Genomic DNA, 55,824 nt, shown 5'->3' with positions numbered 1-55,824 from the left:
CGTCGTAATCGCGAACGGAACCATCGGGAAATGTCAGGGAAACGGAATTCAGCATAAGATTCTCCTATCCAGTCCCGCAAACGAGCGCGGGTGGTGAAATGCATGTCGCCCAAGACTGCTTAGCGGTTTCGGGGCTACGACATGCATCAGTAAGAGCCGGATGCGTCCGGCGGCGAGCGGTCTTTTATGGGCAGTTTTCGGCGCCGTAAAGCCGGATGTAGGTCACCTGAGGAGATTCGGCAGATCTTTCAGGAACATCTTGAGCCCCTTTGGCGTGTCGGAACGTTTCGTATCGACTACCAGGCGGGCAAAGACGATCTTGCGAGCATCGGTCTGCGCCCAGCCGACAAACCAGCCAAGCGAGCGCTTGTCGGCGCTGTCGCCGAGCCTGGTCGTTCCGGTCTTGCCCTGCACCGTCCAGCCGCCTGCCCGGAAGGTCGGGACAATCGCGCTGGTCATCGCATGGGCCTTGTCCGAGACCGGCAGTTTCCGCGCCAGCAGCTTGCGCAGGAAATCGACCTGCTCGACCGGCGATATCTTGAGCGAAGAATTCACCCAGGAATGGCTGAGGCCGTCATTCTTGCTGGCAGTGCCGGAGACTTCGGTGTTGCCATAGTCCAATCTGGACACATAGCCGGCAAACTGTTTGCTGCCGAGCCGGCGCGTAATCTCGCGTGAGAACCAAAGGACCGAATCCCTTTCCCAGATCGTCGGGTCGACGGTCTTGCGGTCCCGTTTCGGGGCATTGAACTCTGCCTTGTACTCCCAGCTTGGCGTATGCTCGTCGCTCAGGATTCCAGCATCATAGCCGATCAGCGCCAGCGGAACCTTGAATGTCGAGGCGGGGCTGAAGCGCTGATCACAGGTCCCTTGGCGATACAGCGTCTCGCCGCTTGCGGCGTCGACGATCAGCGTGCATTCGACGTCCCCGAGCGGCGCCGATTGCGCACGGATCGGAAAACCCATCAGCCACGCCAGGACATAGAGAACCACGGCGAAAACGAAGGGAAGACGATCTATCCGGCGCATTTGGTAATCTCTCCTGAAGGGTGTCAGGAGCGGCTTAGCGAGGTGTCTTGTCTCGATTTTGTCTCAAATGCGCTATGTCAGCGCAAGCTGCGGTTAACCCTACCAGATCGTAAAAAGCGATCCCTTTGTGCACCGCACAGTTGCGGTCAACTGTCCAGGTCGCCACGTTTTTTCCCGATCCACCAGTACCGCCATGGCGTGAACCAGAGGTAGCGATCAGCCAGTGCCTCAGGCACCCGGTCGATGCCGTGCGTGCCGAACGGTCCGCAGCGCAGCACCCGGAAAAACCCCATCCAGCCGCCGGCCCACAGCCCGTGGCGGGCGATCGCTTCGTGCGCGTATTCGGAACAGGTCGGCAGATGCCGGCAGGAATTGCCGACGAAGCCGGACAGCGTCAGCTGGTAGAGTCGGACAAGCGACGTGCCGAAGACGCGGCCCGGCGTCTTGCGCCACGGGCCGGGCCAATTGCGTCCTTGTCGAATCGGTCTGGCGCCGTGCGCTTGCCGATGTTGGCCGACCACCGCAGTCTCCACATCGCGTTTCCCTACGCGATAGATGTGCGCATCGGGCCAGGAACGCAATGCCGTTCCGGCAATCCCGTCATGGCCTGGTACGGCGAACCGGGTAGCGGTCGGGCGTCGGCCTTCGACATACGGCGACGCTGGTCGGCGGCCTCTCCTCGCACCAATCCCTATGCGGTTTCTCGTCGTACCACTGAAACGTCGCGATCCGCACGACATCGCCCAGAATGTTGAGAAACTGGATCATGGCGGCACTCCTTGAGCACTGATTAGAGCGCCGCTGGCCTTGCTCTTCAAACGAGAATAACGTCCACGTCAGATAACCCTGAGTTATGCGAATGAAGCGCAGACACCTCCCCCTGACGGCTCTCAGAAGCTTCGAAGCAGCCGGTCGTCACCTGAGCTTCAGCCGTGCGGCCGAGGAGCTTTATGTTTCGCAGGCGGCGATCAGCCGACAGATCCGCGAGCTCGAAACCTTCCTGCGCCAACCTTTGTTCTTCCGCCATCATCGCCGCGTCGAGTTGACCGACACCGGCCGGCGGCTGCTCGACCAGTTGGTCAGAAGTTTCGAGGGCATCGACAGGCTGCTTTCGGAATTGACGGCGGCCCCCACGCAGTCCGTGGTACGTGTCAGCGTCGAGCCATCGCTTGCATCCGTATGGCTGGTGCCGCGGCTCAACCGGTTTCGCGAGTTGCGACCCGACATCGACGTTTCCCTTGAGGTCGACCCGAGGTTGATAGAGTTTCGCAGCGATCAGCCCGAACTTGCCCTACGTTTCAGTGCGCACGCCAACTCATGGCCACGCAGCGAAGCCGAACAGCTTGCCGCGGTCGTCGATTCCCCAGTCCTGTCGCCGGCACTTCTTGCATCCGGCCCAGCTCTGGAAAAGCCGATCGACCTTGGTCGCTATACATTGCTGCACGAAGAAAACCGTCAGGCTTGGGCGCGCTGGTTCGAAGCGGCGGGCGTGACGGCTGATGCCGTGCCTGCGCGCGGCCCGATGCTGGCCGATGCTTCGCTTTCGAAGCAGGCAGCCTTGCTTGGACATGGTGTCGCGCTGGGCGATCTTTTGCAGATCGGCGAAGAACTTGCGTCCGGCGCGCTGATCAAGCCTTTCGACATCGACGTCGCGTCGGGCGCCTATTGGCTAGTGGCCAGAAGGCTGAATGACCTTTCCGAGCCAGCCAGGGCTTTTGCCGACTGGGTCCGGGCGGAATTCGCCGAAAGCCGGCGTTTTCTCGCGAAGGTTTAAGCTGCCTCTTCCGCCCGCTTCTTTTCGATCTGGCCGATCGCGTCGACCACTGCGTCGAAGGTCAGCATGGTCGACGCGTGGCGCGCCTTATAGTCGCGCACCGGCTCCAGGTATTTCAGGTCGGCGAAGCGGCCTTCGGGCGGCGGGCCATTTTCCGTCAGCATCTTCAGCATCGTCTCGCGCACGCTGCGCAATTCTTCTGCACTGGCGCCGACGACATGCTGCGCCATGATCGAAGACGACGCCTGGCCAAGCGCACAGGCTTTCACGTCATGCGCGAAATCGCTGACGACGCCGTCATCCATCTTCAGATCGACGGTCACCGTCGAGCCACACAGTTTGGAATGTGCTCGTGCGGTTGCGTCGGGCCGGTCGAGCCGGCCGATCCGTGCGATATTTCCGGCAAAACCCAGAATTTTCGCATTGTAGACATCGTCGATCATATTTTTCCAATCCGTCGCCGCCCAGCGAACAGCGATTGCCGCTCTGGCGTCTTCCTTTCGCTCGGCACGAACATATATAATGGCGGTAGTCGGGTATCGACAAGGCGACCACAAACCTCGTCATGCCCAAATCTGTTCACGCCACTTACGGGCTGGAAACCGGGCGAGTTTCTAACACCCGAAAGGTCGTGGTCCGTTCAACTCGTTCCTCCTGAGAGAGGAACTACGGGAGACGCCTTTATGGACGCCGTTATCAAGAAACTCATGCCGCAGTCGGCCTATATGGAAAAGCCGGTCACCGACCGGCCAAGCGAGGCCGAAGTCGAAGCCGCGGTGCGCACCTTGCTGCGCTGGACCGGCGACAACCCTGACCGCGAGGGTCTGATCGACACGCCGAAGCGCGTCACTAAGGCGTTCCGCGAAATGTTCAACGGCTACGACATGTGTCCGGCCGAGGAACTCGGCCGCACCTTCGAGGAAGTCGCCGGCTACGATGACCTCGTGATCGTCAAGGACATCACCTTCCACTCGCATTGCGAGCACCACATGGTGCCGATCATCGGCAAGGCGCATGTCGGCTATCTGCCGGACGGCAAGGTCGTCGGCCTGTCCAAGATCGCCCGCGTCGTCGACATCTTCGCCCATCGTCTGCAGACCCAGGAAGCGATGACGGCGCAGATTGCCGGGGTCATCCAGGACGTGCTCAATCCGCGTGGCGTCGCCGTCATGCTCGAGGCCGAGCATATGTGCATGGCCATGCGCGGTATCCGCAAACAGGGCTCCACCACGCTGACCTCGACCTTCACCGGCGTCTTCAAGGATACACCCGAAGAGCAGGTCCGCTTCGTCACCATGGTGCGCGGCGGCGGAACTGATCAGACCCGCCCCACCTTAGTTAAATAAGGACCGGCGAATGTCGGCATTGGAGTTCCCGAAAGCTCCCTCAGACAAGAAGGCGCTTGAGGAAGGCACGGTCCTTTCGCCGCGCTTCGATGCCGGCGGCCTCGTCACCGCCGTCGTCACCGATGCCGAAGACGGCATGCTGCTGATGGTCGCGCACATGAATGCCGAGGCGCTGGCGCTGACGCTCGAGACCGGCATCGCGCACTACTGGTCGCGTTCGCGCAACGCGCTGTGGAAGAAGGGCGAAACCTCGGGCAATGTCCAGGAGGTTGTCGAGATGCTCACGGATTGTGACCAGGACGCGATATGGTTGCGCGTCAAAGTGCTGGGTCACCAAGCAACTTGTCACACCGGCCGACGTTCATGCTTTTATCGGACGGTGGGGCTGAGCGATGGCAAAGGGACACTTGCCAGCGACGACAGCAAGCCGCTGTTCGATGCGGAAAAAACGTATCGAAAGCGCAATACACCATCAATATGAACCATTCGCAGCACTTCAGCCACGTATATTCATGATTTCGATACGGCCCGCCTATAGGATGGCCGTGGGACAAGGGAGATTGTGATGCTCGACTGGGCGTCATTGCGCAACAGACCTGACGTTCGGGAGGCCAATGGCCTCTCCTCGGCCGCGGGCGCATCCGAAACCAAATCTCCGGGCAAAACAGGGATTTCGCTGGCATTGGGCGGCGGCTGTGCGCGCGGCTGGGCGCATATTGGCGTGCTGCGCGCGCTTGACGAAGCCGGCATCGAAGTGTCGATGATCGCCGGAACATCGATCGGCGCGCTGGTCGGCGGCTGCTATGTTGCCGGCAAACTCGACGAGTTGGAAGAATTCGCGCGCAGCCTGACCAGGCGGCGCATTTTTGGCCTTCTCGACCTCAATCTACGCGGCAGCGGCCTGTTCGGTGGCATGAAGCTCGATGCGCGGCTGCGCGAGCACATAGCCGGCATCCGTTTCGAGGACCTGCCAAAACCATTCGTCTGCGTCGCTTCGGAAATCCGCACCGGCCATGAGATCTGGCTGTCGAGCGGCTCGTTGAGCACCGCAATGCGCGCCTCCTACGCGCTGCCCGGCGTGTTCGAGCCGGTCGCCTGCAATGGGCGCGTGCTGGTTGACGGCGCACTGGTCAATCCGGTGCCGGTCTCGGTCTGCCGTGCCTACGAGCAGCCGCTCGTGGTTGCGGTGAACCTTCACTACGATCTGTTCGGCCGCGCCGCGGTGATCAAGCACAATGCCGGCGAGCTGGTCATCGAGAAAGACGCGCCGAGGGCCGGCCACGCCGATCCCGAACGCCAGTCGCGCGAGACGCGGCTCGGCATTACCGGCGTCATGGTCGAGGCCTTCAACATCATCCAGGACCGCATTTCGCGCGCCAGGCTGGCCGGCGACCCGCCGGACATATCGCTGCAGCCGAAGCTCAGCCATATCGGCCTGACCGAATTCCACCGCGCCGACGAAGCGATCCGTATCGGCTACCAGGCAACGATGGCGCAGATCGGCGACCTGACCCGGCTGCAGACCGTCCTCGCTTAGGCAGGGCGGCAGCGAGCTCTCAGGCAAGCGCCGCGTCGACGATACGAAATTGCACCGTGCGGTTGCCGTTCCAGTGGTTGCCCGACAGCGAGCCGGCGACATGCACCGGCTTACCCCTGTTCTTGAACAGGAATTCGCCAAGAGCCGTGTCGACCGCGCGAAAGGCGATCGCCTGGATGCGGCCGCCGCTTTCCGACTGCAGGTCGGCGCGGATGTGGTTGCTGCCGACCGCCCGAGCATCAACAAGCCGGTGACGCGGCAGCGCGAACACCGGCGCGACATGCCCCGCGCCGAATGGCCCGGCTCTTTCAAGTGCATCGAGCAGCCCAAGCGTGGCGCCCTCGGCGGCTAGCGCACCGTCGATCGCCAGGCTCTCCTCGCCTTGCAGCCGGAATACATCCACCGCCGCGCGTTCTTCGAAGAAAGCCCTGAGTTCGCCGAGCTTCGCCCGCTCGACAGTGATGCCGGCCGCCATTCGGTGGCCGCCGCCCTTGACGATCAGCCCGGCATCGGCAGCCTCGCGCACCAGCCGGCCGAGATCGAAGCCAGACACTGAACGGCCTGAACCGGTACCGACACCATTGGCGTTGAAGGCGATGGCAAAGGCCGGCCGTCTTGCATGGTCCTTGAGCCGCGAGGCAAGCAGGCCGACAATGCCAGGATGCCAGTTGCTGCTGGCTGTGACCACGATGGCCGGACCATTGCCGCCGGCAAGCTCGGCGTCGGCCTCTGAGCGCGCCGCGGCCAGCATCTCCTGCTCCATCGACTGCCGCTCCTGGTTGAGCCGATCCAGCGTCTCGGCGATGGTGCGGGCTTCGACCGGGTCGTCGGTTGCAAGCAGGCGGCTGCCAAGTGCTGCGTCGCCGATGCGCCCGCCGGCGTTGATGCGCGGACCGATCAGAAAGGCCAGATGGAACGTGCTGATCGGCTCGCCTATACGCGAGACCCGCGCCAGTGCCGCCAGCCCTTCGTTTCTCTGCTGCCGCGCCACCTGCAGCCCCTTGACCACGAAGGCGCGGTTGACGCCGGTAAGCGGCACCACGTCGCAGACTGTGCCCAGCGCCACCAGGTCGAGCAGGGCAAGCAGGTCCGGCGGTGCGGCATCCGGCAAGCGGCCGCGCAGGATCTTCGCGGTCTGCACCAGGCAAAGGAAGACGACACCGGCCGCACAAAGATGGCCTTGTCCGGAAAGGTCGTCCTCGCGATTGGGGTTGACGACCGCAGCCGCCGCCGGCAACGGCCCGCCGACCTGATGGTGATCGAGCACCACGACGTCGGCGCCGACGGCCTTCGCCGCGTCGATGGAAGCAGCACTATTGGTGCCGCAATCGACGGTGACGATCAGCGTCGCGCCGCGCGAAACGAGTTCGCGCATCGCTTCCGGATTGGGGCCGTAACCCTCGAAGATGCGGTCCGGTATGTAGATCTCCGACGGCACCGAGAAATGTGCGAGAAAGCGCTTGAGCAGCGCCGATGAGGCGGCGCCGTCGACATCGTAGTCGCCAAAGATCGCCACCTTTTCCCTGGCCATCACCGCCTGGGCGATGCGAGAGGCGGCCTTGTCCATGTCGGTCAGCGATGCCGGGTCGGGCAGCAGGTTGCGGATGGTCGGATCCAGAAACCGCTCGGTCTGCTCGGCGGTGACGCCACGCCCGGCCAGCACGCGTGCCACGATGTCAGGCACGCCATACCCTTGCGCGATGGCGAGCGCGGCCATGTCCTGACGCTCGGTCAGCCGGTGCTCCCAGGAAACGCCGGTGGCCGACTGCCTGACATCGAGGAAAAAGCGTCTTTCCCCCGTCACGTGACGCGCCGTCTGCAATTTGTCATTGCGCACAGTATGCAACGGCTAACTGAGTCGAAATCAAAACTTTTCCAGATCCTGGTGCCTGGCCTTGATTTCGCGCACGGTCCGCGATGACGATCGCAGGACGATCGTGTGCGTGGTGATGAAATTGCGGCCGAACTTGACGCCGGCCAGCATATTGCCGTCGGTGACGCCGGTCGCGGCAAACAGCACATCGCCGCGTGCCATGTCTTGCGTGTGGTAGATCCGTTTAGGGTCGGAGATGCCCATCTTGGCGGCGCGCGCCAGCTTTTCCGGCGTATCGAGGATCAACCTGCCCTGCATCTGGCCACCGGTGCAGCGCAAGGCGGCAGCCGCGAGCACGCCTTCCGGCGCGCCGCCGGTGCCGAGATAGATGTCGATGCCGGTCTCGTCCGGGTCGGTGGTATGGATGACCCCGGCGACATCACCGTCACCGATCAGACGGATCGCGGCTCCGGTCGCCCGCACGGCTTCGATCAACGCGCCATGGCGCGGCCGGTCGAGAATACAGGCGGTGATCTCCGCCACCGGCACGCCCTTGGCCCTGGCCAGGCTGGCGATGTTTTCGGCCGGCGAGGCATCGATGTCGATGATGCCGTCGGCATAGCCCGGGCCGATCGCGATCTTGTCCATATAGACGTCCGGCGCGAACAAAAGGCTGCCTTTTTCGGCAATGGCGATAACGGCCAATGCGTTGGGCAGGTTCTTGGCGCAGATCGTCGTGCCTTCGAGCGGATCGAGCGCTATGTCGACAGCCGGGCCTTTGCCGGTACCGACCTCCTCGCCGATATAGAGCATCGGCGCCTCGTCGCGCTCGCCCTCGCCGATCACCACCGTGCCGTTGATGGCAAGACGGTTGAGCTCCTGCCGCATGGCATCGACCGCGACCTGGTCGGCGGCTTTCTCGTCGCCACGTCCGCGCAATCTGGCGGCCGCGACCGCGGCGCGTTCGGTGACGCGCACCAATTCCATGGTCAGTATCCGGTCGAGGCCGGCGACAATGTTCTGGGCCACATTCATCGATGGACAATCCCCGTTGGCACTTTGTTTTTATTATGCATGTCGTTGTCCCAAAACCGCTGCACACTTTTGGGCGACATGCATTAGCCTCCCGCCAGAGACGCGCTTCTTGTGTCAAAGCCCCGTGACAACAGCAAGACCTGCGCTGGACCTTTTTGAAAGCGCAGCAATATCAATCGATTAAACGCAAAATGTGAGACTGCTATCCGGCCCGCTCGATGCGGATGACTTGCGGCTTGTCGGTCAGAAGGCTGTCCCTGGTGATGCCGTCGACGGCCTTGCGCACCGCCGCCTCGGTCGTCTCGTGGGTCACCAGGATGACGGTCTTCTGTGCCTCGGTTTCCGGCCCGGCGGCATGCTGGACGATCGATTCCAGCGAAATGTCGTTGTCGGCCATGCGCTTGGCTATTGCCGCGAAGACGCCGAGGCGGTCGTGTACGGTCAGCCGGATGAAATAACCGCCGGCATGGCTGCGCATCTGCGCTTTCTTGTAAGGCTTCAATTCCTTCGCCGGCCGGCCGAAGACCGGACCATGCTGGAAGCCAGGCCGGCTCTTGGCGATGTCGGCAATGTCGCCGATCACCGCCGACGCGGTGGCGTTGCCGCCGGCGCCAGGGCCGGAAAGCAGCAATTCGCCGAGGATGTCGGTTTCGATCGCCACCGCATTGGTGACGCCGTGCACCTGCGCAATGACCGAGGCCGTCGGCACCATGGTCGGGTGCACGCGCTGCTCGATGCCGCTTTCGGTGCGTTGGGCGACGCCAAGCAGCTTGATCCGGTAGCCGAGATCGCCGGCCGCGCGGATGTCGGCCTGGCTGATGTTGGAGATGCCCTCCATGTAGATATCGTTGGCCGCGATCCTCGTGCCGAAGGCAAGGCTGGTCAGAATCGACAGCTTGTGCGCGGTGTCGTGACCCTCGATGTCGAAGGTCGGGTCGGCTTCGGCATAGCCCAGCCGCTGCGCGTCCTTCAGGCAGGCATCGAACGACAGGCCCTCGGCCTCCATGCGTGTCAGTATGTAGTTGCAGGTGCCGTTGAGGATGCCGAAGACGCGGGTCACCGAATTGCCGGCCATCGCCTCGCGCATCGTCTTGATGACCGGAATGCCGCCGGCCACCGCCGCCTCGTAGTTGAGCAGCACGCCCTTCTTCTCGGCGATCTCGGCCAGCGCCACGCCGTGCTTGGCAAGCAGCGCCTTGTTGGCGGTGACGACATGGCGGCCAGCTTCAAGTGCCGCTTTTACGGACGAGCGCGCCGGCCCGTCGTCGCCGCCGATCAGCTCGACGAACACGTCGATCTCGCCGGTCTGCGCCATCTTGATGGCGTCGTCGAACCACTGTGCGGTACCAAGATCGACGCCACGGTCGCGCTTGCGATCTCGGGCTGAAACGGCTGTGACGACGATGTCGCGTCCGCACTGCCGCGTCAGTTCCGCCGCCTTGTCGCGCAGCACGCGCGCCACCGACGCACCGACGGTGCCGAGGCCGGCAATTCCAACACGCAACGCTTCAGTCATCGGAGAGTCTGTCCGCCAGCTAGAATTGATTTTCGACCGCAACCAGATAGTCGTCGTTTTCATCAGGCTTCCGGGTCACGGTGACTATAGTCCCGGGCTGAAACTCCCACACTTCCGAGGCTGGTATGGGCTGGTCCAAGATGAGGTACGTGGTCGGATCAACTTGTTTTGCTTGCACCGGCCGCCAAACGGAAACCGGCTCATCGATTAGCCTGACATAAATGACGGCTTCGACGTTCATGCTGGCGGGGTCGGTCATGACTGTTGACTGAACCACTCAGCGATGCGCGGCGAGCGGAACGACATTGTTCGGTTGCTTGGTGCTGGACGCGAGGAAGCGCTTGATATTGCGCGCCGCCTGTCGGATCCGGTGCTCGTTTTCGACCAGCGCGATGCGCACGTGATCGTCGCCATGCTCGCCGAAGCCGACGCCCGGCGCTACCGCGACGTCGGCGTGCTCGATCAGGAGCTTGGAAAATTCGAGTGAGCCGAGATGCTTGAACGGCTCCGGGATCGGCGCCCAGGCGAACATCGACGCCGCCGGCGCGGGAATGGTCCAGCCGGCACGGCTGAAAGCGTCGACCATGACATCGCGGCGTTTGCGGTAGACGTCGCGCACTTCGGCGATGTCGGCGCCGTCGCCGTTGAGTGCATGCGCCGCCGCCACCTGGATTGGCGTGAAGGCGCCGTAGTCGAGATAGGATTTCACTCGCGTCAGCGCCGAGATCAGCCGTTCATTGCCGACCGCAAAACCCATGCGCCAGCCCGGCATCGAAAAGGTCTTCGACATCGAGGTGAACTCGACGGCGACGTCTATGGCGCCCGGCACCTGCAGCACCGAAGGCGGCGGATTGCCGTCGAAATAGATCTCCGAATAGGCAAGATCCGACAGGATGATGATGTCGTTCTTCCTGGCGAAGGCCACCACCTCCTTGTAGAAATCGAGCGAAGCGACCAGTGCCGTCGGGTTGGATGGATAATTGAGGATCAGTGCCAGCGGCTTCGGGATCGAATGGCGGATGCCGCGCTCCAACGCCGGGATGAACCCGTCGTCCGGCTCGACCTGCAGCGAGCGGATGACGCCGCCTGACATAATGAAGCCGAAGGCGTGGATCGGATAGGTCGGGTTGGGGCACAGGATCACATCGCCGGGGGCGGTGATCGCCTGCGCCATATTGGCAAAGCCCTCCTTCGAGCCGAGCGTCGCCACCACCTGGCTGTCCGGGTCGAGCTTCACACCGAAGCGGCGGGCATAGTAGTTGGCCTGGGCACGACGCAGGCCCGGAATGCCGCGCGACGACGAATAGCGGTGCGTGCGCGGATCGCGTACCACCTCGCAGAGTTTGTCGACGATGGCCTTGGGCGTCGGCAGGTCCGGATTGCCCATGCCAAGGTCGATGATGTCGGCGCCGCGCGAACGGGCGCTGGCCTTCAGCCGGTTGACCTGTTCGAAGACATAGGGCGGAAGCCGGCGGACCTTGTGAAATTCTTCCATGGCAGTTCCAAACAGTGAGGTTGCGGTCGCGCGTATAAGCTTATTTGCAACTAGGGTCGAGAGCGGGGTCGCATTTGCCTTCGATCTGCTTCAGCGCCTCGGCGCCGTGTTTTTTTGCCAGCTGGTCCAGCGCTGCCTGGTCCGCAACCTTGACGCCGCCGCCCTTGGCGGCCTGGCTCTGCTCCTCGGCCTTCAATTGGGCGAGCTTGGCGTTCTTTTCCTCGTCGGTGAATTGCTCGGCCGCCACCTGCGGCCGGATGTTCAGGTTCGGATAGGAACCGGTGTCCTTCGCGCCGACAAGGCCGGTGGCGGGCGCTGCACCTTCTATGTTGCTGCTCGTGCAACCGGCCATCGCCAACAGGACGAGCGCCATGCGGCAAAAACGACCAGTGCCGGAAAAAACGTTCTTGCCAATATTAATCGTCATATTGTTTTCCTGGCGGCCGGGTTAGAGCACATTGGACCCTGTTCGATATCCCATGGTAATATGTCAACAAAACGCTTCGGGAGGAACCCCGCGAACCATGTCCAAAACACCCGATTCGGGCAAAGCGGAAGATGACCAACCTTCGACCGTCGAGCAATATCTGGTGAAGGACCCGGAACGCTTCGCTCTGAACATGGCCCGCATGATCGAGCAGGCCGGCAAGGCCGCCTCGGCATGGGCCGAGCCGCGGGAAAAGGGCGAGGTGCGCGATCACGTCGCCGAGCCGGTCGTCGACATGGTGAAGACGTTCTCCAAGCTCACCGAGTACTGGCTCTCCGACCCCCAGCGCGCGCTGGAGGCGCAAACGCGGCTGTTTTCCGGCTACATGACCGTCTGGGCCAACGCCGTCCAGCGCATCGGCGCCGGCGCCGAGGACGCCGAGGACGCGGTCAAGCCCGAGCGCGGTGACAAGCGTTTCCAGGACCCGGAATGGGGCCGCAACGCCTTCTTCGATTTCCTCAAACAGGCGTATCTGGTCACCTCGCGCTGGGCGGCCGAACTGGTCGAGCACGCCGACGGCCTGGACGAGCACACCCGCCACAAGGCCGGCTTTTATGTCAAGCAGGTGTCCAATGCCATCTCGCCGTCGAATTTCATCCTGACCAATCCGGAATTGTTTCGCGAGACTGTCGCCTCCAACGGCGAAAACCTGGTGCGCGGCATGAAGATGCTTGCCGAGGACATCGCCGCGGGCAAGGGTGACCTGAAGCTGCGGCAGGCAGATTATTCGCCCTTCGAGATCGGCAAGAATCTCGCCGCCACCCCGGGTAAGGTGGTCGGCCGCAGCGACGTCGCCGAAATCCTGCAATACGAGCCGACTACCGACACCGTGCTCAAGCGGCCGTTGCTGATCTGCCCGCCATGGATCAACAAATACTACATCCTCGACCTCAACCCGCAAAAATCCTTCATTCGCTGGGCGGTCGAGCAAGGCCACACCGTGTTCGTAATCTCCTGGATCAACCCGGACGAGCGGCACGGCGCCAAGAGCTGGGAGGCCTATATCAGGGAGGGCCTGCAATACGGCCTCGACACGATCGAGAAGGCCACCGGCGAAAAGGACGTCAACGCCATCGGCTATTGCGTCGGCGGCACGCTTCTGGCGGCGGCCCTGGCGCTGATGGCGCAGGAAGGCGACCACCGCATCAAATCGGCGACCTTCTTCACCACCCAGGTCGATTTCACCTATGCAGGCGATCTAAAAGTGTTCGTCGACGAGGAGCAGGTCGCGGCCGTCGAAAAGGCGATGAACGAGAAAGGCTATCTCGACGGCACCAAGATGGCGACCGCCTTCAACATGCTGCGCTCGGGCGACCTGATCTGGCCCTATGTCGTCAACAACTACATGCGCGGCAAGGATCCCCTGCCTTTCGACCTGCTGTACTGGAATGCCGATTCGACCCGCATGGGCGCTGCCAACCATTCCTTCTATTTGCGCAATTGCTATCTCGAGAACAGGCTTTCGCAAGGCATGATGGAACTGGCGGGCCGCACGGTTTCGCTGAAGGACGTTACCATTCCGGTCTACAACCTCGCCTCTAAGGAGGACCATATCGCGCCGGCGCTGTCGGTATTCCTCGGCTCGAAATATTTCGGCGGCGAGGTCGATTACGTCATGGCCGGCTCCGGCCACATCGCCGGGGTCGTCAATCCGCCGGCGGCGCAGAAATATCACTACTGGACCGGCGGCAAGCCGGCCGGCGACTTCGACCAGTGGCTCGCCGGGGCCACCGACCATCCCGGTTCCTGGTGGCCGCACTGGCAACGCTGGATCGAAGCCAAGGACAATACCCGCGTACCGGCCCGCAAACCGGGCGAGCATATGCAAGTTCTAGGCGAAGCCCCCGGCACCTATGTCAAGGTGCGCGTGTAACCATCTGTAATGTGTGGTGAGTTGACGCGCCGCCAAAAGCGGGCGAAATGGTGCCGTCAACCCTGAGCAGCCTTGATTCATCCTCTAGCCGCCAAATTACTTTGAGGCTTGCAGATTTGACACAGGTCTCGTTTCCGGTTCGGGGAACAAGGGTCATTTCGACGAGACGTTTCGACGCCGCGCCAATGACGAACCGGTCGGATATCGAGGGGGAATTTTGTTTTGAGATCAGCAGGATCGCGCCTCGCGAAGGGAGAAAGCCGCGCCATTGTGGCGGCGCTTTTCTCGGTGCTCCTGGCGTCCTGCACCTCGGCCGGCGACCCGACCATGTCGGTCGGAATGCCAGGCTACAATACCTCGGCTACCGAAATCAGCACGGCCGCCGGTGCGCCCCAGGCCAGCACGGCCGCATCATCGTCGCAGATGACAACCGCACAAATGACGATGAATGCCGACGGCGACGCCAACCTTCCCGAGCAGGTCGCCTATGTGCCAATAGCCAAGCCAGGGGCCAAGCCCGATGCCGGCTTCCCGATCGCCGTTCCCACGGCAGCCGAGACTATCACGGGACGCACGCCGCAGCCGCTGCAACCAAACGCCCAGACGGCCGATCAGGCCGTGGCACAGAACAGTGCTGATGCATCGAAGCCCGACGCCAAGGCCGCCGCGCCGGCGATGAACAACCCGGTCTATGTGACCGCCGGCGAGATGCCGCAGCCACAGGCCTACGCACCGAAGAAAAACTTCCTGGCCTCGCTGTTCAGCGCCACCCCCGCTTCGGCAGCATCGCCGGCCAACAGCAGATCGGGCGGGCAGCCAACGGTCGTGCAGGCCAAGGCGACGCCTGCGGCAAAACCCACCGTGACCCTGGCCTCGGCCGATCCGGCTGAAAAGCCGGTGCAACTGGTGTCGACGGGCGATACCAGCCACTTCACGGCCGATGCGCTGCCCGGCGTGCGCCAGACGGCGCTGTTCGAGATCAAGCGCAAATCCGGCCTCGACGATGAGAGTGACGTCGATCTCAACGAAGACGAAGGTTCGGGTGGCGCCTACCAGGTCGCCTCCGCCGCTGGCCTCGCACGGCTGGCACCCAACGGCCTCCTGAAACAGAACGAAAGCGTCGATGTCGCCTGCTTGAAGCCGTCGCTGGTTCGCGTGCTGAAGACGATCGAAGGCCACTACGGCCGCAAGATGACGGTCACCTCCGGCTATCGCGATCCGGCCCGCAACCGCCGCGCCAACGGCGCCAAGAATTCGCTGCACATGTACTGCGCCGCCGCCGACATCCAGGTCCCCGGCGTCTCGAAGTGGGAACTGGCGAGCTACATCCGCACCATGCCGGGCCGCGGCGGCGTCGGCACCTACTGCCACACCGAATCCGTTCACGTCGATGTCGGACCGGAGCGCGACTGGAACTGGCGCTGCCGCAGGCGCGGCTAGGGCGAGGATCTTCCGTCACCGCGAAGGCCCTTCGGCGGCGTTGCATCATGCCGCAAAAACCAGCTTGGCTGTCGGAAAGACGCGGTTTGGAGCCAAAGGAAAAAAGTTGTCGCAGCCGGCGGCAGACGGGTTGCCGGTTTGTCGCGACGCAACTATAAGCGCTCAGATCTGAGCGCGCCCATCGTCTAGCGGTCAGGACACCGCCCTTTCACGGCGGTAACAGGGGTTCGATTCCCCTTGGGCGTACCAGATTTTCCCCTTAAATCTCAACTACTTAGCCGGCCCAGACGGGGCGATCCGGGCGCGTCGGGCTAACTGCAGGCTAATATGGAACCGAGTCGCGGGCCGTCCGCCAGCCAACAACAGACGGCCCGCCCGCGCGCCTGGGGAAGGAGATGTCCCCGGCGCAACGCCTTGTCAGGCGCGCAGGGCCTCCTGAACTGCCCGCTCGGATGCCTCAGCTCGCTCGACGATATCGCTGCTGCTCAGGCCGGTGTAGAACCTGATGGCAAGCTGGCCTGCGCGGTCGATGTCCTCCACCGCGCGGCCCAGCCGCTGCATCCGGTCCACGTCTGGGCCGTGGCGCTTATCGCGCCAGCGATGGCGCAGCATCTCCATCTCCTCGGCAGAGATGCCGGAGAGCATGGCCGGCCCGTTGAGCACGGCGGCGACCACGGTGTCGTCGCCCACTGCGGTGGCCAGCGCGGCGGCGCGCTGCTTGTCGGTCATCGAGGCAAACCGGGCACGGACCTCGCTGGCGAGCATGACGTCGACGGGGCTGGTCGGCCGGGGCGGCGCGCTGGTCAGCGCTGCGAGCCGGTCGATCTCCTTGACGGCAGCCGCCCTTGCGGCGTCCAGCTGGCGCAGGCCGGGCTCAACAGCACGCCAGCCCTTGTCCTTCACCTCACGATGGCGCGCCGGGATCGTCGCCATCTCGTTAGCCATCACGGCGGCGGCAATTCGCTTGGCCTTCTCAGTGGCGACGCGGGCGGCCTGCATGGCGTCGTACATCAGGCCGATGGTGGGGTCGCCGACGATGTCCCTTGTCAGCGGATCGCGCGCATAGTGCCGGGCGATCATCTCCTCGTGAATGCTAACGGGAACGTTGTCCCTGTCCTTGGTGGCTGGCATGGTGGTCTCTCCTAGTTTACGTGAAGCCTGAGTGGCAGCTGCTGCTTGGCGACGATGGGCTTGCCGTCCACGGCGCTGATGCCCGGCCCGCGATGCCACGCCCGAGCCGGGGCCTTGTCTGTCTTCCATGTGACGACACCGCCGTAGCCGAAGGTTCCTGCCGCGCCGCGTGGGCGGGTGGCGACACCCAGCGCGCCGACGAGCGCACCGGCAACGGCGTTGGCAACGTCGTCGTGCGCGCCGGGCGCGTGGTCGACGATGTCTCGGCCTCCCCGGCTGGTTCGACGCTCCAGCCCGACAAGCTGGTTCTCCACCTTTCTCAGGTCGAGCAGCCTTGCCCTGCCGGAGTTCATTGCGGGAACCAGCGACAGGTAGAGATCGGACCGCGTCTTGTCGGCCAGGCGGTAGGTCAGCCCATAGCGCCTGAACAGCTCGCGCGGGAACTCCCCGCCGTAGCGGTCGCCCGTCACCTCGCGCGCGCCGTAGGAGTGGACCAGCTTTGCGAACTCGGCGACAACCGCCTCTGGCGAGAATGGCGGCACGGCCTCCTTAACCGCGTCGAGGATCACGTCGTCGCCCTCGCAGTGGGCAATGGCCAGCGTCATGCTGTCCGAGCTTCCGCCGGAAGGATCGACAAAGGCGAAGTAGCGGCATCTGGGCACCGGACCCCGCTCCCTGATGCCGGGGGAGACGCAGGCGGCCACGGCCTCGCGCGTCAGCAGCATCTCCATGTCGGCGCGGAACTCGGCCATGTACTCGGCGCGGGCCGAGGCCGCATCGCGCTCGGTCGCGTCGTCGACTACCGACTGCGGCACCGACGGGTTCATCTCCCTTGTCGCCGCGCGCCAGACCAGCGGTGCGCCCTCGACTGCCCAGTGGCGGCGGTGGGCGTCCCACAGAGCGCCGCGCCGGGCATACGGGCTGGAGGCGCAGATCAGCATCGCGCCCGGTATCGTGGCCATGCCTGGCCGGATGGCGTCCAGAATGGCATAGTCCGGCTCGGCGCTGTCGTCGGTTCGCCAGAAGGCAATCTCGTCGCACAGCACGGCGGCGAACGTGTAGCCGCGCGTCGAGCGGTGCGATGCCGTGCCGACCTCGATGGTGACGGCGTTGTTCAGGTCGACCGACTCGCTGGTCTGGTTCTGGACCATCGACCGCAGGATGGGGATATGGGTCAGCAGGCCGTCGACGTAGCGCATGATTGTGCGGGCCTGCTTCCTGTCGGCGGCAATCACGAGGATGGTGGCGCGCTCGCCCGGCTGAAGGTGCTGCCGGTACTGACGGAAGCAGGCCAGGTACACGGCCACCAGCGCCATGACGAAGCTCTTGCCGCCGCGTCGGCCAACGACCAGCCAAGCCTCGGACGAGGCGGTCGTGGGCAGTGCCGTTCGGCCGGTGTGCTGCCGGTATAGCGCCGCCTGCTCCTCGTCCATCGGCAGGCCGAACAGGGCGGCGAGGAAGGCGAACCATACCTGCCACGTGGAGCGGTCGCGGAACCACTTCCCGAAGAGGTTCGGGTCGGCTGAGGCAGCCAGGATGCTCATCGGCTGGGTGCTCACTGGCCGGCCCCGCCGCTCATGTACTGATCGATGGTCGGGGTGATGTCTCGCGACCGGCGCTGGAGCCCTGTCATGTCGAGCAGTCGGCGCAGCGTGTTGGCGCCGCGCTGGTACATGTCGAGGTCGGGGTGCGAGATGTGGTTGGGCGCGGCGGTGGCGAAGCGCCGCTCCAGCTTTTCCATCTCGATGGTCAGCACGGAAATGCGGCGGACGACGCTCTTCTCGGCCTCGCTGCATGCGTCGGCACCGCCAAGGTCGGAGATGTGCAGGGCCATGACCTCGCGCACTCGCCGCGCCCAGTAGGTTCGGCCGTCGAGGCCGGGGAGCAGGTTGCGCCCGTTGGTGACGCGGGTGCGCTCGGTCGGTACCGGCATAACGACTGACGAGGGCAGATCATTCCTCACGGCAGCGCATCCGGCTTTGCGGCCTCGTCGATCTCGCTCTCCAGAGTGGCCTCCTCGAAGCCGATGATGCCTGCCCTCTGGCTTCGGGCGAGTCTCTGGATGCCCTCTTCCCGGCTCTGCACGGCCCGAAGGAAGTCGCCGACCGTCATCCCGTCCCGGAAGATGCCCGACCCGACCTTGGACCTGATGCGGATTACATCGGCCGGCGTCACGCCGGACGTCTTGAAGCCTCCGTCGTCCTGCGGCGCAGGCGGGGCCGGTGGGGGTGGCGTCTTACGGGTATAGGCCTGCCTTTTATGACGCATATTTGCTCCGATATTACCCTGTCGGAGCGTATTATAACGTAGCGCGCTATCTAAGCCTATGAAATCGTGGGACTTTTCGGGTTAGCCGGGGACCCACGATACCGCCCTGATACGGTGGCTTCTGTCCCAACGGCACAAAAATAAACCCTTGGGGAAATTAGCCGCGACAGTAGAAAGATCGGCTCAACTGCCCTAGGACTAATGCGGAATGGGGAGCAACAAAGTGAGCCAGTCTCAAAACCGTTTGCCGCTGAAGAAAATCAGCTTTGGCAAAGTTGACGCGCGCTACGAGGTGAATACTCGGGACCCGGCCGATATCCAACATTTCCGCAGCTCCTTCTTAGAACCTGCCGGTATCGCTGTGGACGAATTCAAGAAAGGCAACCAATTTTTCGTCCACGGGGTCAAAGGCGCGGGAAAGACCGCCTTTTTAAGGTATCTTCAGCTTCTTGCGGAGGAGGAGGGTTCATTTACACGGTTTACTTCTTTCGCAACGGAAATTTCCGATAACGAAAGGGATAAAATATACAACCTGTCTGGCATAGAGACTTTTGAACAAGGTGAGATTGAAGAAAAGCGGACAGCAGTTGACGTTTGGCTAATATTTATATTTCGAATATTGGCAAAATTAATCGAAGAGAATCGCTCGGTATTCACCTCACACAAGAATATTACCACTTTCTGCTCGCTAATAAGAAAGTTTTATGATGGGCACGAGGGAAAGAAACTGCTTAATTGGCTGACTGAAACGCTAAAAACTGGAAAATATAAAGTCAAATCCAAGCACCTTGAAGCCGACCTGAAGGGATCTTCTGGGGAAGAAGACAAGGAACTGCCCGTTAGCTACATTATAGAGCAAGCGTTTCGTCTTTTGAAAGAGTTGGGCTGGGAAGGAAGAAAAGGTATATACATATTTTTTGATGAACTAAACATCTCTTTCTCATCTAAGGTTACGCACAAACGCGACATCGTGATTATAAGAGATTTAATTATCGCAATTGATAGAATCAATTCATTTTTCATTGAAGAGCATAAGCCAATCTACGTACTTGCGGCGGTTCGGTCAGAGGTCTTAAACGCGCTGAATGCGCCTACTCACGAGGTCAATAAGATTCTCACTGGTCGAGGGCAGGAATTGCGCTGGTTCGCCAAAACCGCCGGCTCCAATTGGCCCATAGCGCGCCTTTTCGAGAAGAAAGTTCGCGCCTCTGAAAAGATAGAGAAAAGCAAGGAATCTGCCGACGTATTTGATGCCTACTTTCGTAGAGATGTTTTTGGGCTGTCACCGCAGAGTTTCCTAATTGAAGCTACCTGGTGTAACCCGCGTGACGTAGTCCATCTTTTCGGTCATGCAGTGAAATATGCAACTCCGCATGACATGTATTTTGATGGAACAGTTATTTCTCGCGTACTTCCAGAGTACAGCTCGTCTTCATGGCAGGAAAAGGCGGAGGAACTCAGTGTTGAGTATGCCATGCAGGAGATACAGGCTCTCAAGAAGGGTTTGATGAACTTTAGAAGACATTTCAAGGTAAGGCATTTTGAGACTAACTTTAGGATGAGAGCCGAAACTGACGCTACAATGAAGATGATGTTGACGAAATTTGACTTGAACAAGATTATGGAGGATCTTTTTAGAATCGGTGTACTTGGCCAATCGTCGAAGGAACCAGACGAAAAGGGAAATTCGTTTGCCCAGCACTGGGTGTACCGGGGCGACAATACATTCGATCCTATGGCTTGGCTTATAGTTCACAAAGCACTATGGCCAGAGTTGCGGCTTGGTCGGATGGGATGATCCTCGCCATCCACCGGACCGGCCATCTGCGAATGTGCCCCAAGATCGATGGCGGAGATGGAAGGCAGCGCCACGGCGGTCTGTCCGATATTGTTCAGACGTCGTCACACTAGCCGATCCAGATGGCTGATAATGAAGATGATCGCCTGCTGTACGAAGATCGGAATGATTACACGGCGACAGTAATCGGCTGCTACGACCCAGCGTCGCTTCGCCTTCGATATGCGTTTTTGCTTCTTGGGGGTTTTCATCGGCATAGCTCCACATTGTTGTTTCAATGAGAACTTTCGTGCCGATTTCTTATATAGGCGCTCGAATGGCGGGGCCTGCAAGGCCACCCCTAACGGAAATTTAAAGAATCTTGGCACTTCTTTTAAAAATTGTTGGCTAACAAATTGATATTGCTCGATAATTCACGTGAGAAAGGCTTGCCATACGCGTGAATCTTGTGGATAACTCAGAATCAGCCCGAGCAAGAGGCCGCCAGCCGTCGCCGGTTTAACGCCCGCCCTTTTACGCCGCCGACGGTCCGAAGGCGCTGGTAGGGCTGGCAGGCGGCGCCACGGTCCAGCGGCGCGCCGCCTGCGGCGGCCAGCCGCAGGATACCGGGAAGGGGTTAAGGGCTGCGGGCGTTAAGCTTCTTACCGCCTTACCGCCTTTAGCCTCTCCACAAGGGGCTAAAGGCGTTAAAGGGGCTAAAGAAGGTAAGAATATTTGTCCGGAGTAATTCTTACCCCCTTCCGGCCCTAAACAGGAAGCTCCTCCTGCCTCCCCGGCAGAAAGCACCACCAGCGCCCACCGCTTCCGGCTTCCTTCTCTGAAATCACCCCGGTCGCTTTCTTGGCGTTCTTCAGTGTGCCGGTCGATATCCCTTCGTTGGTAGCCGCCGCATCCAGCTCCGCCGAGAGCATCCGGCCGCCCTTCAGGGTTCGCCGCAGAAACGCCTTGGCATCGTCCACGGCCGATGGTCGCCGGCCCAGCTTCGACTGTTCCCGGAAACCGATGGCGGCGTCGGCGCTGATGCTGAGCTGCTCGTCCCACTCGATGGCCGGTGCGAATATTCCGTTGCCGATGTCTTGCGAAACAACCCGAAAGGCCAGCGACTGGTCCGCGCCGTCAGGACCGATGTTGTTCTTCGCCACTGTAAGCAGCCGCCTGCCGGTCTCGGCCTTCTCGACCTTGCCGTCTTCGCCCTCAACCTCGACCATCTCCTTGGTCACGATGCAGGCCAGCCGGGCGGCCGCCACAAATGCGCCGCTTCCGGTCACGCTGCCTATAGCCTCGCGCCCGCCTGCCTTGATCAGATGCGAGACGCAGACCACAGCAACACGGTGTCGCTCGGCAAGCTTCTGGACCGGCGCCAGCACACCGCGAACGTCGGAGTTTCGGTTGCTGTCGATCTTGCCGCCGAGATAGGCCGATATCGGGTCGATGATCACCAGCCGGTAGTCGTCGCGCTGCCCGAGCGTGCGGTCGAGCATGTCCACATCGGTGCTGAGGTCGAAGCCGCGCTCGCCTGTCCTTGTCTTCACAGCATCGAGCACATCGACCATTTCCGCGTCGCCACCGGCAGCAAGATATCGCGGCTTGAGGGTGTCGCTGACGTCGTCCTCAGCCGAAAGGACAAGTGTCCGTCCCTGCTGCGCAAAACCCTCGCCAAAGGGCCACTCGCCGCCTTTGCTCACCGTTGCCGCCAAGAGCATTGTCAGCTGGGACTTGCCAAGACCCGGGTGGCCGGCCAGCAGCGACAGCTTACCTATGGCGAACCTGCCCGGCCACAGCCACTCGACCTGGGTTACTGGAACTTCGGACAGGCGGGTCAGGCGCGGCGCATCTCCGTTCTTGATCGATTTCGGTGGCTGCCCAAGGCGCATTCCGGCAGTGATGTTGCGAAGCCACTGGGCATCGAAGTCAGCATCACTCTTGTCGCGCCTGTGCCATGCCTGTCGGGCGCGATGCTCGGCATTGTCGATATCAACGGGAATCTCAGATGCCCATCGCCCGACATCGCGCGCGACGCCCATCAGCGTGTCGTCGGCCTTGTGGTTTTCAGCATTCTCAAGCCGTTCAAGGGCGATGGCAAACCATGGCTCGAAGTCGCTGGTTTGCACTGTTGCGTGTGCGGCCGTTGACGGACCTGCCGTGAATAGGTTGGACAGTTGGCTGGCCGTTATCGCGTTCTTGTCGGCCCACGCAATGAACTCGCTGGTGGTCATGATCATGCCACTCTTCTTCACGCAGTACCGGTCGGTCTCGTCGCCGCCGAAGTAGGGCATGTTGAGCCAGCTTGTGCTCGTTGTTGCCTTGTCCTGCGGGCAGCCAGCAACAACCTGCTTGGGGAATATCTCGGTGTCGTCAGGAAGGTCCAGCCGACGAAGGGCACCGCGCAGCGCTCGCTGTATGTCGGCGGCCGGGACAGGCGCGGCCATGAAAAGGAACAGATGTGCACCGCCCGACTTCGACCGACACACACAGAGAGGCAGCCTCTCCCTCTCGACTGCGTCGAAGATTGCCGCCAGATCGGCCTGGCGGTCGTCGTGGTCGATTGCGCCCCAGATGCAGGTGCCGTCGTCCCGCACCGGCGAGACGCCAAGCGACCGCTCGCCGTCGAGATGCTGGCGCCAGAACTCAATGGTCGGTCCAATCGGCACGGTTTTCGCGGTCTTCCTGATTTCAACTTTGCCGCCGTTCGTCGGCTTGTCTGCCGCCGAGTGGTCGTAGGTTCCGGTATGGCTGGATGCGCCGCCCAGTAGCGCTTGCATCACAGCTGCATGAGAGATCGGCATCGTGGCAATATTCATTCTGCCTGCTCCGAATCCCGCCTGACGGTCTCGCATCTCGCGCGAAATAGGCGATAGTTCCACTCGCCGCGCTCGGTCCGGCCGAATGCGACGAACAGCTGCTCCATGCAGTGGGCGTGGAACTTGCGATAGCGGAATGCGTCTCGCAGGGGCATGACCACGTTGCCGTGCCCCACCAGACCTATCTCGCAGATGGCGCGGCGGCCGGTACCTCGCAGCCTAACCGTCTCCACGTCGGGAAGGTCTAGTTCGTGGTCATATGCCGCGTCATGGTAACGCTTCCCGACATCAGGCCGGATGCCAAAAAAGTGCTCGGCCGCACTAAGCCGCGCCGCAGCACGGCCAATGGTCTTCCGATCGCGCGCCATCAGCGCGATCCACCCTGCTGCGCCGCCGTTGCCTTCCGCTTCAGCATTGCAGCGCTGCGCGCGGCGACCTCGGCCGCGCGCCCGGTCGGGTTCTGCATGGCCAGCTTCCACTCGCGCTCGGCCTCCGCGGTAATCAGAACTTTCGACCCCGGCCGAAAGGTCTTCGGCCCTAATCCCTGTGCCATCAGTTTATGAAAAAGCGTGGCGGACATGCTGTTTCTCAGGCAGAACTCGTATATAGTGTATGAACTCTTCTCCAGAAGCGCCATCTTCAGCGCGTCTATCTTTCTATCCATTGCTTCCTGCATAGCCTTGCTCCTGTTTACTCACAGGGGCTAAGATTAACCTGTGCGGTCCGCCGCGTATAAGGGTTAAAAAATCAGGGGTTATTTACCGCTAATGATGTTCTCGACCGCGTCCGCCGAGATCTTGAATCTGGCTGCCACGTTTTCGATTGCTGTAGGTCGCCAGCCGCCTCTTTGCTTGGGCAGCGCGGTCTTCAGTCGGGCTACCTCGTCTCGAACCAGCTTCTTCACGAGGATTGCCCTCAGTTTCTTATTGTCCTCGTATCTCACGCTGCTACGAGGCCTGCCCTTTTGGCCGCCTTCAAGCAGGTCGGCGATGTACTCGCGATCCTGCATCGTCAACGGTATTCCGTTTCGCAGCGCCGCAATGTGGAGTTCCCGATCTTTTAGTAGTGGTGAAAGGCTTTCTATGTGGGACGGCGCTTCGGCCGGGAGGCACCGGGCTTCCATCAAATATCCATCTTGAACATAAGTCGCGGGAGGTTTTTTGCTCACGACGCCCCCTTCTGCGGCTCGCTGATGGAAACCACATTAGTTTCGGTAGTCAGGCCGAAGCGCGGAGCATAGCTGCGGATCATTTCGTCGCGATAATCTTCGGTCAAATGGCCGTAATGCTTCTCCACCATCCGGGTGTCGGCATGGCCTAGGTTCTCTGCCACCATCATCAAGGGCATGCCAGCCATTACCGCCAGCGAGGCCCATGTGTGCCTCAACTGGTGGAAGCCCACGGCCGGCACGATCTTCGCAGCCACGCATGCCGCAAGCATGGGCCGCGCCTGATGCGACTTGCCCCACCCCTCCCCGTCGGCCCGGCGAAACACAAGCTGGTCGCCGGGCCTGCCGGCAGCGAGCGCCTGGAAGAATGCTGTGCCTTCCTCTGTCAGTCTTACGTCGCGCGGCTTGCCGCTCTTCGACTCCCTCACTGCTAGCCGCCCTCGACCGATGTCAGCCACCGTCAGCCGGCAAAGTTCCCCGTATCGGCAGCCGGTCATAAGCGCTGCCTTGACCAGATCGCGAAAGCCTGACTCGGCGCCGGCAGCGTTGATGAGGCGCTGCGCCTCGGCGACCGAAAGATGTCCGGGCCGCGAAACGTCGACCATACCGAACGGCTCAAGCAAGCGCCACGCGCGGTCGTCTATGTCGGAATGCCTGCGGCACACTCGGTTCAACGCCGCCTTCAAAATAGTGACGGTGCGATTGACGGTGGCGCGGCGTGCTCGCAGCTCGTCCGGTGTTGCCGGCGCAGCGCGGTACCGCTGTTCCTTTCCCGGTCGGGTTCGCAGCCGCGCCGGGGCGGCTGCGAGCCGGTCGCGCCAGGCCTCAAGCCTCGCCAGCGTGAGGTCAACGACCTTCAAAGAGCCCAGCTCGGGCAGAATGAAAACTCGCGCCCGGCGCTCGGCCTCCTCGCCGGTCTTACGCTCGGCTCTAAGAAATCTGATGTAGTCCTCGACGGCCTCTGCAACGGTGACGGACGAAGCAACCACCTGTGGGGCAGTCGCCTGCGCGGCCGCAGCATGGGCGGCGCGCTGCGCATCGGCGAACGAAAGAACACCCTTGCCGTCACCGTCCTGATAGTCGTCCGCGAGACCGAGGCTATTTTTCAGGTAGCCGCTTCTTGTGTCGGCAGTCTTGCCCACATAGCGCCGCGCCATCCACACGCCCGGCATTCCGGGCTTTCGCCTGCGGTAGCCCAAATGGAGCTTTCCAGGCACCAGTGTGCGCCAGTGAACGGTCTCGCCGCTGGATAGCCGCTCGCGCGCCGTTCTGGTCTCCAACTTGGCATCTCTTACTGTCTTTGCCATCAAAATCCCCTGTGTCCGCCCACCGATCCGGGCTAACATAGGGTAATATGCGGGGCAAGCATGCGCTAGGCCCTGCGGGACCGCGCAAGAAAATAATTAAGTCTTTTCATTACGATGCTTGGTCCGGCGCATTCCCGGGCGGTCCCGTAGCACCTCCGGACTGGCCCCTTTCACGGCGGTAACAGGGGTTCGATTCCCCTTGGGCGTACCAGCATTTCAACTTGGCATATATCTATCGCCAGCGTGATGCTGCGCAAGCTTTGCTGGACCCGCCACTCTGATAGAGATGTCGGCAAGAAGAGGCGAAGACGACTGAGGACTACGTCGAAGGCTGTCTACGCCCGCAGTCCCCTCGCCTCGCCGCCGCGCTTGCGCGGAACCATCATGTCCCTGGCAAGCAGGCCGCTCACCCGGCAAAAGGCCATGAAGGCCCGCCATGCGTCTTCGGTCTCGACGATGTCCACCGTGGCGCCAAAACAGGCATTGAACGCGGCCTGGTAGGTTGGTCCCTTCCGGCGAACCGGCCACGTTTGCAGGAAATCGAGCGCCTGCTCGACACTGTAGATTTCCTCGACCGGCTGGCCGGGCACAGGCGCGATCCGCACCGGCACCTCGAATTGCAGTCTGTCCATTCGATCTCTCCCGAACCGACCCCCGCAGCAGCGCCGTTCGTCGCAAAAAATTGCCGTGGCGGCTAACGCTTGGGCCGACTTCTCGCCTAGAAATGTGTCGTCACTGCGGTAGTCAGATGAACCCGGCGGAAGCATGAGCCGCTGCAGGCAAGGAGAATGCTCCCTGGGCATGAATATCGCCGGTCTTCGGCCGTCGCCGGCAGTTCGTCCTTGAACCTTGCGCTTTCCAGTGCCAAATCTGGGAGGATTTCTCTCGCGGGGCTCATCCAGGCCTCGCATCCCTGCAAGACGGACAAAAATGGTCACCTATCTCGACGCCGCCACGGCACCGCTCAGAAACACCGGCCAGATCCGTCTTTACGACGAGGAAGGTTTTGTCGGCATGCGCAAGGCTTGCGATCTCACCGCGCGCTGCCTCGACGAACTGGTACCGATGGTGGCGCCCGGCGTCACCACTGAAGCGATTGATCGCTTCGTCTTCGAGTTCGGGATGGACCATGGCGCGCTTCCGGCGACGCTCAACTACCGTGGCTACACGAAATCATCCTGCACCTCGATCAACCACGTCGTCTGTCACGGCATACCCGACAGCAAGCCGTTGAAGGATGGCGACATCGTCAATATCGACGTCACCTATATCCTCGACGGCTGGCATGGCGACTCCTCGCGCATGTATCCGGTGGGTATGATCAAGCGTGCCGCGGAGCGGCTGCTCGAAGTCACGTATGAGTGCCTGATGCGCGGCATCGCGGCAATCAAGCCGGGCGCCCGAACCGGCGCCATTGGCGCCGCCATCCAGACCTATGCCGAAGCCGAGCGTTGCTCGGTGGTGCGCGATTTCTGCGGCCACGGGGTTGGCCGGCTGTTTCACGACGCGCCGAATATCCTGCATTACGGCAGCGCCAGCGAAGGCGTCGAGATGCGGCCGGGCATGATCTTCACCGTCGAGCCGATGATCAATCTCGGCCGGCCGCATGTGAAAGTGCTGTCGGACGGCTGGACCGCGGTGACGCGCGACCGTTCGCTGTCGGCGCAGTACGAGCACACGATCGGCGTCACCGAGACCGGCTGCGAGATCTTCACGCTGTCGCCAAAAAACCTCGACCGCCCCGGCCTGCGGGCCTAGTGTCTGGCAGATCGGGCGTTACCTTGCCCGTCAAATGCTGGGTGGGGCAGCCATGAACGGTGACGACGACGAGCGGGCCTTCTTTCCCGAAAGGCCAGTGCGATCGCCCGCGAAGGCGGTGGCCGCCGACAAGCCGCATTATCTCGGCCATCGCGACCGCCTGCGCGAGCGCTTCGCCGCCGGTACCAACACCCTCCCCGACTACGAACTGCTCGAGCTTTTATTGTTTCGGCTGATCCCGCGCGCCGACACCAAGCCTGTCGCCAAGGCATTGCTGGCACGCTTCGGTACATTGGCCGAGGTCCTCGGTGCGCCCGTCGAGCGCCTGCAGGAGGTGAAGGGCATCGGCCCGGCGGTGGCGCTCGACCTCAAGGTGGTTGCGGCAACGGCGCAGCGCATGGCGCGCGGCGAGATCGCCGGCCGCGAGCTGTTGTCGACCTGGACGCAGGTTCTCGAATACTGCCGGTCGGTGATGGCCTTCGAGGAGCGCGAGCAGTTCCGCATCCTGTTCCTCGACAAGAAAAACGCGCTGATCGCCGACGAAGTCCAGCAGGTCGGCACCGTCGACCACACACCGGTCTATCCGCGCGAGGTGGTCAGGCGCGCCTTGGAGCTCTCCGCCACGGCGATCATTCTGGCGCATAACCATCCGTCGGGAGACCCGACGCCGTCGCGCGCCGACATCGAGATGACCAAGCTGATCATAGAGACGGCCAAACCGCTTGGCATTGCCGTTCACGACCACATCATCATCGGCAGGAAAGGCCACTCCAGCATGAAGGGCCTGCTGCTGATCTGAGGTTTGGCGTTGTTTTCAGCTTTGTCCGCTGTGCGCCTATGGACCGCAACGTGAAGGCGGTCGGCTCGATAAACTCTGGCGCCGAGGCTCAGCTGGCCGTGCGCAGGCGTCGCGATCGGACAAAGGTCTTAAGTCCCTCGGAATCGAACGCGTGGCCGAAGGCATAACCCTGCAATATGTCGCAGCCCAGGCCCTTGAGTAGCCGTGCATGCTGCATCGTCTCGACGCCTTCCGCCACGACCTCGATACCCAGCGACTTGCCGATTTCAATGATCGACGAGACAACCTGCCTTCTCTGCGGAGATTTGACGATTGGGGTGACGAGCTGCCGATCTATCTTCAGCCGGCGCGGCTGCAACTTCAGCAAACTGACCATCGAAGCGTAGCCGGTACCAAAATCGTCTATTTCGACGTCAATCCCCAGCTCTTTTATCTGCTCGATATTCCAGGTGACAAGGTCGTCGTTCTCGTCCAGGAAAATCGACTCAACAAGCTCGAACGAAACTGTTCCTTTCTTGATATTTTGTTCTCGCAGGCTCTTGATGAGCTCCTCGTCTTGAAGGCGCCTGGCCGAGACATTGACCGACACCCGCGGAATGTTAAGTTTTGCAGCGGACCACTCTTCGAAATCCGAAAGCGATTGCTTCAATATGGCTTGGTCGATGATCGAGACGACGTTCAGTTCTTCTGCAATCCTCAGGAAGATGTCGGGCGCCAAAATACCCTTTATTGGATGTTTCCACCTCGCCAGCGCCTCAACTCCAACGATTTCGAGCGTCTTTGCGTCAAATTGGGGCTGGTAGAAGGGGATGAACTCGTTGCGCTCGAGGCCGCCGAGAATTTCGTCGGCAATCCGCTTAGTATCGACGATTTCGCTTTGCATCGCGTCGGTGAAGAATTCGTATCGATTGCGGCCCCGCCCCTTTGCTCGGTAAAGCGCGATATCGGCGTTCACCAGCAGGTGTTTGGCTTCGACATCTTTTGCGTTATCGACAGCGATTCCCACGCTGACACCAAAACGGCATCGATGACCCTGATAGTAGACGGGTTCGCGCATCTGGCTGATGATGCGGTCGGCGAGCAGCGCCAGTTGCTTGGTATCGTCGCGCACCACGCACAGAACGATGAATTCGTCTCCCCCGATACGGGCGACGAATCCCTCGTCGCCGACCTTCGACCTGAGCACGGTTGACGCGTGAACCAACATCGCGTCACCGGCGGCGTGACCCAGCGTATCGTTGATGTGCTTGAACCGATCCAGATCTATGTGAAGCAGTGCCGCGTGCCCGCCTGAGCGCCTGGCGTTTGCCGCGTAATGTTCCAGTACCTGGTCGAGGTAACGCCGGTTGGGCAAGCCGGTCAGCGAATCATGAAGCGCGATGTGCTCTATGCGCGCTTTGGCCGACTCGAGTTCTGCATTTTTCGACTCGGACAGCTGTTTTGCACGAACCAGATCCTTGTTCAGCAGGACGTCGGCAGTCACGTCCCATTCCGCGCCGATCATTTTTGGGGTGTCGTTTGCGACCCGGTAAAGGATCGCCTTGGACCGGACATGACGGATCTCGCCATCCTGACGCACAATCCGGTACTCCGATAAATATGGTCGTCCGCTGGCCACCGCCCTGTCGAAGTCCGCGTTGGCGCCAGCCAAATCATCTGGGTGGATTGCTCCCGCCCAGTCTGGGTAGCCCCGGTGCTCGCCGGTTGGTTTGCCATATATTTCGTTGACGCGATCATCCCACGTAAGCTCGTTGGTCGCGAGATCGTGTTCCCAAACCCCAATAGCCGAAGCTTCCAGAGCGAGTTCAAGGCGTCGTGACAATCGGCGCAATTCCGCATAATTGCGCTGTCTTTCGCCAATCAGGCGGCCTGTGACCAGGAAAGGGAACACAACCAAGGCTCCGGCCGTCGCCATGATCGCGCGCAACAACCATGCGTTGCTTGGCGTCGAAGGCCAGCCATTTTTGGGAATGGCCGCGAGCTGCCACGAGCCGGAAGGAAGCAAAACGTCAGCCGTCACCGGATCTCTTTTGCTGATCTCCTCATTGCCGTAGAATTGACCACCTTGGTGACCGAGGGCGTCCCTGCCGATCAGCGCTACGTCGATCCCGAGATCGTCGTCAAGCAAGCCGCTCGCTCTGTAAAGGCGCTGCACGTCGACAACGGCGGAAATGATACCCCAGAACCTTTCCGTATTGCCAGCGCTCGGCACGAAGACCGGAAAGCGGCCGATGAAGCCTTGTCCTCCCTGTTTCAGGTCGACGGGACCGGCAAGCACCAGCTTGCGTTCGTCTCGCGCCCTTAGCGCAGCCGCACGCTGCCGCTCGTTCTTGCGGTAGTCCAGACCCATCGCCTGCTCGTTACCCTCCATCGGATACATAAGGGAAACGACCAGATCGGGCGCGCCGGCAATATCGTTCAATTGCGAGTCGGCGCCAAACAGATTGCTCGCGAGCGAGGCGAAGCGTTGCTGTCCCATATAGGGCTCGGTCACGACCGCGGCGACCAGTCCACGCACGAGCTGGAGGTTTCCATTGATATTGCCTTCGAGCTTGGCGCGGATGAGATTGACCTTGGTCAGCACGTCCGCACGGACGGCCTGGTCCGAGACGATTTTGTTCTGGTGCTCCGCGAACGCTGCGCTGACAAGGATGACGACAAACGCGATCGCCGCCGGAATATTTGCCGACGAAAAGACGGCCTCCTTGATGCCGTTGAACCTAGCGCGGAAAAAAGCCAATAGGCGATTCCTCAAGTGCCATTTTCAGGTTCTCGGGGTCGACCCGATGAGGAACATTAGCTTTCAATGTTTAATTTGACCTTCATACTCCTGAGAAATTTCATTTTCCGACGGCTGACGCCGGCTGCGATACCGACAGCGATGCTGAAGACGGGCTGCACGATGCGGACCAACATGAAACGCCAGCTAGATCAGCCTTGCTCGGAAGATCGAGGCGCACGAGCGCCATTGCACATTTCGACGCTCCGACCCGAGTACGTCAGAGCATTGACCTTGGACTAGTGGCCCTCAATCGCCTTGGGAGACACAAGGTATGGTATCTTGCCGACGCTGCGCTTCGTCGCGCCAATGGAATAAGCCATCGGTATCTTGGGAGAGTTCTCGGGTAGGCCGTACATATCCTTGCCGGCCCGCACGGCAAATGAAAAGTGCTGCCACGAAACCGTGTCATGCTCATTGAGAAAATCGAGCGTCAGACCAGCTGAAATTAGCGCATTCACCACGTCACTGATCGGGTGGATCCACTCATAATAGCGAGGATGCTTCAAGATGCGGTCATCGCCGGTGTAGGTCAGTTCCTCGTTCCAGGCGAGCGGCCGAGCTATCGGCGTTCGCCAGTCGTGCTTCAATTCCAGGGCCGCGGCCTTTCGATCGCACTGAAACATCAATGGATGGCCCTCGGCCATGTAGAGGCGGCCGCCGGGTCGCAGGAGATCGGCAACCACCCGCGCCCAACGGAACACGTCGTCCAGCCAGTTTACCGAGCCCCAAGTAACGTAAGCGATGTCAAAGGTCCGGCCGAGCGCTTCCACCGCCTCGAACAGTGGCGCTTCCACGAAGCGCACGTCGGTGCCTGCCTTCGCAGCAAAATCCCGCGCCGCCACGATCGCCGTCGGTGAAAAGTCGAGCCCGGTCACGCTGCCTGCGCCGAGATTCTTCAGGCTGATCGTGTCAAGACCGATGTGACACTGCAGGTGGACGATATCCTTGCCGGCGATATCGCCGAGCTCGCGTGTTTCCAGCTCATAGAGATTGGATCCGCCGGCCAGCACATTCTCGATGTGGTAGCTGCCCGTTGTGTCGGTCGAGTGCAGTTCGGCCCGATCATCCCAATTAAGGCGGTTCGCGCCCAGAAAGCGTTCCAAATTCCCCCCACCCCTGACTGACGCATGGTAAACAAGTCGTTAAAGCACCTTTGCAGCGAAAGTAGCGCGCGTCAATCCGGACCGGCGGCAGTGCGCCGCCGCTCGCGAAAGCATCAGCCCCGGGAAGGCTTGCTGCTGATCAAAAGCTTCTGGCGCGGTCGCCGCGCCCGGCGACAAGACCCCGCAGGCGCTCCCGGACTCCGCCGTCGTGGTCTGTATGTGGATTAGTCGGTTCCTCAGCCCGGCACAGCCACCATCGCGATATTTCTGGAGAGCTCGTTTGTGGGGGCAACTGCGTCTGCCGTGCCGCTCGTGAGTGCTCGGTAGAGTGCCACATAATCGCTGCACATGCGCTCGACCGTGAACCGCTTCTCGAACGTCTGCCGCACTCGTGCGCGATCGAGGCTGTCTATGCGCCGGAGCGCGCCCACGGCTTCCTCCACCGTATCCACGATCCATCCGGACACACCGTCATCGATGATCTCCGGGACGGCGCCACGCCGGAACGCAACCACCGGCGTACCGCAGGCCATTGCTTCGATCGTTACGAGCCCGAAGGGTTCCGGCCAGTCGATCGGAAACAAAAGCGCTATCGCATTGCCCAGAAAATCCGCCTTTTGCCGCTCATCGATCTCGCCAATGAACTCCACGTTCGAATGCCGCAGCACTTGCGGCTCGACCCTTTCCTTCCAGAACGACTGGTCCACCTTGTCGATCTTGGCGGCGATCTTCAGGGGAAACCCGGCCCGCGCTGCTATTTCTATGGCCGCTTCCGGCCCCTTTTCCGGCGAGATGCGACCGAGAAACGCAAGATAGCCAGAGGTGTTCGGGTGGAATGGTAGAAGATCGCGGGGCAGGCCGTGATGCACGGTTCCAACCCAATTGACGGGCGGCATGGGCCGGCGCTGGTCGAAGGAGATCGAGACCAGGGGAACGTCGTCGAACATCGCATAAAGCTGCGCCAGATCGGGCAGGTCGAGCCTGCCGTGAAGCGTGGTAACCGTTCGTCTGGCAAAATCCCGAATTATGGGGAAGTGCAGGACATCGACGTGGAAATGTAAAACGTCGAATTCATCGGCTCGCCGGCGCACCCGTTCAAGCATCATAACATGGTGCGGACCACCGTCCTGGACCCTGGGGTTCAGGCGCAGCGCGACGTCGCAACATCGCACCAGCTCGGCTGAGGTACGAGAATCGGCGCTGGCGAACAGCGTCACCTCGTGGCCCTGTCGGACAAGTTCTTCGGTCAGATACGAAACAATTCGCTCGGTTCCACCGTAGGTTCGGGGCGGCACGGATTCGGTTAGCGGTGCGATCTGGGCTATTTTCATTTAGAAATCTTTTCGGCGGCGACCGCCGTCTTTCAAACAAGCTTCGGCGGCAACCAAGACAAGCGAGAGCTTCCAGTTGCGAAGTATTCTATGCAGAGCGTATTTATAGTTGTGCCGTCCGTGCTCCTCCCGTGCAATCAGGTTTCCCTTATTCAACTCCTCTGCATCCAAGAACTGCGATCCATGAGAAATGTTTCACCGGCTCGATAAAAAGACAGAATGAGCTACGCGCCGCCGCCCCGCCGCCCCCTGACAGGCAGCTTTGGATCGCTCGATCACCACCAATTGATCCAGGCGTGCCGGTGCCGAATGGAACATAAAGCCCGGAATTCAGTTAGATAGCTGGATTTGGCTGGAGTACCGCCAGATGCGGAATTCCAGCCGGGCAGGGCACTACCGTGACACGGAGTGAGCGGCTTCGGGCGCATCTCACCGAACTCAGGCACCACCTTGCCGAACTCAGGAGCCATAAACGCTCCTTATGGAGGATGCCATGAACCAGTGGACAAACGCCAGGCTCTGTGACGTAGCCAACCTGATCCTTGGGGCAATTCTGTTCTTCTCTCCCTGGATCTTCGCATTTGCGGCAGGCCCGCAGACGCAGAACGCCCTCGGCAGCGGAATCTTGATCGTCGTGCTTTCGGTTGCCGCCCTCGCAGCATTTGCCGTGTGGGAAGAGTGGGTGAACCTGGTCGTCGGACTGTGGGTTCTCGCATCGCCTTGGGTGCTTGGATTCCAGGCGACCACGGCGATGACCGTGCATGTCGTGATCGGCATTCTGGTCGCCGTGCTGGCGGCGATCGAGCTCTGGATGATGTATCAGAACCCGCCGACCCAGTCCGCCGCCTAACAGGCGCAGCCAGCCAGCGCCCTTTTTTGGGCCTGACGGATCTATCGGTCGTCTGCCGGTCTCTCGGCAACAGCCGCCGGAGGCCGGGCAGGCGGCGTTTGTTTGGACGAGAATAGGAAGGATGGCGCATTATGGTCGGTGACAATCCGCGTTCGACGGCCAGGATTGCGGGACATCCTATTCATCCGATGCTCGTGCCATTTCCGATCGCCTGCTTCGTCGGCACCCTGCTGACGGATCTAGCCTATTGGCGAACAGCGGAGATGATGTGGGCTGACTTCTCCGCTTGGCTGGTTACCGTCGGCGTGATCATGGGCTGCCTAGCAGCGATCGCGGGGCTGATCGATTTCCTGGCCAATCCGCTGATAAGGGCACAGCCCCCCGCCTGGCCGCACGTGCTCGGCAATCTTCTGGCGCTGGCGTTATCCATCATCAACATGCTCGTGCACACCCGCGATGCATGGACCTCCATCGTTCCTACCGGCTTGATCCTCTCGGCGGTTGTCGTGCTCATCCTCATCTTCACTGGTTGGCTGGGCTGGTCCATGGTGTACCGGCATCACGTCGGAGTGGCGGATTGATGCGCATAGCAAGCTCCATCGGTCAGACCAGGCGCATCGCGGTGTCCGTCCTCGTTTGCACTGCGGCGATCACTCTTGCAGCGTGCAGCGGCAACGACCCGGAGCCCAGCAGTCAGATAGGGCCGAATCCAAACCTGCCGGAGCCGATCCAATATTTCTTCCCGCCCATGCATCTCGCTTCCGTGGTCGGATGGAAGAACGACGAAAAGCCGACCGTCGCGCAGGGGCTGCAGATCCAGGCTTATGCCCACGGCTTGCAGCATCCGCGGTCGCTTTACGTGCTGCCCAATGGCGACGTCCTGGTGGTCGAGTCCAAGGCGCCGGGTGGCGAACCGATCAAACGGCCCAAGGATTTGGTGATGGGCTGGATCGAATCCTGGGTCACCTCGGGCGGCGACAGCGGCCCAAGCAACCGCATTACGCTGCTGCGCGACACCGATGGCGATGGCAAGCCGGAGCTGACCAGCGTATTCCTCGACCACCTGAGCTCCCCCTTTGGCGTGGCGCTGGTGGGAAGCGATCTCTACGTCGCCAATACCGACTCCATCGTCCGCTATCCCTACAACACCAGTGACACAAAGATCACCGCGCCCGGGACGCCGCTAACCGCCCTGCCCGGCGGCCCGATCGACCACCATTGGACGAAGAGCCTGGTGGCAAGCCCCGACGGTTCGCTGCTCTATGTCGGCATCGGCTCGAACAGCAACGTCGCCGAAAACGGCATCGAGGCGGAGAAGAACCGCGCCGCCATCTGGCAGGTAGACAGGGCCACCGGCCGGTCGCGCATTTTCGCCAGCGGTTTGCGCAATCCAAACGGCCTGAGCTGGGAGCCGCAGACCGGGGCGCTCTGGGCAGTGATCAATGAGCGCGACGAGCTCGGCCCCAATCTCGTGCCGGATTATCTGACCTCGGTAAAGGATGGCGGCTTCTACGGATGGCCATACAGCTATTACGGCCAGCATCTCGATCCCCGTGTCATGCCCCAACGTCCGGACCTGGTCGCAAAAGCGATCGTTCCGGATTATGCACTGAGTTCCCACGTCGCCCCTCTGGGACTGGCCTTCTATACGGCAACCAGCCTTCCCGAGGCATATCGTGGCGGCGCCTTCGTTGGCGAGCATGGCAGCTGGAACCGCACGCGCTTCAATGGCTACAAGGTAGTGTTCGTACCATTCAGCGGCGGCCGTCCGAGCGGCGTCGCTACCGACGTGGTGACTGACTTCCTGGACAAGGACAACAAGGCGCGCGGCCGGCCTGTCGGCCTGGCTGTCGACAAAACCGGGGCCCTGCTCATCGCCGACGACGTCGGCAACACAGTTTGGCGGGTGACATCTGCCGGCCAATAAAGTGGCTCCACTCTCTTCGTCGAGCGTCGAGCAGGTGAACGGACACTGGTCGAAGCAATCGTGCTGACGTTCTTCGTCATGCTGCTGTTCCTGCAGAACCTGCGCGCGACGATCCCCGACGATCGCCGTTCCGGTGACTCTGCCGGGCACATTCGGCGTGCCCGCCCTTGCCGGTTACTCGACGCTGACGATGTTTGCCACGCGCTGCCGCTGATCACCGCCGAACCGAAGGACCGCCAGCCCCGAAATGGTATTTTTGCCCTTCCCACAGCCGGCTCTAGAATTTTCATCGCAAATCAAGTTATGATGCACTTGGTATTTCCCGGGACGGCTTGCGCCGCTTGGAATACCGGGAGGAACCGGGACATGGCCGTTGCGCTTGTACTCGTTCTGATAGTCGTGGGCTCGGTGTTGTTCCACTTCCTGAGCCCATGGTGGTGGACGCCGATTGCCTCGAACTGGGACTATATCGACAACACCATCATCATAACTTTCTGGATCACCGGTGTCGTCTTCGCCGCCGTGGTTCTTTTCATGGCCTATTGCGTCTTCCGCTTCCGTCATCGGGAAGGCAATCAGGCGGCATACGAACCTGAGAACAGGCGGCTCGAATCCTGGCTGACGGTCGTCACCGCGGTTGGCGTCACCGCTTTGCTCGTTCCAGGCCTGTTCGTCTGGAGCCGGTTCGTTAACGTTCCAAGCGACGCAACCGAGATCGAAGTTGTCGGCCAGCAGTGGCAATGGAGTTTCCGCCTCCCCGGCAAGGACGGCAAGCTCGGCACATCCGACACTCGCGACGTCAACGCTGAAAATCCACTCGGCGTCATCGCCACCGATGCCAACGGCCAGGACGATGTCGTAGTGGAAGCGGCCGACCTGCACCTCCCGGTAGGCAAACCGGTCAAGATGCTGCTCCGCTCGATCGATGTGCTGCACGATTTCTACGTGCCGGAATTCCGCGCCAAGATGGACATGATCCCGGGCTCGGTCACCTATTTCTGGTTCACTCCGACCAAGACCGGAACCTTCCAGGTCCTGTGCGCCGAACTCTGCGGCCAGGGACATCCGATGATGCATGGCGTGGTCATGGTCGATACTCAGGAAGACTATCTGGCGTGGCTTGGCCAGCAGCAGACTTTTGCGCAGCTGTCCGCCCCCCAGCAGATGGGCTCGGCAGAGTAGGAAACCGGAACGACGGCGCGCCGTCGGGATTGAAATTAGTGTGGCAAGCCCGAACTGTCGGGCTGGCCGAAAAGGGCACGGAGGTGTTCCTATGGTCGATATCACACCTGCAGATGCGGTACCGCCGGCCGAAGTCGCGGAAATGGAACTCTACCATCCGCACAGCTGGTGGACGAAATACGTTTTCTCGCAGGACGCCAAGGTCATCGCCATCCAGTATTCGGCGACGGCGACAGCGATCGGCATGGTCGCGCTGGTGCTATCCTGGCTGATGCGGCTGCAACTCGGCTTCCCCGGCACATTCGACTTCATCACCCCGGAAGCCTACTACCAGTTCATCACCATGCACGGCATGATCATGGTGATCTACCTGCTCACGGCACTCTTCCTGGGCGGCTTCGGCAACTATCTGATCCCGTTGATGGTTGGTGCTCGCGACATGGTCTTTCCCTATGTCAACATGCTGAGCTACTGGATCTATCTGCTCGCCGTGCTGGTCCTGGCGTCGAGCTTCTTTGCGCCCGGCGGACCGACGGGTGCCGGCTGGACGCTCTATCCGCCGCAGGCGATCATGACCGGTACGCCAGGCGGCCAGGACTGGGGCATCATCCTGATGCTTGTCTCGCTGATCCTGTTCATCGTCGGCTTTACCATGGGCGGCTTGAACTATGTCGTGACGGTGCTGCAGGGGCGCACGCGCGGCATGACGCTGATGCGCCTTCCGCTTACTGTCTGGGGAATTTTCACCGCCACCATCATGGCGCTGCTCGCCTTCCCGGCGCTGTTCGTCGCCTGCGTGATGATGCTGCTCGACCGGGCGCTCGGCACCAGCTTCTTCATGCCGGCGATCGTCGAGATGGGCGAACAGTTGCAGCACGGCGGCGGCAGCCCGATCCTGTTCCAGCATCTGTTCTGGTTCTTCGGCCATCCGGAGGTCTACATCGTGGCGCTTCCGGCCTTCGGCATCGTATCCGACCTGATCAGCACCCATGCGCGCAAGAACATCTTCGGCTACCGCATGATGGTCTGGGCCATCGTCGGCATCGGCGCGCTGAGCTTCGTGGTCTGGGCGCACCACATGTATGTCAGTGGCATGCATCCCTATTTCGGCTTTTTCTTCGCCACAACGACATTGATCATCGCCGTCCCAACAGCCATCAAGGTCTACAATTGGGTGCTGACGCTGTGGCGCGGCGACATCCACCTCACGATTCCGATGCTTTTTGCCCTGGCCTTCATCGTCACCTTCGTCAATGGCGGGTTGACCGGCTTGTTCCTCGGCAATGTCGTCGTCGACGTTCCGCTGTCGGACACGATGTTCGTCGTCGCCCATTTCCATATGGTCATGGGGGTTGCCCCGATCATCGTAATCTTCGGCGCGATCTATCACTGGTATCCGAAGGTCACCGGCCGGATGCTGAACGAGACATTAGGCCGGTTCCATTTCTGGGTCACCTTCCTCGGCGCCTATCTGATCTTCTTTCCCATGCACTATCTCGGCTTGATGGGCGTGCCGCGGCGGTACAACGAATTGACCGACATGACGATCATGACGGAATCGGCCCACCACCTGAACTCGTTTATCAGCATCATGGCTTTTATAGTCGGTTTTGCTCAGATTGTGTTTCTGTTCAATCTCATCTGGAGCATCCGCCATGGCCGTGAGGCTGGCGGCAATCCGTGGCGGGCGACGACGCTCGAGTGGCAGACGCCCGAAACACCGCCCGCCCATGGCAATTTCGGCAAGGATCTGCCGATCGTCTATCGCTGGGCTTATGACTACAGCGTACCGGGAGCCAAGGAGGACTTCATACCGCAAAACGTTCCGGGCTCCTTCGCGCCCTCCAGGGAGCCGGCATGAGCGTAATCCTGGTCTTCCTGCTCGTGATCGCAGGTATTGCCGGGTGGTGGCTTTCCCATCAGCGGTTAATGACGAAGCCGTGGCTCGAGCAAGGTATGATCGGGGATTTTGTCGCTCTGGACCGATCGGCGCTGCCGACCGCAAAGATCGGTCTCGGCGTCTTCCTTGCCGTCGTCGGCGGCCTGTTCGCGCTGTTCACCAGTGCTTACTTCATGCGCATGGCGCTGTCGGATTGGCGGCCGCTGCCCATCCCGCCCCTGCTCTGGCTTAACACCGGCGTACTGGTCTTGAGCAGCATTGCGATACAGTGCGCTTCGCTCGCGGCGCGCAAGGGTCAAGTGGACATGGTCAGGCTTGGCCTCGCCACCGCTGGACTCACGGCGCTCGTCTTCCTGATTGGACAGCTTGTGGCATGGCGGGAACTGAGTGCGGACGGGCATTTTCTGGCATCCAATCCGGCCAACAGCTTCTTCTATCTGCTAACGGGAATGCATGGCCTGCATATACTGGGAGGACTGGTCGGGCTGGGCAGAACGAGCGTCGGCGCCTGGAACGGAGCGCAGCCGCAGCGGCTTCGCCTCAGTGTCGAGCTGTGCGCCATGTACTGGCATTTCCTGCTTTTCGTCTGGCTCGCCATCTTTGCGCTTCTGGCCGGCTGGGCTTCGACTTTAATCGACATTTGCCGAGGGTTGCTGACCTAGGAGGAACGGGCGGATGGCAGAGACGACACTGGCCCACATCGGCCGAACAGAGCCGCGGCCCGCAGGCTGGCAAGGTATCGCCGCCGACTGGTCCTCGGATCAGCGGGCGTTCAAAAACGTGTCCTGGGGCAAGGCCATGATGTGGATCTTCCTGCTCAGCGACACGTTCATCTTCGGCTGCTTCCTGCTCTCCTACATGACCGCGCGTATCTCAACACGCGTGCCGTGGCCCAATCCGAGCGAGGTCTTCGCCCTGCGCATCGGCGGCTCCGACATTCCACTGATCCTTATCGCCATCATGACCTTCGTGCTGATCTCGAGCAGCGGAACGATGGCCATGGCGGTCAATTTCGGCTACCGCCGCGACCGCCGCAAGACGGCAGTGCTGATGCTCTTGACCGCAGCACTCGGCGCGACCTTCGTCGGCATGCAGGCCTTCGAATGGACCAAGCTGATTACCGAGGGCGTGCGGCCTTGGGGCAATCCCTGGGGCGCTGCCCAGTTCGGCGCATCCTTTTTCATGATCACCGGCTTCCACGGCACGCACGTGACGATCGGCGTGATCTTCCTGATCATCGTGGCGCGAAAGGTCTGGCGCGGGGATTACGATGTCGGACGGCCCGGCTTCTTCACCAGCCGAAGGGGCCGCTACGAGAACGTCGAAATCATGGGGCTTTACTGGCATTTCGTCGACCTGGTCTGGGTGTTCATTTTCGCATTTTTCTATCTTTGGTGAGAGGCAGGACATGGCTGAAGCAACCGCAAACGGCCTGGGACAACACGCACTGGACAGCGCCCATACCCATGATGCGACGACGACCGGGTTTTCCCCGGCGGAGGTTCATCAAGAGCACCCGATCAAGCTCTATCTGGTGGTCTGGGCGTGGTTGTTCATCCTCAGCACCTGCTCCTATCTGGTCGACTATTTCGGTCTCCACGGCTATCTCAGATGGTCGCTGATCCTGATCTTCATGATCCTCAAGGCAGGGCTGATCGTCGCCATCTTCATGCACATGGCCTGGGAACGGCTGGCGCTGACATATGCAATCATCCTGCCGCCGGTGCTGGTGCTGGTGTTCGTGACGATGATGGTCTTCGAAGCGGACTACACGCTTCTCACCCGAATGGCGTTTTTCGGGGCCGGGCCCTGACATGCAATCCGGATCCAGGCGGTCCGGTCCTGGAGCCTTCGCCTTGAAACAATCCACGGCTGGTCCATTTCTGTTGGTATCGGAAACGACAGGCGATGCCGGCGTTTCCACATGCGTCGCGAACACCAGCAAGGGGCGCCCAAGATGACCATCGCAAACAGACTGAAGGACTTCATCGATAGGAAAGGAATTTCCTACGACACCGTCGAGCATCACCGCACGGCGACAAGCAGACAATCTGCCATTGCGGCACATGTGCCTGGCAGCATAATGGCCAAATCGGTGGTCGTTCACCACGACCGTGGCTACGCGCTCGCCGTGGTTCCAAGCACGCACAGGATAGAACTCGCGACATTGCAGGATGTCATGGACAAGCCTCTTGGACTTGCCTCCGAAGACGAGGTGGTCTCGTTGTTCGGCGATTGCGATGTCGGCGCTGTGCCGCCGATCGGCGCTGCCTATGATGTGCCAGTGGTCCTCGATGAAAGCCTCGGCGACGCTCCCGAAGTCTATTTCGAGGGCGGTGACCATAGGACGCTGGTGCATGTGAGCGGCAAGGATTTCCGCGACCTGACAAAGGACGCGCGCCAGGCCCGTTTCAGCCACCCGGCCTATTGAAAGCTCTGCCCCACCCTGCCCGCACCGGCACTTTCACCGGTGCGCGCAGGGCAGGTTTTTTCAGCTCACGGTCTGGTGGCCGGCGGCGATTCCACAACTTTCCGATAGACATGCCAGGTCGCATGACCAAGGATCGGCAGCACGACTGCCAACCCGGCGAACACTGGCAGCGAGCCGATGATCAGGGCGACGGCGACGATAAGGCCCCACACGGCCATCACGATCGGGTTGGCCAGGACAACGCGCACCGAGGTGTGGATGGCTTCGTAGGCGCCGACATCGCGATCGAGCAACAACGGGAATGCGACGACCGTGGTGCACAACACAACCGCGGCGAACACGAAGCCGATGGCGTGACCCAGGATGATGAGCGTCCAGCCGCGTCCCGTTGCGAATATTTCACTGATGAAGCTGGACAGCGATTGCGGCGGCGCCGGGCCGAACAGGGTCTGGTAGAATATCTGGGCCGTCAAAAGCCAGGCGATAAAGATCGCAAGCAGCATGACGCCGACCGCTGCAATAGCCGGCAGTGCCGGAGAACTCCTGACCTCAAAGGCGTGCCTCCACGAGGCGTCGAGCCCGGCTTCCCGTCGCCGGCTGATCTCATAGAGGCCGATCGCCGCGAACGGACCAATCAGTGCAAAGCCGGACACAAGCGGAAACAGCAATGGCAGCGTGTTGTTACCTGATGTCCAGACAGCAAGCACGACTCCCGCAATCGGATAGATCAGGCAGAGAAAAACGATGTGCGACGGCTTGACCATAAAATCGTCGACGCCACGCCTGAGCGCATCAAAAAGATCGGAGACACCGATTTTTCGAATTCTGGTGTGTTCCAGCGTCTCGCCGGCGCCTGCTATCACGTGAAAGCTTGCCATGACCATTCCTCCAGACCAGGTCCGGTAAGGTCGCGTTTTACGGTGCTGCCGTTCTGCACGATTGGCCCACGCAAACCGCGACCTGCACCATGATCAGTATACTCTCATGCGGGGGACTTGTCGCGCTTTGTAGGAAGGCCCGGGAGTAGGAGGTCCCGGGTAGCCTGACTAGCTACGGACGCCGTTCTTCGATATGCTCTTCTAGTCGAAGGTGAAGGTCATGGACGGAAGGACAGTTCTCATACTCGGCCTTGGCGTCGTGATTCTGCTGTTGCTGGGATTTTGTGCTCTGCCAACGTGATGTTTTGAGCCGGGGTCAATAGTCGGCTGAAGCGATCACTCGCATTACAATGGTGTCGGCAAGCAACGCCGCAAATATTGCGAAAAGATAGACAATCGAATACGCAAACAGCGCCTTTGCCGGCTTCATCTCCTTGTCGGCGACGAGAACCTTCCAGGCCTGCCAAATGAAACCTGCACCCAACGCGGCTGAAGCAGTGCCGTAGTATCCGCTCGCGAAGCCGAAGCCCCAAGGGAGCACGCCGATTGGCGCCAAGAGCAGCGAATAGGCGAAGATTTGTTTTCTGGTCGAGTGCTGGCCGGCCACATTCGGCATCATCGGGACCCCCGCCGCGGCATAGTCACCGACCTTGAAAAGGGCCAGCGCCCAGAAATGAGGCGGCGTCCAGAGGAAAATGATCAGAAACAGGATGAGACTTTCAATGCCGATTGCGCCGGTTGCAGCAGCCCACCCGATCACCGGAGGAAGGGCGCCTGCCGCGCCGCCTATGACGATATTCTGTGGCGTCGAGCGCTTCAGCCACATCGTGTAGATAACGACATAGAAAAAGATGGTGAACGCCAACAACGATGCGGCGAGCCACCCCACCAGCACGCCGAGCGTCATGACCGACAGTGCGGAAAGCACCAGACCGAAGCTGAGAGCTTCGCCAGGCGTGACGCGACCGGACGGAATTGGTCGCTTGGACGTGCGAGACATCAAGGCGTCTATGTCTGCGTCGTACCACATATTGAGCGCGCCGGCGGCTCCCGCTCCAACCGCGATTGCGCCGATGGCAATTACGGCGATAACTGGATTCATCACGCTGGGCGCCATCATCAGGCCGACGAAGGCAGTAAACACGGCAAGCGCCATGACGCGTGGTTTCAAAAGCGCAAAGAAATCACCCGCCGTCGCCTCCGAGAGACGGATGCCGGTATCCTTGAGACGGCTTTCTTCAGTCGACATTCAGACGACCACCGATGGGAATGGCAGCCTAGCCGGCCAATGTCTTTTTTGCAACGAGCCGCCCTCCCCACCGACACACTGCCGGCAGATTGCGGCCGAGGCTATGCCTCGACCTGTTTGCTATACCAAGATCCGGCGGAAGAGCCGGGCTATTTGGAGAATTGCTTCAGATAAGCAATGACGTTGGCGATGTCCTCGTCTTTCTTGAGGCCGACAAACGCCATCTTGGTTCCTTTGACCATCGCCTTGGGATCGCGAAGGTAGGTCGTCAGCGTGGCCTCATCCCATTTGACGCCGGACTTGCCGGCCTCGGTCATGGCCTTGGAATAGCTGAACCCCGGATGCGTCCCGGCCGTTCGGCCGATGACGCCGTTCAAGGACGGACCGATCTTGTTCTGGTCCTTGTCCGCGATATGGCAGACCTTGCATTTGGCGAAGACCTTCTCACCCGCCGCGGCATCCTGTGCCCGCGAGGGGCCGGCAATGACGGTGGCGACGGACATGATGATAAAAAACACAATGGCACGCATGGCATTTCCTCCCTGATCGCCAATTTGCCGTGGCTGACCTGCACAGGCCGACATTTAGTCCGCTGGCATGCGCTCTTGAATGGCAGAACGGATATCCACTGCCTGGGGTTGCGGCACCTACATACCACAGAACCCGGCCGGCAGGTAGAGTTCGGCCATGCAAAGGTTAATGCGGACAATCTGCTCAAGGCAATTTGGTGTTGCAGCTGGCGGCGATCCGGCCGATCGCCTCTTCAACTCCGGTGAGGTCAAACTCGGCTTTGCCGCGCCCCGACAGCAGCCCGAACCGCCAGGACAGCAGCAGCCGGTCCGCGGAAATCAGTCGCCTGATGCCGTCGGCACCGTCGCGGACCAGCATTCTGCTGCGCGGGCCAACCGACCAGCTTTCGTTGAGCTTGCCGGATTGGCCGACAGTCACCGACATGGCGATGGTTCGGCTGGCGGAAACGGTGTCGCTCAGCTGCAGCCATTCGCTCCAACGCGGTTCGCCGGCTGTCCGGCAGGCGATCGTCAAAAGCGGGCTGTAGCTCAATGCGCCGCCGCCGGTGATGAGCTTGTTGGTCGCGTAAAGCGAGGCGGTGACAAGGCCATCGCTGCTCTTGTCGAACCGCCAGTTGTCGAGAACCGTATCAGCCTGGGCAATGCCGCAGACCGACGCAAGCAGGAACGCCGCCGCCACGCTTCCGATACCGAAGAACTGTCTCAACGATGCCTCCAACCGCTGCGGTCAGCAACCCAGCGCAGATAATCATCAAAGCTTCATATCGCCACCTCGACCGCCAGATGCGTGAAATCCGTTGCGTCTGCGCCACAACGAAAAAGGCCGCCTCGAGAAGGCGGCCTTTCGGAATTCAGCAGGGACGTTATTCAGCGTCCTTGGCGGCCTTCTTCTTCAGCGCGGCCTTTTTCTTCGGCTCTTCAGCGTCGTCGTCGGCCTTCTTGGTGTCCGCTTTTTTCGCAGCCGCCTTCTTCGCCGGCTTGGCCTTGGTTGTCTCCGTATCCTCGTCGTCGGCCAGCAGCTCTTCCTTGCTGACCTTGACATCGGTGACCGAAATCTGGCCGAGCAGATGGTCGACCACCTTCTCTTCGAACATCGGCGCGCGCAACGTGTTCAGCGCTTCGGGATTATTGCGGTAGAATTCGAAGGCTTCCTGCTGCTGGTTGGCCGGATAGCGACGCACCTGCTCGAACAGGCCGCGCTGCAATTCCTCGTCCGTCACGGTGACGCCGGCCTTCTCGCCGATTTCGGCGAGAACCAGGCCGAGACGCACGCGGCGCTCGGCAAGCCGCATGTATTCGGCACGCGCTTCTTCTTCCGTCGTCTCTTCGTCGGCAAAGGTGCGCCCAGCAGCTTCGAGGTCGCGGTTGACCTGGTTCCAGATGTTGTTGAACTCGGCCTCGACGAGCTTGGACGGCGCCTCGAACGAGTAAGCAGCATCGAGCTGGTCGAGCAACTGCCGCTTGACTTTCTGGCGCGTTATCGAGCCGAACTGGTTCTCGATCTGACCGCGCACCACCTCGCGCAGGCGCTCCAGCGATTCAAGGCCGAGATTTTTGGCCATCTCGTCGTTGATCTCAAGCGCGCCGGGCTTCGACACTTCCTTGATCGTCACGTCAAAAGTGGCTTCCTTGCCGGCCAGATGCGCCGCCTGGTAGTTTTCCGGGAAGGTAACCGTGACCTGCTTCTCGTCGCCGGCCTTGCTGCCGACCAGCTGGTCCTCGAAGCCGGGGATGAATTCCTTCGAGCCGAGCACCAGCGGCTGATCGGTGCCGGCGCCGCCGCCGAAGGCTTCGCCGTCGATCTTGCCGACATAATCGATGGTCACGCGGTCGCCCTCGGCGGCCTTGCCGGTCTTCGGCTCGTAAGTGCGGGCGGATTCAGCGACACGCTTGACCTGCTCGTCGATCTCTTCATCCGGCACGTCGAACACCTGGCGCGTCACCTTGATGTCGGAGAAATCCTTGATCTCGATCGGCGGAATGACCTCATAGTTCAGGCGGAACTCGAAATCGGCACCGCCTGCCAGGATCTTCTCGGCTTCCTTCTCGTCCTCGGTCATGATCACTTCAGGCTGCATGGCGGCCTTTTCGCCGCGCCCGGTGATGATCGAACGGGTCGAATCATTGAGAATCTCGTTGACCACTTCGGCCATGAATGATTTGCCGTAGACCTTGCGCAGATGCTGCACCGGCACCTTGCCGGGGCGGAAGCCGTTGATGCGGACCTTGTTCCTGGCATCGGAGAGCCGCGCCATCAGCTTGGCTTCCATGTCACCGGCCGGCACGGTGATCTTGATCTCGCGCTTGAGACCGGAGTTGAGCGTTTCGGTGACCTGCATCATAAAACCTTTGTTTCCACCAATGAGGCCGTCAAACGGCCCCTGCCGTTTACAGCCTGCCGGTATGATCTTGCCGGGAATGGCTTTTGGTGCGGGACTTGGCGATCTGTCCGCTCAACGCGGCACAAATCCTCCAGAAATACGCTCCAAAATGTGAATAAGTCTTTGTTTTTCCTACTTCTTATCACATTCTGCAGAAGCGGATCGTCGCGTCCCGTCACATTCGACACGCCTTTTGTCACAGGCGCGGCCGATTTTCAACCATCTTTGCATTCCGGCCAATGATGCCGATGTGGGCTCTGACATTGACAGAATGATGGCTACATGGGATTGGCCGGGCAATGCGGATGTGGCGGAATTGGTAGACGCCCTGGATTTAGGTTCCAGTGCCGAAAGGCGTGGGGGTTCGAGTCCCTTCATCCGCACCACCCTTCGCTCTTCGAGCTTCGGGTGGCAGGCCACTCGAAGCTCCTCCGAAGCCTTGGCGAAGGAGGATCATTGCCAAGGCAGTAGCGCGATCTAGTAAAGCGGCTCCTCGAACAGTGTCTTGTCGCCATCCACCAGCGCTTTGATCTGCGCGGTGCCGTTGGCCGCAATCGCCACCCGGATGCCGAACGGCCGCACCCGCATGTCGTTCTGGATCGCCATCCCCTCGCCTTCCGGCAGATAGAAGCGCTCGATGCCGTAATCCGGCGCGATCGTCGTTGCTCCCTGGCTGATATTCCAGCCCTCGGAGACGTGTCCGACGATATCGGCTTCATCGGATGCTGCCGGCACCGGCGCTTGCCCGAACCAAGCCGCGGTCGGCCCCCAATAGCCGTCGGCGCGCGGCTTCAGCCTGACCACGATCGACGTGTCGTCGCTGGAAAGTTTGCCGGCCGGAATGTTGCCGATCAGCTTCACCGGTATGCGCGAAATGTCGTAGCCGAGCAGAATGTAGTCACCGCGCAAGAGATCGCGCGGATCGATCGGCTCAACCCTGAGCAGGACCTGCTTGCCATCGCGCAGGATCGCCGCGCGTCCGGCGATGATCCAGCTCAGAAAGCCGATCTGGACGAGCGCCAGGACCAGCGCCGAGATGATCAGTCTTTTGCCGGTCATCATGCCGCCGCTCCTGTCATGTTCGAGGCGTTCATGCGCTTTTCTATGCGGATGATAATGAACGCAAGAACGGCGAGAAGCACCGCCGCCGCAAGGAAGAAGCCTGCCGTGTCGAGCATTGATTGCAGCATCACCACATAGATGATGGCGAGTTCGAAGGCGAAGCCCGCATAGGCAACCCAGCGCAGTCCCCGGCTCTCGCGGCCGCCCAGCACGATCGCCGCGACGATGCCGGCCAGCGCAACAGCCGAGGCAATGGCGAAGCCGCTATTGTAGCTGCTTTCATCCGCCAGTTCGAATTGGATCATCGCCAGGCCGGTGAGAAAGCCGATCAGCGCGTGCAAGGGCAACCTGCCGCCGAGTTGCAAAACCCTCTCGACCGGCCCGGCAGCAAAGATCGCAGCGGTAAAAAGCAGCACCGACGCGGCAACGAGCGGGATGGCGACTTGCAGCGTGTCGTATTCCATGGCCAACAGCACGAGGTAGAAAAGGATCGACAGGATGATCAGGTGGCGCGCCGCCTGGCTGCGCGTCCAGAACGAAACGGCGAACAGAATTAGCGCCATGACCACGAAGAGATGCGGAAATTCCGTGCGCCGGAAGTAGTCGAACCCTCTCAGGAACAGCCAGGCATCGGCGATGCCGACGGCAGCGACGGTCAGCGGGTTTGAGCGCAGCGCCACCGCCGCCAGCGCCGTGCCGGCGCCCCAGGTGATCAAGGCCGAGGCCTCGTCGCCCGACAAATGATACATCTGGCCGATCAGCGCGATCGATCCGCCGAACGCTGCCGCCGCGACGATCCACAGTGCTTCGCCGATCGCCGCATGGTCGCGCATCTTCAGCACCGCCCCGCCGACATAGCCGGCAAGGATAACGGCAAAAAGTGCCGCGACCCGCACCAGCCGCGGGATGACTTCCCAGTTGGCGGCGATGAAGATCAGGATAGCCGCGCCGAACAGCAGCGCCGCCATCATCGCCAGGATCGAGCCGAAACTCAGCGATTTGCGTTCGTTTGCCTCGACGTCGCGCGTCAGCGCATCGGCTGTCGGCGCGTCGATCAGGCCAGCCTGCTGCCATCGCGCGATATCCGACCTGACCCGTGACGAATAGCTCGCCATGCCCCTCCCCTTTGCTTGGTCCTTTTAGCTCGTCCGGCCAAACGTTTGACCTAACGGCATTTTCCGATCTGGGCGGAAAACCGGACGCGCGTTAATGCTGCATTGCACAATTTGCATTGCTGCCATGCACCAATAGCGCTTTTAAATCGATATGACCCCACCTATTTTCACGGTGCACATAAAGACGGAATGATCCGAAAGAAAGACGAAACGAGACTACCATGAACCTGATCCGCAACTATCGCAACTGGCGCCGCTATAGGGACACCGTGTCCGAGCTGAACCGCCTGAGCACCCGTGAACTGACCGACCTCGGCATCAGCCGCAGCGACATTCACTACGTTGCCCGCAAGGCGGTCTAATCCTTCGGGCCGCAAATGGTCCGAACCAGTTTTGAAAAGAGAACGACAATGAACCTGATCCGCAACTATCGTAACTGGCGCGTCTACCGCGAGACGGTTACCGAGCTGGGTCGCCTGTCGAATCGCCAGCTCAACGATCTCGGCATCGTCCGCGACGAGATCAAGATGGTCGCTCGCAGGGCGATCTAACCACAAGAATTTCGCCAGGGTCGACCTCCTCCCCGACCCTGACGGATACGGTCAGCCTTCACCTCCTCCCGAGGGTTGACCACAAAAACGGCGCCCGCCGGACCTCCTCCCTCGGCGGGCGCTGTTTCTAAGTTGTTTCTAAAAAGGGTTTCGCGCCCTTTCAAATGGCGAAAAGAATTTCGTCAAAGCCGACCTCCTCCCCGGCAATGACGAATACGGTCGATCTTCACCTCCTCCCGAGGATCGACCAACAAAACGACACCCGCCGGACCTCCTCCCCCGGCGGGTGTTGTTGTTTTGGGGCGGCTTTCCCCGTCAGCCATCCTCCCGCGTGGCAATTGCAATCCCGGCGCCAAGCGACTATTTCGGCGCTCATGAGCAAAAATCCCATTCACGTCATCGGCGGCGGTCTCGCCGGCTCCGAAGCCGCTTGGCAGGCGGCCGAAGCCGGCATTCCCGTTGTCCTGCATGAAATGCGTCCCGTCCGCGGCACCGACGCGCACAAGACCGACGGGCTGGCCGAGCTCGTCTGTTCGAATTCCTTCCGCTCCGACGATGCGCAAACCAATGCCGTCGGCCTGCTGCACGCCGAAATGCGGCTGGCCGGTTCGCTGATCATGAGCGCCGGCGATGCGCATCAGGTGCCGGCCGGCGGTGCGCTGGCCGTCGACCGCGACGGATTTTCCGAAGCGGTCACCAGAAAGCTCGAAGCCCACCCGCTCATCACCATTCGTCGCGAGGAGGTGCCCGGCCTGCCGTCGGCGGACTGGGACCAGGCGATCGTTGCCACCGGCCCGCTGACCGCGCCTTCGCTCGCCCAGTCGATTGCAGACGCAACCGGCGCCGACGCGCTCGCCTTTTTCGACGCCATCGCCCCGATCGTCCATTTCGACACGATCGACATGGACATCTGCTGGTTCCAGTCGCGCTACGACAAGGTCGGCCCCGGCGGCACTGGCAAGGATTACATCAACTGCCCGATGGACAAGGAACAGTACCTTGCCTTCGTGCAGGCGCTGGTCGGCGGCCAGAAAACCGAATTCAAGCAGTGGGAAGGCACGCCCTATTTCGACGGCTGCCTGCCGATCGAGGTGATGGCCGAGCGCGGCGTCGAGACATTGCGCTACGGGCCGATGAAGCCGATGGGGCTGACCAATGCGCATAATCCGTCCGTAAAGGCCTATGCCGTCGTCCAGCTTCGCCAGGACAATGCGCTGGGCACGCTCTACAACATGGTCGGCTTCCAGACCAAGCTGAAGCACGCCGAGCAGGTGCGCATATTCCGCACCATCCCCGGGCTGGAAAACGCCGAATTCGCCCGCCTCGGTGGCCTGCACCGCAACACCTACATCAATTCGCCGACGCTGCTCGACGCTTCGCTGCAGTTGAAGTCGCGGCCCGGCTTGCGTTTTGCCGGCCAGATCACCGGCTGTGAGGGCTATGTCGAGAGTGCCGCCATCGGCCTGCTCGCCGGGCGTTTCGCCGCCGCCGAAAGGCTTGGCCATGCGCCGTCCCTGCCGCCCTTGACCACCGCTTTCGGCGCGCTGCTCAACCACATCACTGGTGGCCATATTGTCTCCGACGACGAGCCCGGAAAGCGCTCTTTCCAGCCGATGAATGTCAATTTCGGCCTGTTCCCGCCGGTGGACGCGCCGAAGATCGAAGGCAAGCGGCTGCGTGGCAAGGACAAGACGGTCGCCAAGCGGCACGCCGTGACGTCGCGCGCGCTCGCCGACTGCCGCGAATGGCTGGGGCTGCCTTTTCGGGCGGAAGCGGCGGAGTAGCTCCCTGCTTGCGGATTGCGCGGGCGCAGAAGTAGGATAACATCCTACTTTGTATCGCGAGGCCAAATTCCATGGAATCCGCTGAGAAACTGTCAATCACCGTAACGCCCGCCATGGCGCGTATGATCCGCGAAAAGGTTGAAGACGGCTCCTTCGGTTCGGCCAGCGAAGTCATCCGCGCAGCGCTTCGCGCCTTCCAGCGCGAGGAGGAAGAACATGCCGAGCGCATGGCCTCGATCAGGGCGCGTATAAAGGGGTCGATCGAGGATACGAGGCCTGGCTATACCGGAGAAGAAGTGCGCGATCATCTCCGAGGACTGTTTGCTCAGTATTCAGGCCGCGCTGATGATTCAGCGGCTTGAGGTCGACTACCGTGAAACCGCCAGAAACGATCTGGCTGACATTTTCAAGCACATCATCGAGCCCGGCGGAAATCCGGACATAACGCTGAAATTCGTGCTTCGAATCGAAGATCGCTGCCGAAGCATCGGCAATGCACCGCGTGGCAGCCGGCCGCGCGATGACATTTGCACCAGGGTTGCGAACGGTGCCGTTCGAGCACTCGGCTATTATCGCCTATGTTGGCAGCCACGATCTTGTTCGCATCGTCAGCATCTTCTACGGCGGTCGCGATTATGAGACGCTGATGCGCGACGGCGGATCGAGTAATCCATCGTGATGAACAACTACTCGGCCGGGGCGATGCTCGCCGCCTGCAGTCCAGGCTTGGCGGCCTCCCCGGACTTCCTCATTGGTCATCAGCCTTCATGCGGCCGGCCAGCCTCGCGTCGCTCGCCGGAACAAAAGCCAATGCCGGCGCAGGACGGAGAGCCGAGCCATATCCTTGAGAGGCGAGCGGCGGGCAGTCTCCATCTTGCCGAGATACGCGCCCGTCAGAGCCAGCGGCAGAAAGGCCGGGCGCAGCGAAACCGCCAGAGCGGACGCCCCCTGCTCGAAAGCGGAAAGATGCTCGCGTGCCAGCGCGATCATCGCGGCAACGGCGCGTTCCGCGCCCGGCCCGCCGTCGCCTGTAACGAACTCTTGCGGCGACGATCCCGCCGCAGCCAAAATATCGGCCGGGACAAAGCACTGTCCCCGCTTGCGATGCAGCGGCAGCAGAAGCAGGAGACCGGTCATCGCTTGCGCACAGCCTGCCCTGCCGGCAAGTTCGGCAAAGCGCGGTGCTTCGACCGGATCGAGCACCATCGCCGCAAGTTGGATAAGTGCTGCGGCAGTCTCGCCGCAATAGCCTTCGAGGTCGGTGCGCGACGGCATCGGGTCGTCATAGAGATCGAAGATGCGCGCTTCGAGCATGTTCTCGAAAGCGGCCTTGGGCAGATGGTGGGCGGAAATAGTCGCCTTCAGCGCGTCCGCCACGGGATGGCCGACCTCAGCCCCATCCTCTTCGGCTGCGATGACGTCGCGCCACCATTGCAGCCGCACCTCGCCCGGCAGCGCCTCGTGGATGCGGTCGCGTATGCCGGCAATTTCGGCGTTGAAGGTATAGAGCGAAAACAGCGCGTCCCGCTTGTCTTCGGGCGCGTAGAGCGCGGTCAGGTAGCGGTCATGATCGGCGGCGCGCACCGTCTCCATGACGACTTTGGTGTTTTCGGCCACGTCAGTCGACGGCGATGAGTGCTGCGGCCACGGCGCGGTCTTCAGCCAGCAGCACATTATAGGTCCGCACCGCCGCCCCCGTCGACATCGGATCGGCGGAAATGCCCGCTTCTTTCAGTGCCGTACGCAGCGCTGCAGGCAACGGCCTCAGATCCTTGCCGCTGCCGACCAGCAGGATCTCGACCTTGGCGGCCTCGTTGAACAGCTTGGTGAAATCCGCTGCCGTCAGCTCCAACGGATCGGCCGGCTCCCAGCCATAGATGCCAGAAGGCAGGCACAGCAGCGAGCCGCGATGCGACATGTCGGCAAAGCGGAAACCGCCATTGCCGTAAGCCTCGATCGGTGCGCGGCCGGGGAAATGCGCCTCGCGGATGACGATGCCCTTGGCCACTTTTGAGGCAAGCCGTCAGGTGGCTATGGCTTTGCCGCCGCCCACCGGCTTTTCCTCATCGGACGCTGTGGCCTGCGGCCGCAGCTTGAACAGGATAAGCAGTGGCGCGGCGATAAAGATCGACGAATAGGTGCCGAACACGACGCCGAACAGCATGGCCATGGTGAACGAGCGGATCACCTCGCCGCCGAACAGCACCAGCGCCAGCAGCGCCAAGATCGTCGTCACCGAGGTCAGCGTCGTCCTCGACAGCGTCTCGTTGATGGCGTTGTTCAGCAATTGCGGCAGCGGCATTCGCTTGTATTTTCGCAGATCCTCGCGAACACGGTCATAGACGACAATCGTGTCGTTGAGCGAATAACCGATGATAGTGAGGATCGCCGCCAGCGACGACTGGTTGAATTCGAGGCCGGTGATGACGAAGAAGCCGATCGTCATGACCACGTCGTGAACGGTCGCAACGATGGCGCCGACCGCGAACTGCCATTCGAAGCGGAACCAGACGTAGATCAGGATGCCGAGCAGCGCGACCAGCATGGCGATGGTGCCTTGCTTGGCAAGCTCGCCCGAGACCGTCGGCCCGACCACTTCGACGCGGCGGAAATCATACTGGTCCTGCAATTCGCCGCGCACCTTGTCGATGACCGTCTGCTCGGCGTTCTCGCCGCCCTCCTGCGTACCGACGCGGATCAGCACGTCGTTCGGCTCGCCGAACTGCTGAACCTGCACCTCGCCGATATTAAGTTCCGTCAGCCTGCCGCGGATGTCGGCCAGATCGGCATTGCCGGCCTTGGACTGCACCTCGATCAGTGAGCCACCCTTGAAATCGATGCCGTAATTGATGTCGATGGTCATGAAGCCGATGACCGACAGCACCGAAAGCACGCTGGACAGTGTGAACGTCCAGCGGCGGATGCCCATGAACGGAATTTTCGTTCCCGGCGGAATGAACGTCACTGGCGCCCGCGGCAACTCCTTCGGACGGGCGCGGCGAAGCCAGATCGACACCAGCAGGCGGGTGAAGGTGAAGGCGGTGAAGACCGTGGTCAGGATGCCGATGGCATAGGTGACGGCAAAACCCTTCACCGGCCCGGTTCCGAGCCAGAACAGCACCACGGTTGCGATCAGCGAGGTCACGTTGGAATCGACGATGGTCGCCAGCGCCTTGCTGAAACCGGTATCGATCGCCTGAATGACCGAGCGGCCGGCACGTCGCTCCTCGCGGATGCGTTCATAGATGAGGACGTTCGAATCGACCGCCATGCCGATGGTCAGCACGATACCGGCGATACCAGGTAGGGTCAGCGTCGCTCCAAGCAGCGACAGCAGCCCGACGATCATCGCCACATGCACCGCCAGCGCGATGTTGGCGAGGAAGCCGAGGAAACCGTAGGCGACGAACATGAACGCCACCACCAGGATTGACCCGATGATACCCGCGACCTTGCCGGCATGGATGGAATCCTGGCCGAGGCCAGGGCCAACCGTGCGCTCCTCGATCACGGTGAGGGTCGCCGGCAAAGCGCCGGCACGCAGCAGCACGGCGAGGTCGTTGGCGCTCTCGGCAGTAAAATTGCCCGAGATTTGGCCGCTGCCGCCAAGGATCGGTTCGCGGATCTGCGGCGCCGAAATCACCTGATTGTCGAGGATGATGGCGAACAGCTTGCCGACATTCTGCGATGTCGCCTGGCCGAACCGCGTCGCTCCCCTGGAATTGAAGGTGAACGAAACCACCGGCTCGTTGGTCTGGGAGTTATAGGTCGCACTCGCTTTGTCGAGGTCTTCACCCGAGACGATGACGCGGTTCTCGATCAGATAGGGAACGGGCGGATCGTCCTGCGAATAGAGCACCGAGGACCCCGCCGGCGGGCGGCCCTTGAGCGCATCCTGCACCGGCATCGACTGGTCGACCATCTGGAAGGTCAGCTTGGCGGTCTGGCCGAGGATCTCCTTCAGCCGCTGCGGATCCTGCAGGCCCGGCACTTGGACCAGAACGCGATCGTCGCCCTGCCTTTGCACGATCGGCTCGGTGGTGCCGAGCTCGTTGACGCGGCGACCGACGACCTCGATCGACTGCGTCAGCGCCGCCGAGGTGCGGTATTTGATGCCGGCATCGGTGACGGTGAACTTGAGCAGGCCGGGCTGGGATTCATCCAGTGTCATCTCCCGGATGGAGCCGCCGCTGAACAGGCCAGCTTGCACCGGATCGGTTAATGTCTTCAACGCATTCTTGGCGGCATCGACCTGATTGGCATCGGTGATGCGGACCTGAACGCTGCGGCCCGATCCGGAAAGGCCGGTATAGCCGACCTTGGCATTGCGCAGCAGCGTTCGAATTTCGTCGCGCGTCGTCTCCAGCTGGTCCTTGATCAGATCGTTCGGATC

58 protein-coding genes, 2 tRNA genes and 1 pseudogene (2 of these 61 running past the window's edge) are annotated in these 55,824 nt (G+C 61.2%); 26 read left to right on the top strand and 35 right to left on the bottom strand.

Annotated elements, in window-relative coordinates; translation table 11 throughout:
- From thrS to NKI18_RS06425, 4 genes are all read right to left on the bottom strand, one after another.
- On the bottom strand, positions 1-55 hold the 5' portion of the coding sequence (gene thrS / locus NKI18_RS06440) for a threonine--tRNA ligase (protein ID WP_352620520.1). 1,919 nt of this gene lie to the left of the window's left edge; only the first 55 of its 1,974 coding nucleotides appear in the window; the start codon lies at positions 53-55; its stop codon lies beyond the left edge, outside the window.
- A gap of 167 nt (positions 56-222) precedes the next feature.
- Complete coding sequence (blaOXA, locus tag NKI18_RS06435; protein WP_352620518.1) at positions 223-1,029, bottom strand: class D beta-lactamase; 807 nt, start codon at positions 1,027-1,029, stop codon at positions 223-225.
- Between the two features lie 146 nt (positions 1,030-1,175).
- Positions 1,176-1,550 (bottom strand): membrane protein insertion efficiency factor YidD, encoded by a 375-nt coding sequence (gene yidD, locus NKI18_RS06430; RefSeq protein WP_352620544.1) that lies wholly within the window; start codon positions 1,548-1,550, stop codon positions 1,176-1,178.
- 79 nt (positions 1,551-1,629) lie between these two features.
- On the bottom strand, positions 1,630-1,797 hold the full coding sequence (locus NKI18_RS06425; protein ID WP_352620516.1) for a hypothetical protein: 168 nt from the start codon (positions 1,795-1,797) through the stop codon (positions 1,630-1,632).
- Between the two features lie 91 nt (positions 1,798-1,888).
- Between NKI18_RS06425 and NKI18_RS06420 the strand changes: the two genes are divergently transcribed.
- Positions 1,889-2,803, top strand: a complete 915-nt coding sequence (locus NKI18_RS06420) for a LysR substrate-binding domain-containing protein (RefSeq protein WP_352620515.1) — start codon at positions 1,889-1,891, stop codon at positions 2,801-2,803.
- On the opposite strand, the gene NKI18_RS06415 is transcribed toward NKI18_RS06420, so the two are convergent.
- Positions 2,800-3,246 (bottom strand): iron-sulfur cluster assembly scaffold protein, encoded by a 447-nt coding sequence (locus NKI18_RS06415; protein ID WP_352508752.1) that lies wholly within the window; start codon positions 3,244-3,246, stop codon positions 2,800-2,802. The genes NKI18_RS06420 and NKI18_RS06415 overlap by 4 nt on opposite strands.
- Before the next feature lie 240 nt (positions 3,247-3,486).
- On the opposite strand from NKI18_RS06415, the gene folE reads away from it, so the two are divergent.
- From folE to NKI18_RS06400, 3 genes are all read left to right on the top strand, one after another.
- On the top strand, positions 3,487-4,149 hold the full coding sequence (gene folE, locus NKI18_RS06410) for a GTP cyclohydrolase I FolE (RefSeq protein ID WP_023678880.1): 663 nt from the start codon (positions 3,487-3,489) through the stop codon (positions 4,147-4,149).
- 10 nt (positions 4,150-4,159) lie between these two features.
- Positions 4,160-4,630 (top strand): phosphoribosyl-AMP cyclohydrolase, encoded by a 471-nt coding sequence (gene hisI, locus NKI18_RS06405; protein ID WP_352620514.1) that lies wholly within the window; start codon positions 4,160-4,162, stop codon positions 4,628-4,630.
- 84 nt (positions 4,631-4,714) lie between these two features.
- On the top strand, positions 4,715-5,686 hold the full coding sequence (locus tag NKI18_RS06400) for a patatin family protein (RefSeq protein ID WP_023678882.1): 972 nt from the start codon (positions 4,715-4,717) through the stop codon (positions 5,684-5,686).
- Between the two features lie 19 nt (positions 5,687-5,705).
- Here NKI18_RS06400 and recJ read toward each other — a convergent pair whose 3' ends face one another.
- The 6 genes from recJ to NKI18_RS06370 form a co-directional block, all read right to left on the bottom strand.
- Positions 5,706-7,490: a single-stranded-DNA-specific exonuclease RecJ gene (gene recJ / locus NKI18_RS06395; protein WP_352620513.1), complete on the bottom strand. Its 1,785-nt coding sequence runs from the start codon at positions 7,488-7,490 to the stop codon at positions 5,706-5,708.
- Positions 7,491-7,550: 60 nt separating this feature from the next.
- Positions 7,551-8,534 (bottom strand): class II fructose-bisphosphatase, encoded by a 984-nt coding sequence (gene glpX / locus NKI18_RS06390; protein WP_352620512.1) that lies wholly within the window; start codon positions 8,532-8,534, stop codon positions 7,551-7,553.
- Between the two features lie 202 nt (positions 8,535-8,736).
- On the bottom strand, positions 8,737-10,050 hold the full coding sequence (locus NKI18_RS06385; RefSeq protein WP_352620511.1) for a homoserine dehydrogenase: 1,314 nt from the start codon (positions 10,048-10,050) through the stop codon (positions 8,737-8,739).
- Positions 10,051-10,069: 19 nt separating this feature from the next.
- The gene (locus NKI18_RS06380; protein WP_352620510.1) at positions 10,070-10,309 is read right to left on the bottom strand and encodes a hypothetical protein; all 240 of its coding nucleotides are present in this window, start codon (positions 10,307-10,309) and stop codon (positions 10,070-10,072) included.
- 18 nt (positions 10,310-10,327) lie between these two features.
- Positions 10,328-11,545, bottom strand: coding sequence for an LL-diaminopimelate aminotransferase (locus NKI18_RS06375; RefSeq protein ID WP_352620508.1), 1,218 nt, complete (start codon positions 11,543-11,545; stop codon positions 10,328-10,330).
- Positions 11,546-11,585: 40 nt separating this feature from the next.
- The gene (locus NKI18_RS06370; protein WP_023678887.1) at positions 11,586-11,972 is read right to left on the bottom strand and encodes a hypothetical protein; all 387 of its coding nucleotides are present in this window, start codon (positions 11,970-11,972) and stop codon (positions 11,586-11,588) included.
- Between the two features lie 97 nt (positions 11,973-12,069).
- Here NKI18_RS06370 and phaC point away from each other — a divergent pair, with 97 nt between their 5' ends.
- The 3 genes from phaC (at position 12,070) to NKI18_RS06355 (ending at position 15,594) form a co-directional block, all read left to right on the top strand.
- A complete protein-coding gene (phaC, locus tag NKI18_RS06365; protein ID WP_352620505.1) occupies positions 12,070-13,905 on the top strand; it encodes a class I poly(R)-hydroxyalkanoic acid synthase in 1,836 nt (611 codons plus the stop codon).
- 327 nt (positions 13,906-14,232) lie between these two features.
- Complete coding sequence (locus NKI18_RS06360) at positions 14,233-15,345, top strand: YcbK family protein (protein WP_352620543.1); 1,113 nt, start codon at positions 14,233-14,235, stop codon at positions 15,343-15,345.
- Between the two features lie 174 nt (positions 15,346-15,519).
- Positions 15,520-15,594, top strand: a tRNA-Glu gene (locus NKI18_RS06355).
- Between the two features lie 168 nt (positions 15,595-15,762).
- Here NKI18_RS06355 and NKI18_RS06350 read toward each other — a convergent pair.
- The 4 genes from NKI18_RS06350 to NKI18_RS06335 are packed head-to-tail and all read right to left on the bottom strand — an operon-like array spanning position 15,763 to position 18,744.
- A complete protein-coding gene (locus NKI18_RS06350; protein WP_353019148.1) occupies positions 15,763-16,476 on the bottom strand; it encodes a hypothetical protein in 714 nt (237 codons plus the stop codon).
- A gap of 11 nt (positions 16,477-16,487) precedes the next feature.
- The gene (locus NKI18_RS06345) at positions 16,488-18,020 is read right to left on the bottom strand and encodes a terminase large subunit domain-containing protein (RefSeq protein WP_353019145.1); all 1,533 of its coding nucleotides are present in this window, start codon (positions 18,018-18,020) and stop codon (positions 16,488-16,490) included.
- Positions 18,021-18,031: 11 nt separating this feature from the next.
- Entirely contained in the window at positions 18,032-18,439 is a 408-nt protein-coding gene (locus tag NKI18_RS06340) for a hypothetical protein (protein WP_353019143.1), read from the bottom strand.
- Positions 18,436-18,744, bottom strand: coding sequence for a hypothetical protein (locus tag NKI18_RS06335; RefSeq protein ID WP_353019141.1), 309 nt, complete (start codon positions 18,742-18,744; stop codon positions 18,436-18,438). The genes NKI18_RS06340 and NKI18_RS06335 overlap by 4 nt, the downstream gene beginning before the upstream one ends.
- A 223-nt stretch (positions 18,745-18,967) precedes the next feature.
- Here NKI18_RS06335 and NKI18_RS06330 point away from each other — a divergent pair, with 223 nt between their 5' ends.
- Positions 18,968-20,542, top strand: coding sequence for a P-loop ATPase, Sll1717 family (locus tag NKI18_RS06330; RefSeq protein ID WP_353019139.1), 1,575 nt, complete (start codon positions 18,968-18,970; stop codon positions 20,540-20,542).
- Between the two features lie 104 nt (positions 20,543-20,646).
- Here NKI18_RS06330 and NKI18_RS06325 read toward each other — a convergent pair whose 3' ends face one another.
- The 7 genes from NKI18_RS06325 to NKI18_RS06295 form a co-directional block, all read right to left on the bottom strand.
- Positions 20,647-20,793, bottom strand: a complete 147-nt coding sequence (locus NKI18_RS06325; RefSeq protein WP_353019137.1) for a hypothetical protein — start codon at positions 20,791-20,793, stop codon at positions 20,647-20,649.
- A gap of 495 nt (positions 20,794-21,288) precedes the next feature.
- Entirely contained in the window at positions 21,289-23,343 is a 2,055-nt protein-coding gene (locus NKI18_RS06320) for an AAA family ATPase (RefSeq protein ID WP_353019135.1), read from the bottom strand.
- Complete coding sequence (locus NKI18_RS06315; RefSeq protein WP_353019133.1) at positions 23,340-23,711, bottom strand: hypothetical protein; 372 nt, start codon at positions 23,709-23,711, stop codon at positions 23,340-23,342. Before NKI18_RS06315 ends, NKI18_RS06320 begins: the two co-directional genes overlap by 4 nt.
- Positions 23,711-24,019 (bottom strand): hypothetical protein, encoded by a 309-nt coding sequence (locus NKI18_RS06310; RefSeq protein WP_353019130.1) that lies wholly within the window; start codon positions 24,017-24,019, stop codon positions 23,711-23,713. The genes NKI18_RS06315 and NKI18_RS06310 overlap by 1 nt, the downstream gene beginning before the upstream one ends.
- A gap of 78 nt (positions 24,020-24,097) precedes the next feature.
- Positions 24,098-24,511, bottom strand: a complete 414-nt coding sequence (locus NKI18_RS06305) for a hypothetical protein (protein WP_353019127.1) — start codon at positions 24,509-24,511, stop codon at positions 24,098-24,100.
- Positions 24,508-25,818, bottom strand: coding sequence for a tyrosine-type recombinase/integrase (locus tag NKI18_RS06300; protein WP_353019124.1), 1,311 nt, complete (start codon positions 25,816-25,818; stop codon positions 24,508-24,510). The genes NKI18_RS06305 and NKI18_RS06300 overlap by 4 nt, the downstream gene beginning before the upstream one ends.
- Positions 25,819-26,153: 335 nt before the next feature.
- Entirely contained in the window at positions 26,154-26,450 is a 297-nt protein-coding gene (locus tag NKI18_RS06295; RefSeq protein WP_023678889.1) for a DUF982 domain-containing protein, read from the bottom strand.
- Between the two features lie 298 nt (positions 26,451-26,748).
- Here NKI18_RS06295 and map point away from each other — a divergent pair, with 298 nt between their 5' ends.
- Together map and radC are read left to right on the top strand one after the other, a co-directional pair.
- Entirely contained in the window at positions 26,749-27,576 is an 828-nt protein-coding gene (gene map, locus NKI18_RS06290; protein WP_352620504.1) for a type I methionyl aminopeptidase, read from the top strand.
- A 52-nt stretch (positions 27,577-27,628) separates the two neighbouring features.
- Positions 27,629-28,375: a RadC family protein gene (radC, locus tag NKI18_RS06285; RefSeq protein ID WP_023678891.1), complete on the top strand. Its 747-nt coding sequence runs from the start codon at positions 27,629-27,631 to the stop codon at positions 28,373-28,375.
- Between the two features lie 88 nt (positions 28,376-28,463).
- On the opposite strand, the gene NKI18_RS06280 is transcribed toward radC, so the two are convergent.
- From NKI18_RS06280 to NKI18_RS06270, 3 genes are all read right to left on the bottom strand, one after another.
- The gene (locus tag NKI18_RS06280) at positions 28,464-31,043 is read right to left on the bottom strand and encodes a bifunctional diguanylate cyclase/phosphodiesterase (RefSeq protein ID WP_352620541.1); all 2,580 of its coding nucleotides are present in this window, start codon (positions 31,041-31,043) and stop codon (positions 28,464-28,466) included.
- Between the two features lie 350 nt (positions 31,044-31,393).
- Positions 31,394-32,260: a class I SAM-dependent methyltransferase gene (locus tag NKI18_RS06275; RefSeq protein ID WP_023678894.1), complete on the bottom strand. Its 867-nt coding sequence runs from the start codon at positions 32,258-32,260 to the stop codon at positions 31,394-31,396.
- A gap of 236 nt (positions 32,261-32,496) precedes the next feature.
- The gene (locus tag NKI18_RS06270; protein ID WP_352451365.1) at positions 32,497-33,591 is read right to left on the bottom strand and encodes a glycosyltransferase family 4 protein; all 1,095 of its coding nucleotides are present in this window, start codon (positions 33,589-33,591) and stop codon (positions 32,497-32,499) included.
- Positions 33,592-34,084: 493 nt separating this feature from the next.
- Here NKI18_RS06270 and NKI18_RS06265 point away from each other — a divergent pair, with 493 nt between their 5' ends.
- The 10 genes and pseudogenes from NKI18_RS06265 (at position 34,085) to NKI18_RS06220 (ending at position 41,881) form a co-directional block, all read left to right on the top strand.
- Complete coding sequence (locus tag NKI18_RS06265; RefSeq protein WP_023678896.1) at positions 34,085-34,441, top strand: SPW repeat protein; 357 nt, start codon at positions 34,085-34,087, stop codon at positions 34,439-34,441.
- A 131-nt stretch (positions 34,442-34,572) separates the two neighbouring features.
- Entirely contained in the window at positions 34,573-35,022 is a 450-nt protein-coding gene (locus tag NKI18_RS06260) for a DUF2231 domain-containing protein (RefSeq protein WP_352620501.1), read from the top strand.
- Positions 35,022-36,368, top strand: coding sequence for a PQQ-dependent sugar dehydrogenase (locus NKI18_RS06255; protein ID WP_352620499.1), 1,347 nt, complete (start codon positions 35,022-35,024; stop codon positions 36,366-36,368). Before NKI18_RS06260 ends, NKI18_RS06255 begins: the two co-directional genes overlap by 1 nt.
- 42 nt (positions 36,369-36,410) lie before the next feature.
- Positions 36,411-36,567: pseudogene (locus NKI18_RS06250) on the top strand (efflux RND transporter permease subunit); the annotation flags it as partial.
- A 167-nt stretch (positions 36,568-36,734) separates the two neighbouring features.
- Positions 36,735-37,550 (top strand): cytochrome c oxidase subunit II, encoded by an 816-nt coding sequence (gene coxB, locus NKI18_RS06245; RefSeq protein ID WP_352620497.1) that lies wholly within the window; start codon positions 36,735-36,737, stop codon positions 37,548-37,550.
- Positions 37,551-37,641: 91 nt separating this feature from the next.
- Positions 37,642-39,411, top strand: coding sequence for a cytochrome c oxidase subunit I (gene ctaD / locus NKI18_RS06240; protein ID WP_352620495.1), 1,770 nt, complete (start codon positions 37,642-37,644; stop codon positions 39,409-39,411).
- Positions 39,408-40,112 (top strand): cytochrome c oxidase subunit 3, encoded by a 705-nt coding sequence (locus tag NKI18_RS06235; protein WP_352620493.1) that lies wholly within the window; start codon positions 39,408-39,410, stop codon positions 40,110-40,112. The genes ctaD and NKI18_RS06235 overlap by 4 nt, the downstream gene beginning before the upstream one ends.
- 13 nt (positions 40,113-40,125) lie before the next feature.
- Entirely contained in the window at positions 40,126-40,848 is a 723-nt protein-coding gene (locus NKI18_RS06230) for a heme-copper oxidase subunit III family protein (protein ID WP_023678903.1), read from the top strand.
- A gap of 10 nt (positions 40,849-40,858) precedes the next feature.
- Positions 40,859-41,263 (top strand): cytochrome C oxidase subunit IV family protein, encoded by a 405-nt coding sequence (locus NKI18_RS06225; protein WP_352620491.1) that lies wholly within the window; start codon positions 40,859-40,861, stop codon positions 41,261-41,263.
- 144 nt (positions 41,264-41,407) lie between these two features.
- Complete coding sequence (locus tag NKI18_RS06220; RefSeq protein WP_023678905.1) at positions 41,408-41,881, top strand: aminoacyl-tRNA deacylase; 474 nt, start codon at positions 41,408-41,410, stop codon at positions 41,879-41,881.
- Between the two features lie 65 nt (positions 41,882-41,946).
- Here NKI18_RS06220 and NKI18_RS06215 read toward each other — a convergent pair whose 3' ends face one another.
- From NKI18_RS06215 to tig, 5 genes are all read right to left on the bottom strand, one after another.
- Positions 41,947-42,759: a DUF2189 domain-containing protein gene (locus NKI18_RS06215; RefSeq protein WP_352620489.1), complete on the bottom strand. Its 813-nt coding sequence runs from the start codon at positions 42,757-42,759 to the stop codon at positions 41,947-41,949.
- A 316-nt stretch (positions 42,760-43,075) separates the two neighbouring features.
- On the bottom strand, positions 43,076-44,008 hold the full coding sequence (locus NKI18_RS06210) for a heme o synthase (RefSeq protein WP_352620487.1): 933 nt from the start codon (positions 44,006-44,008) through the stop codon (positions 43,076-43,078).
- A 149-nt stretch (positions 44,009-44,157) separates the two neighbouring features.
- Positions 44,158-44,511 (bottom strand): c-type cytochrome, encoded by a 354-nt coding sequence (locus tag NKI18_RS06205; RefSeq protein WP_502894605.1) that lies wholly within the window; start codon positions 44,509-44,511, stop codon positions 44,158-44,160.
- Between the two features lie 211 nt (positions 44,512-44,722).
- Positions 44,723-45,244, bottom strand: a complete 522-nt coding sequence (locus NKI18_RS06200; RefSeq protein WP_352618250.1) for a hypothetical protein — start codon at positions 45,242-45,244, stop codon at positions 44,723-44,725.
- Between the two features lie 157 nt (positions 45,245-45,401).
- A complete protein-coding gene (gene tig, locus NKI18_RS06195) occupies positions 45,402-46,877 on the bottom strand; it encodes a trigger factor (RefSeq protein WP_352618498.1) in 1,476 nt (491 codons plus the stop codon).
- Positions 46,878-47,220: 343 nt separating this feature from the next.
- On the opposite strand from tig, the gene NKI18_RS06190 reads away from it, so the two are divergent.
- A tRNA-Leu gene (locus NKI18_RS06190) sits at positions 47,221-47,305 on the top strand.
- Positions 47,306-47,396: 91 nt separating this feature from the next.
- Here NKI18_RS06190 and NKI18_RS06185 read toward each other — a convergent pair.
- Positions 47,397-47,981 (bottom strand): GDYXXLXY domain-containing protein, encoded by a 585-nt coding sequence (locus NKI18_RS06185; RefSeq protein ID WP_352618253.1) that lies wholly within the window; start codon positions 47,979-47,981, stop codon positions 47,397-47,399.
- Entirely contained in the window at positions 47,978-49,096 is a 1,119-nt protein-coding gene (locus NKI18_RS06180; protein ID WP_352618256.1) for a DUF2157 domain-containing protein, read from the bottom strand. Before NKI18_RS06180 ends, NKI18_RS06185 begins: the two co-directional genes overlap by 4 nt.
- Before the next feature lie 221 nt (positions 49,097-49,317).
- Between NKI18_RS06180 and NKI18_RS06175 the strand changes: the two genes are divergently transcribed.
- The 5 genes from NKI18_RS06175 to NKI18_RS06155 all read left to right on the top strand — a co-directional run bounded on the left by NKI18_RS06175 (position 49,318) and on the right by NKI18_RS06155 (position 52,110).
- A complete protein-coding gene (locus NKI18_RS06175) occupies positions 49,318-49,458 on the top strand; it encodes a DUF1127 domain-containing protein (protein ID WP_023678913.1) in 141 nt (46 codons plus the stop codon).
- A gap of 48 nt (positions 49,459-49,506) precedes the next feature.
- Complete coding sequence (locus tag NKI18_RS06170; protein ID WP_023678914.1) at positions 49,507-49,647, top strand: DUF1127 domain-containing protein; 141 nt, start codon at positions 49,507-49,509, stop codon at positions 49,645-49,647.
- 374 nt (positions 49,648-50,021) lie between these two features.
- Positions 50,022-51,431: a methylenetetrahydrofolate--tRNA-(uracil(54)-C(5))-methyltransferase (FADH(2)-oxidizing) TrmFO gene (gene trmFO, locus NKI18_RS06165; RefSeq protein ID WP_352618260.1), complete on the top strand. Its 1,410-nt coding sequence runs from the start codon at positions 50,022-50,024 to the stop codon at positions 51,429-51,431.
- Between the two features lie 71 nt (positions 51,432-51,502).
- Positions 51,503-51,793: a type II toxin-antitoxin system ParD family antitoxin gene (locus NKI18_RS06160; RefSeq protein WP_352618263.1), complete on the top strand. Its 291-nt coding sequence runs from the start codon at positions 51,503-51,505 to the stop codon at positions 51,791-51,793.
- A 140-nt stretch (positions 51,794-51,933) separates the two neighbouring features.
- Positions 51,934-52,110, top strand: a complete 177-nt coding sequence (locus NKI18_RS06155) for a hypothetical protein (RefSeq protein WP_353019119.1) — start codon at positions 51,934-51,936, stop codon at positions 52,108-52,110.
- A gap of 86 nt (positions 52,111-52,196) precedes the next feature.
- Here the strand turns inward: NKI18_RS06155 and NKI18_RS06150 are convergent, their stop codons facing one another.
- The 3 genes in view from NKI18_RS06150 to secDF are tightly spaced (at most 25 nt apart) and all read right to left on the bottom strand, a layout consistent with a single transcriptional unit that may run on beyond the window.
- On the bottom strand, positions 52,197-53,024 hold the full coding sequence (locus NKI18_RS06150) for a phytoene/squalene synthase family protein (protein ID WP_502900663.1): 828 nt from the start codon (positions 53,022-53,024) through the stop codon (positions 52,197-52,199).
- 25 nt (positions 53,025-53,049) lie between these two features.
- A complete protein-coding gene (locus NKI18_RS06145; protein WP_352618271.1) occupies positions 53,050-53,439 on the bottom strand; it encodes an Mth938-like domain-containing protein in 390 nt (129 codons plus the stop codon).
- 15 nt (positions 53,440-53,454) lie between these two features.
- Positions 53,455-55,824, bottom strand: partial view of a protein translocase subunit SecDF gene (gene secDF / locus NKI18_RS06140; protein WP_352618273.1) — the 3' portion only. It continues 183 nt past the right edge of the window; 2,370 of the gene's 2,553 nt are visible here — the last part of the coding sequence; its start codon lies beyond the right edge, outside the window; it ends in the stop codon at positions 53,455-53,457.

It is taken from the genome of Mesorhizobium sp. M0800, assembly GCF_040320095.1.
In the GTDB taxonomy this organism is placed as follows: domain Bacteria; phylum Pseudomonadota; class Alphaproteobacteria; order Rhizobiales; family Rhizobiaceae; genus Mesorhizobium.
Note: the sequence above shows the minus strand (reverse complement) of the source record. Positions and strands in the feature narration are given on the sequence as shown.

Bases quoted from the DNA above. Each gene is read 5' to 3' on its own strand.
- blaOXA (WP_352620518.1), bottom strand. From the start codon at position 1,029: ATGCGCCGGATAGATCGTCTTCCCTTCGTTTTCGCCGTGGTTCTCTAT.
- NKI18_RS06425 (WP_352620516.1), bottom strand. From the start codon at position 1,797: ATGATCCAGTTTCTCAACATTCTGGGCGATGTCGTGCGGATCGCGACG.
- NKI18_RS06420 (WP_352620515.1), top strand. From the start codon at position 1,889: ATGAAGCGCAGACACCTCCCCCTGACGGCTCTCAGAAGCTTCGAAGCA.
- NKI18_RS06415 (WP_352508752.1), bottom strand. From the start codon at position 3,246: ATGATCGACGATGTCTACAATGCGAAAATTCTGGGTTTTGCCGGAAAT.
- folE (WP_023678880.1), top strand. From the start codon at position 3,487: ATGGACGCCGTTATCAAGAAACTCATGCCGCAGTCGGCCTATATGGAA.
- hisI (WP_352620514.1), top strand. From the start codon at position 4,160: ATGTCGGCATTGGAGTTCCCGAAAGCTCCCTCAGACAAGAAGGCGCTT.
- NKI18_RS06400 (WP_023678882.1), top strand. From the start codon at position 4,715: ATGCTCGACTGGGCGTCATTGCGCAACAGACCTGACGTTCGGGAGGCC.
- glpX (WP_352620512.1), bottom strand. From the start codon at position 8,534: ATGAATGTGGCCCAGAACATTGTCGCCGGCCTCGACCGGATACTGACC.
- NKI18_RS06385 (WP_352620511.1), bottom strand. From the start codon at position 10,050: ATGACTGAAGCGTTGCGTGTTGGAATTGCCGGCCTCGGCACCGTCGGT.
- NKI18_RS06380 (WP_352620510.1), bottom strand. From the start codon at position 10,309: ATGACCGACCCCGCCAGCATGAACGTCGAAGCCGTCATTTATGTCAGG.
- NKI18_RS06375 (WP_352620508.1), bottom strand. From the start codon at position 11,545: ATGGAAGAATTTCACAAGGTCCGCCGGCTTCCGCCCTATGTCTTCGAA.
- NKI18_RS06370 (WP_023678887.1), bottom strand. From the start codon at position 11,972: ATGACGATTAATATTGGCAAGAACGTTTTTTCCGGCACTGGTCGTTTT.
- phaC (WP_352620505.1), top strand. From the start codon at position 12,070: ATGTCCAAAACACCCGATTCGGGCAAAGCGGAAGATGACCAACCTTCG.
- NKI18_RS06360 (WP_352620543.1), top strand. From the start codon at position 14,233: ATGTCGGTCGGAATGCCAGGCTACAATACCTCGGCTACCGAAATCAGC.
- NKI18_RS06350 (WP_353019148.1), bottom strand. From the start codon at position 16,476: ATGCCAGCCACCAAGGACAGGGACAACGTTCCCGTTAGCATTCACGAG.
- NKI18_RS06345 (WP_353019145.1), bottom strand. From the start codon at position 18,020: ATGAGCATCCTGGCTGCCTCAGCCGACCCGAACCTCTTCGGGAAGTGG.
- NKI18_RS06335 (WP_353019141.1), bottom strand. From the start codon at position 18,744: ATGCGTCATAAAAGGCAGGCCTATACCCGTAAGACGCCACCCCCACCG.
- NKI18_RS06325 (WP_353019137.1), bottom strand. From the start codon at position 20,793: ATGAAAACCCCCAAGAAGCAAAAACGCATATCGAAGGCGAAGCGACGC.
- NKI18_RS06320 (WP_353019135.1), bottom strand. From the start codon at position 23,343: ATGAATATTGCCACGATGCCGATCTCTCATGCAGCTGTGATGCAAGCG.
- NKI18_RS06315 (WP_353019133.1), bottom strand. From the start codon at position 23,711: ATGGCGCGCGATCGGAAGACCATTGGCCGTGCTGCGGCGCGGCTTAGT.
- NKI18_RS06310 (WP_353019130.1), bottom strand. From the start codon at position 24,019: ATGCAGGAAGCAATGGATAGAAAGATAGACGCGCTGAAGATGGCGCTT.
- NKI18_RS06300 (WP_353019124.1), bottom strand. From the start codon at position 25,818: ATGGCAAAGACAGTAAGAGATGCCAAGTTGGAGACCAGAACGGCGCGC.
- NKI18_RS06295 (WP_023678889.1), bottom strand. From the start codon at position 26,450: ATGGACAGACTGCAATTCGAGGTGCCGGTGCGGATCGCGCCTGTGCCC.
- map (WP_352620504.1), top strand. From the start codon at position 26,749: ATGGTCACCTATCTCGACGCCGCCACGGCACCGCTCAGAAACACCGGC.
- radC (WP_023678891.1), top strand. From the start codon at position 27,629: ATGAACGGTGACGACGACGAGCGGGCCTTCTTTCCCGAAAGGCCAGTG.
- NKI18_RS06270 (WP_352451365.1), bottom strand. From the start codon at position 33,591: ATGAAAATAGCCCAGATCGCACCGCTAACCGAATCCGTGCCGCCCCGA.
- NKI18_RS06265 (WP_023678896.1), top strand. From the start codon at position 34,085: ATGAACCAGTGGACAAACGCCAGGCTCTGTGACGTAGCCAACCTGATC.
- NKI18_RS06260 (WP_352620501.1), top strand. From the start codon at position 34,573: ATGGTCGGTGACAATCCGCGTTCGACGGCCAGGATTGCGGGACATCCT.
- NKI18_RS06255 (WP_352620499.1), top strand. From the start codon at position 35,022: ATGCGCATAGCAAGCTCCATCGGTCAGACCAGGCGCATCGCGGTGTCC.
- coxB (WP_352620497.1), top strand. From the start codon at position 36,735: ATGGCCGTTGCGCTTGTACTCGTTCTGATAGTCGTGGGCTCGGTGTTG.
- ctaD (WP_352620495.1), top strand. From the start codon at position 37,642: ATGGTCGATATCACACCTGCAGATGCGGTACCGCCGGCCGAAGTCGCG.
- NKI18_RS06235 (WP_352620493.1), top strand. From the start codon at position 39,408: ATGAGCGTAATCCTGGTCTTCCTGCTCGTGATCGCAGGTATTGCCGGG.
- NKI18_RS06230 (WP_023678903.1), top strand. From the start codon at position 40,126: ATGGCAGAGACGACACTGGCCCACATCGGCCGAACAGAGCCGCGGCCC.
- NKI18_RS06225 (WP_352620491.1), top strand. From the start codon at position 40,859: ATGGCTGAAGCAACCGCAAACGGCCTGGGACAACACGCACTGGACAGC.
- NKI18_RS06220 (WP_023678905.1), top strand. From the start codon at position 41,408: ATGACCATCGCAAACAGACTGAAGGACTTCATCGATAGGAAAGGAATT.
- NKI18_RS06215 (WP_352620489.1), bottom strand. From the start codon at position 42,759: ATGGCAAGCTTTCACGTGATAGCAGGCGCCGGCGAGACGCTGGAACAC.
- NKI18_RS06210 (WP_352620487.1), bottom strand. From the start codon at position 44,008: ATGTCGACTGAAGAAAGCCGTCTCAAGGATACCGGCATCCGTCTCTCG.
- NKI18_RS06205 (WP_502894605.1), bottom strand. From the start codon at position 44,511: ATGTCCGTCGCCACCGTCATTGCCGGCCCCTCGCGGGCACAGGATGCC.
- tig (WP_352618498.1), bottom strand. From the start codon at position 46,877: ATGCAGGTCACCGAAACGCTCAACTCCGGTCTCAAGCGCGAGATCAAG.
- NKI18_RS06185 (WP_352618253.1), bottom strand. From the start codon at position 47,981: ATGATGACCGGCAAAAGACTGATCATCTCGGCGCTGGTCCTGGCGCTC.
- NKI18_RS06180 (WP_352618256.1), bottom strand. From the start codon at position 49,096: ATGGCGAGCTATTCGTCACGGGTCAGGTCGGATATCGCGCGATGGCAG.
- NKI18_RS06175 (WP_023678913.1), top strand. From the start codon at position 49,318: ATGAACCTGATCCGCAACTATCGCAACTGGCGCCGCTATAGGGACACC.
- NKI18_RS06170 (WP_023678914.1), top strand. From the start codon at position 49,507: ATGAACCTGATCCGCAACTATCGTAACTGGCGCGTCTACCGCGAGACG.
- trmFO (WP_352618260.1), top strand. From the start codon at position 50,022: ATGAGCAAAAATCCCATTCACGTCATCGGCGGCGGTCTCGCCGGCTCC.
- NKI18_RS06160 (WP_352618263.1), top strand. From the start codon at position 51,503: ATGGAATCCGCTGAGAAACTGTCAATCACCGTAACGCCCGCCATGGCG.
- NKI18_RS06150 (WP_502900663.1), bottom strand. From the start codon at position 53,024: ATGGAGACGGTGCGCGCCGCCGATCATGACCGCTACCTGACCGCGCTC.